Annotated in this window: 53 protein-coding genes (2 of these 53 only partly in view); 26 read left to right on the plus strand and 27 right to left on the minus strand. The window is 37.6% G+C overall.

Features of this window, described 5'->3' with window-relative positions:
* Nucleotides 1-63, plus strand: partial view of a thioredoxin-disulfide reductase gene (trxB, locus tag FVB32_RS11700; RefSeq protein ID WP_147743980.1) — the 3' portion only. It extends 906 nt beyond the left edge of the window; the window shows 63 of its 969 coding nt (coding positions 907-969); its start codon lies beyond the left edge, outside the window; it ends in the stop codon at nt 61-63.
* Between the two features lie 76 nt (nt 64-139).
* On the opposite strand, the gene FVB32_RS11705 is transcribed toward trxB, so the two are convergent.
* From FVB32_RS11705 to FVB32_RS11725, 5 genes are all read right to left on the minus strand, one after another.
* Nucleotides 140-586: a hypothetical protein gene (locus tag FVB32_RS11705; protein ID WP_147743981.1), complete on the minus strand. Its 447-nt coding sequence runs from the start codon at nt 584-586 to the stop codon at nt 140-142.
* A 215-nt stretch (nt 587-801) separates the two neighbouring features.
* The gene (locus tag FVB32_RS11710) at nt 802-1524 is read right to left on the minus strand and encodes a head GIN domain-containing protein (protein ID WP_147743982.1); all 723 of its coding nucleotides are present in this window, start codon (nt 1522-1524) and stop codon (nt 802-804) included.
* An 85-nt stretch (nt 1525-1609) separates the two neighbouring features.
* Complete coding sequence (locus FVB32_RS11715; protein WP_147743983.1) at nt 1610-3349, minus strand: PspC domain-containing protein; 1740 nt, start codon at nt 3347-3349, stop codon at nt 1610-1612.
* Nucleotides 3350-3360: 11 nt separating this feature from the next.
* On the minus strand, nt 3361-3690 hold the full coding sequence (locus tag FVB32_RS11720; protein ID WP_147743984.1) for a PadR family transcriptional regulator: 330 nt from the start codon (nt 3688-3690) through the stop codon (nt 3361-3363).
* A gap of 107 nt (nt 3691-3797) precedes the next feature.
* A complete protein-coding gene (locus FVB32_RS11725) occupies nt 3798-4280 on the minus strand; it encodes a DUF4870 domain-containing protein (RefSeq protein WP_147743985.1) in 483 nt (160 codons plus the stop codon).
* A gap of 170 nt (nt 4281-4450) precedes the next feature.
* Here FVB32_RS11725 and FVB32_RS11730 point away from each other — a divergent pair, with 170 nt between their 5' ends.
* The 6 genes from FVB32_RS11730 to FVB32_RS11755 all read left to right on the plus strand — a co-directional run bounded on the left by FVB32_RS11730 (nt 4451) and on the right by FVB32_RS11755 (nt 9601).
* Nucleotides 4451-4906 carry a DUF4442 domain-containing protein gene (locus FVB32_RS11730; RefSeq protein ID WP_147743986.1) on the plus strand — a complete coding sequence of 152 codons (456 nt, stop codon included), beginning with the start codon at nt 4451-4453 and terminating at the stop codon, nt 4904-4906.
* 77 nt (nt 4907-4983) lie between these two features.
* Nucleotides 4984-5781, plus strand: a complete 798-nt coding sequence (locus FVB32_RS11735; protein ID WP_147743987.1) for a TIGR00266 family protein — start codon at nt 4984-4986, stop codon at nt 5779-5781.
* A gap of 215 nt (nt 5782-5996) precedes the next feature.
* Nucleotides 5997-6650: a DUF2461 domain-containing protein gene (locus tag FVB32_RS11740; RefSeq protein WP_147743988.1), complete on the plus strand. Its 654-nt coding sequence runs from the start codon at nt 5997-5999 to the stop codon at nt 6648-6650.
* Between the two features lie 8 nt (nt 6651-6658).
* Nucleotides 6659-7243 carry a GDP-mannose pyrophosphatase NudK gene (nudK, locus tag FVB32_RS11745; RefSeq protein ID WP_147743989.1) on the plus strand — a complete coding sequence of 195 codons (585 nt, stop codon included), beginning with the start codon at nt 6659-6661 and terminating at the stop codon, nt 7241-7243.
* Between the two features lie 21 nt (nt 7244-7264).
* A complete protein-coding gene (locus FVB32_RS11750) occupies nt 7265-7774 on the plus strand; it encodes a peptide-methionine (S)-S-oxide reductase (protein WP_147743990.1) in 510 nt (169 codons plus the stop codon).
* 408 nt (nt 7775-8182) lie between these two features.
* On the plus strand, nt 8183-9601 hold the full coding sequence (locus FVB32_RS11755) for a lactonase family protein (protein ID WP_147743991.1): 1419 nt from the start codon (nt 8183-8185) through the stop codon (nt 9599-9601).
* Between the two features lie 70 nt (nt 9602-9671).
* Here FVB32_RS11755 and FVB32_RS11760 read toward each other — a convergent pair whose 3' ends face one another.
* Nucleotides 9672-10958 carry a D-alanyl-D-alanine carboxypeptidase gene (locus FVB32_RS11760; protein WP_147743992.1) on the minus strand — a complete coding sequence of 429 codons (1287 nt, stop codon included), beginning with the start codon at nt 10956-10958 and terminating at the stop codon, nt 9672-9674.
* Between the two features lie 119 nt (nt 10959-11077).
* Here FVB32_RS11760 and FVB32_RS11765 point away from each other — a divergent pair, with 119 nt between their 5' ends.
* On the plus strand, nt 11078-11275 hold the full coding sequence (locus FVB32_RS11765; protein ID WP_147743993.1) for a hypothetical protein: 198 nt from the start codon (nt 11078-11080) through the stop codon (nt 11273-11275).
* Nucleotides 11276-11319: 44 nt separating this feature from the next.
* Here the strand turns inward: FVB32_RS11765 and FVB32_RS11770 are convergent, their stop codons facing one another.
* A complete protein-coding gene (locus FVB32_RS11770) occupies nt 11320-12261 on the minus strand; it encodes a LysR substrate-binding domain-containing protein (protein WP_147743994.1) in 942 nt (313 codons plus the stop codon).
* 173 nt (nt 12262-12434) lie between these two features.
* On the opposite strand from FVB32_RS11770, the gene FVB32_RS11775 reads away from it, so the two are divergent.
* From FVB32_RS11775 to FVB32_RS11785, 3 genes are all read left to right on the plus strand, one after another.
* Nucleotides 12435-14285, plus strand: coding sequence for a sigma 54-interacting transcriptional regulator (locus FVB32_RS11775; protein ID WP_147743995.1), 1851 nt, complete (start codon nt 12435-12437; stop codon nt 14283-14285).
* A gap of 174 nt (nt 14286-14459) precedes the next feature.
* On the plus strand, nt 14460-15011 hold the full coding sequence (locus FVB32_RS11780; protein ID WP_147743996.1) for an OsmC family protein: 552 nt from the start codon (nt 14460-14462) through the stop codon (nt 15009-15011).
* 89 nt (nt 15012-15100) lie between these two features.
* Nucleotides 15101-18577, plus strand: coding sequence for a 4Fe-4S binding protein (locus tag FVB32_RS11785; RefSeq protein WP_147743997.1), 3477 nt, complete (start codon nt 15101-15103; stop codon nt 18575-18577).
* A 96-nt stretch (nt 18578-18673) separates the two neighbouring features.
* Here the strand turns inward: FVB32_RS11785 and FVB32_RS11790 are convergent, their stop codons facing one another.
* Nucleotides 18674-21985, minus strand: a complete 3312-nt coding sequence (locus tag FVB32_RS11790; protein WP_187269564.1) for a tetratricopeptide repeat protein — start codon at nt 21983-21985, stop codon at nt 18674-18676.
* 261 nt (nt 21986-22246) lie between these two features.
* On the opposite strand from FVB32_RS11790, the gene FVB32_RS11795 reads away from it, so the two are divergent.
* Nucleotides 22247-24409: a TonB-dependent receptor gene (locus FVB32_RS11795; protein WP_147743999.1), complete on the plus strand. Its 2163-nt coding sequence runs from the start codon at nt 22247-22249 to the stop codon at nt 24407-24409.
* Nucleotides 24410-24419: 10 nt separating this feature from the next.
* On the opposite strand, the gene FVB32_RS11800 is transcribed toward FVB32_RS11795, so the two are convergent.
* Together FVB32_RS11800 and FVB32_RS11805 are read right to left on the minus strand one after the other, a co-directional pair.
* On the minus strand, nt 24420-24842 hold the full coding sequence (locus FVB32_RS11800; RefSeq protein ID WP_147744000.1) for a DoxX family protein: 423 nt from the start codon (nt 24840-24842) through the stop codon (nt 24420-24422).
* Nucleotides 24843-24977: 135 nt separating this feature from the next.
* Nucleotides 24978-25454: a GNAT family N-acetyltransferase gene (locus FVB32_RS11805; RefSeq protein ID WP_147744001.1), complete on the minus strand. Its 477-nt coding sequence runs from the start codon at nt 25452-25454 to the stop codon at nt 24978-24980.
* A gap of 310 nt (nt 25455-25764) precedes the next feature.
* On the opposite strand from FVB32_RS11805, the gene FVB32_RS11810 reads away from it, so the two are divergent.
* The gene (locus tag FVB32_RS11810; RefSeq protein WP_147744002.1) at nt 25765-27558 is read left to right on the plus strand and encodes a PorP/SprF family type IX secretion system membrane protein; all 1794 of its coding nucleotides are present in this window, start codon (nt 25765-25767) and stop codon (nt 27556-27558) included.
* An 11-nt stretch (nt 27559-27569) separates the two neighbouring features.
* Here the strand turns inward: FVB32_RS11810 and FVB32_RS11815 are convergent, their stop codons facing one another.
* The 11 genes from FVB32_RS11815 to FVB32_RS11865 all read right to left on the minus strand — a co-directional run bounded on the left by FVB32_RS11815 (nt 27570) and on the right by FVB32_RS11865 (nt 40955).
* Entirely contained in the window at nt 27570-28181 is a 612-nt protein-coding gene (locus FVB32_RS11815) for an FMN-binding negative transcriptional regulator (RefSeq protein ID WP_147744003.1), read from the minus strand.
* 1 nt (nt 28182) lies between these two features.
* On the minus strand, nt 28183-29025 hold the full coding sequence (locus FVB32_RS11820) for an endonuclease/exonuclease/phosphatase family protein (protein ID WP_246139879.1): 843 nt from the start codon (nt 29023-29025) through the stop codon (nt 28183-28185).
* A 33-nt stretch (nt 29026-29058) separates the two neighbouring features.
* On the minus strand, nt 29059-31083 hold the full coding sequence (locus FVB32_RS11825; protein WP_246139880.1) for a S9 family peptidase: 2025 nt from the start codon (nt 31081-31083) through the stop codon (nt 29059-29061).
* A 121-nt stretch (nt 31084-31204) separates the two neighbouring features.
* Complete coding sequence (locus FVB32_RS11830) at nt 31205-32620, minus strand: MBOAT family O-acyltransferase (protein WP_147744004.1); 1416 nt, start codon at nt 32618-32620, stop codon at nt 31205-31207.
* A 3-nt stretch (nt 32621-32623) separates the two neighbouring features.
* On the minus strand, nt 32624-33670 hold the full coding sequence (locus tag FVB32_RS11835) for a hypothetical protein (protein WP_147744005.1): 1047 nt from the start codon (nt 33668-33670) through the stop codon (nt 32624-32626).
* A gap of 15 nt (nt 33671-33685) precedes the next feature.
* The gene (locus tag FVB32_RS11840; RefSeq protein WP_147744006.1) at nt 33686-34699 is read right to left on the minus strand and encodes a hypothetical protein; all 1014 of its coding nucleotides are present in this window, start codon (nt 34697-34699) and stop codon (nt 33686-33688) included.
* A gap of 75 nt (nt 34700-34774) precedes the next feature.
* Nucleotides 34775-35539: a hypothetical protein gene (locus FVB32_RS11845; RefSeq protein ID WP_147744007.1), complete on the minus strand. Its 765-nt coding sequence runs from the start codon at nt 35537-35539 to the stop codon at nt 34775-34777.
* Between the two features lie 39 nt (nt 35540-35578).
* Nucleotides 35579-36094: a nuclear transport factor 2 family protein gene (locus FVB32_RS11850; protein WP_147744008.1), complete on the minus strand. Its 516-nt coding sequence runs from the start codon at nt 36092-36094 to the stop codon at nt 35579-35581.
* 298 nt (nt 36095-36392) lie between these two features.
* Nucleotides 36393-37559, minus strand: coding sequence for a serine hydrolase domain-containing protein (locus FVB32_RS11855; RefSeq protein ID WP_147744009.1), 1167 nt, complete (start codon nt 37557-37559; stop codon nt 36393-36395).
* A 146-nt stretch (nt 37560-37705) separates the two neighbouring features.
* A complete protein-coding gene (locus tag FVB32_RS11860; protein ID WP_147744010.1) occupies nt 37706-38551 on the minus strand; it encodes a DUF4249 domain-containing protein in 846 nt (281 codons plus the stop codon).
* A 4-nt stretch (nt 38552-38555) separates the two neighbouring features.
* On the minus strand, nt 38556-40955 hold the full coding sequence (locus tag FVB32_RS11865; RefSeq protein ID WP_147744011.1) for a TonB-dependent receptor: 2400 nt from the start codon (nt 40953-40955) through the stop codon (nt 38556-38558).
* 271 nt (nt 40956-41226) lie between these two features.
* Here FVB32_RS11865 and FVB32_RS11870 point away from each other — a divergent pair, with 271 nt between their 5' ends.
* The 8 genes from FVB32_RS11870 (at nt 41227) to FVB32_RS11905 (ending at nt 46698) form a co-directional block, all read left to right on the plus strand.
* A complete protein-coding gene (locus tag FVB32_RS11870; RefSeq protein ID WP_147744012.1) occupies nt 41227-42336 on the plus strand; it encodes a glycoside hydrolase family 10 protein in 1110 nt (369 codons plus the stop codon).
* Between the two features lie 176 nt (nt 42337-42512).
* On the plus strand, nt 42513-43133 hold the full coding sequence (locus FVB32_RS11875) for a tetratricopeptide repeat protein (protein ID WP_147744013.1): 621 nt from the start codon (nt 42513-42515) through the stop codon (nt 43131-43133).
* Between the two features lie 6 nt (nt 43134-43139).
* The gene (locus FVB32_RS11880) at nt 43140-44462 is read left to right on the plus strand and encodes a 2TM domain-containing protein (RefSeq protein ID WP_147744014.1); all 1323 of its coding nucleotides are present in this window, start codon (nt 43140-43142) and stop codon (nt 44460-44462) included.
* 192 nt (nt 44463-44654) lie between these two features.
* The gene (locus FVB32_RS11885; protein ID WP_147744015.1) at nt 44655-44933 is read left to right on the plus strand and encodes a 2TM domain-containing protein; all 279 of its coding nucleotides are present in this window, start codon (nt 44655-44657) and stop codon (nt 44931-44933) included.
* 43 nt (nt 44934-44976) lie between these two features.
* Nucleotides 44977-45279 carry a 2TM domain-containing protein gene (locus FVB32_RS11890; RefSeq protein ID WP_147744016.1) on the plus strand — a complete coding sequence of 101 codons (303 nt, stop codon included), beginning with the start codon at nt 44977-44979 and terminating at the stop codon, nt 45277-45279.
* Between the two features lie 2 nt (nt 45280-45281).
* Nucleotides 45282-45587, plus strand: a complete 306-nt coding sequence (locus FVB32_RS11895; protein WP_147744017.1) for a 2TM domain-containing protein — start codon at nt 45282-45284, stop codon at nt 45585-45587.
* Nucleotide 45588: 1 nt separating this feature from the next.
* The gene (locus FVB32_RS11900) at nt 45589-45921 is read left to right on the plus strand and encodes a 2TM domain-containing protein (protein WP_187269565.1); all 333 of its coding nucleotides are present in this window, start codon (nt 45589-45591) and stop codon (nt 45919-45921) included.
* 21 nt (nt 45922-45942) lie between these two features.
* Nucleotides 45943-46698, plus strand: coding sequence for a LytR/AlgR family response regulator transcription factor (locus tag FVB32_RS11905; protein ID WP_147744019.1), 756 nt, complete (start codon nt 45943-45945; stop codon nt 46696-46698).
* 86 nt (nt 46699-46784) lie between these two features.
* Here FVB32_RS11905 and FVB32_RS11910 read toward each other — a convergent pair whose 3' ends face one another.
* A complete protein-coding gene (locus tag FVB32_RS11910) occupies nt 46785-47978 on the minus strand; it encodes an LETM1-related biofilm-associated protein (protein WP_147744020.1) in 1194 nt (397 codons plus the stop codon).
* A 170-nt stretch (nt 47979-48148) separates the two neighbouring features.
* Here FVB32_RS11910 and FVB32_RS11915 point away from each other — a divergent pair, with 170 nt between their 5' ends.
* The 4 genes from FVB32_RS11915 (at nt 48149) to FVB32_RS11930 (ending at nt 53221) form a co-directional block, all read left to right on the plus strand.
* Complete coding sequence (locus tag FVB32_RS11915; RefSeq protein ID WP_147744021.1) at nt 48149-48841, plus strand: DUF4331 family protein; 693 nt, start codon at nt 48149-48151, stop codon at nt 48839-48841.
* A 23-nt stretch (nt 48842-48864) separates the two neighbouring features.
* Nucleotides 48865-49608 carry a DUF4331 domain-containing protein gene (locus tag FVB32_RS11920; protein ID WP_147744022.1) on the plus strand — a complete coding sequence of 248 codons (744 nt, stop codon included), beginning with the start codon at nt 48865-48867 and terminating at the stop codon, nt 49606-49608.
* A 76-nt stretch (nt 49609-49684) separates the two neighbouring features.
* Complete coding sequence (locus tag FVB32_RS11925; RefSeq protein ID WP_147744023.1) at nt 49685-50959, plus strand: tetratricopeptide repeat protein; 1275 nt, start codon at nt 49685-49687, stop codon at nt 50957-50959.
* 12 nt (nt 50960-50971) lie between these two features.
* Nucleotides 50972-53221 carry a TonB-dependent receptor gene (locus FVB32_RS11930; protein ID WP_246139881.1) on the plus strand — a complete coding sequence of 750 codons (2250 nt, stop codon included), beginning with the start codon at nt 50972-50974 and terminating at the stop codon, nt 53219-53221.
* 105 nt (nt 53222-53326) lie between these two features.
* On the opposite strand, the gene FVB32_RS11935 is transcribed toward FVB32_RS11930, so the two are convergent.
* Nucleotides 53327-53857 (minus strand): mechanosensitive ion channel family protein, encoded by a 531-nt coding sequence (locus tag FVB32_RS11935; protein ID WP_147744024.1) that lies wholly within the window; start codon nt 53855-53857, stop codon nt 53327-53329.
* 177 nt (nt 53858-54034) lie between these two features.
* On the opposite strand from FVB32_RS11935, the gene FVB32_RS11940 reads away from it, so the two are divergent.
* Complete coding sequence (locus tag FVB32_RS11940; protein WP_147744025.1) at nt 54035-54685, plus strand: OmpW/AlkL family protein; 651 nt, start codon at nt 54035-54037, stop codon at nt 54683-54685.
* A 70-nt stretch (nt 54686-54755) separates the two neighbouring features.
* Here FVB32_RS11940 and FVB32_RS11945 read toward each other — a convergent pair whose 3' ends face one another.
* From FVB32_RS11945 to FVB32_RS11960, 4 genes are all read right to left on the minus strand, one after another.
* Nucleotides 54756-55112, minus strand: coding sequence for a YciI family protein (locus FVB32_RS11945; protein WP_147744026.1), 357 nt, complete (start codon nt 55110-55112; stop codon nt 54756-54758).
* 29 nt (nt 55113-55141) lie between these two features.
* Nucleotides 55142-56416: an RNA polymerase sigma factor gene (locus FVB32_RS11950; protein WP_147744027.1), complete on the minus strand. Its 1275-nt coding sequence runs from the start codon at nt 56414-56416 to the stop codon at nt 55142-55144.
* A 27-nt stretch (nt 56417-56443) separates the two neighbouring features.
* Nucleotides 56444-57448: a bifunctional helix-turn-helix transcriptional regulator/GNAT family N-acetyltransferase gene (locus tag FVB32_RS11955; protein WP_147744028.1), complete on the minus strand. Its 1005-nt coding sequence runs from the start codon at nt 57446-57448 to the stop codon at nt 56444-56446.
* 86 nt (nt 57449-57534) lie between these two features.
* Nucleotides 57535-57671, minus strand: the end of a protein-coding gene (locus FVB32_RS11960) for an anti-sigma factor (protein WP_147744029.1). The gene runs 661 nt beyond the window's last position; 137 of the gene's 798 nt are visible here — the last part of the coding sequence; the start codon falls outside the window, past its right edge — the gene reads right to left on this strand; the stop codon is at nt 57535-57537.

Below are 57671 nucleotides of genomic sequence, written 5' to 3' on the forward strand. Positions count from 1 at the left end.
GCTGCTTTGGATGCAGAAAGATATCTAGCTTCGATTGAAAGCAAAGAAGCTGTGGTCTCGTAGTTTCATAAAAAGTAAATCGTAAAAAAGGCGCTGTAATCATTACAGCGCCTTTTTTAGTGGAGTGCTAATTCAATTGTTAATCTATGCGTTTGTAATTTTCAGATGAGGTTCTATTACCTTCATCATCTAAAGTGATTTGACTGAACGTATCCTCTTTTAGAATGAGCTCAAAAGTAAAATTTCGCATGGTATCCAACGCTTTCATCATACCATCATCTCCGTATTCAATAACTTCAACCAGCGAATTTTCTGTGATTTTATAAGAACCATAACCAAATCTTCCATTAGGATCATCTGGGACATACCTGGTCCACATAATTTTACCTTTGGAATACATTTTTACTTGCCTGTATCCTTCAGACTTTTCAATGGTGTCTGTTATATTTTGTCCATCAAAACTATAGAAACTTTGAAGTTCCCATGTTCCTTCAATAGAATGTATTGTGTCAGGCTTTGGAGACGCAAACTTTGTGGCTGAAATCAAAATAAGCATCAATAAAACCAATCCGAGTAATTTTTTCATAGTAGAGCGTTTAGAGTTACCGGTTCGTTTTCCCTAATAAGATATGAAATTTTTTGATAATTCGTTAGAAAACAAAGCTTTAAAATGCTAAAAAGACAAGGTTTTTTATAAAAAAAAGACCTAGTAGATGACTAGGCCTTTTAACTGGGTTAGATTGGTTTACTCAGTTTGTAAATTGATTGACTATTGTTTTTGATTGTTGTTCATAAAAATCCTTAGTATTTGTGTACGCTGCCCGAAACAGATTTTTTCTTTTGCACACTTGCTTCGCCAGTATAAGAGATGTCGGCGCCGCTGCTAGCATCTGCTACAAGGGATTCAGATACGTTTACCGAAATATCAGCTCCACTGCTAGCATCTGCATTGCATTTTTTGGTCATTAGTTCGCGAGCCCTAATATCAGCACCACTACTGGCATCGGCATAAAACACATCTGTTTTACCTGCTACCTTAATATCTGCACCGCTGCTAGCATCTGCAGATACTTCTGTAGCGACTAATTCCACATGTAGATCCGATCCACTGCTGGCGTCCAGCTCAATTTTTTCGGCTTCAATTACATTTTGCACAATTAGGTCGGCGCCACTGGAACTTTTTAAAGCGGTAATATCCGGCAAGGAGATATATATCTTTTTAGTGGCTCTTCCAATGTTCTCAATGGCATGAATTCTAAGTTTACCATCTTTGATATCCGTTCCAATTAAATCGATAATGTTTTCATCTGCCTCAACCGCTATTTTAAAATCCTTGTCTTGGGTCACAAATACATCCAAACCTTCTGAGGCGGATACTACGGTAAAGTCTTCAGTTACGTTTCTAGTTTCTTCTACTACTTCTCCATTTCCTCTTTTCCCATCTCCAAAGCTAATGTCGAAGTTACAGGAAGAGGCGAAGATGGCGAATAAAACTGCGATTGCTATTCTTGCTAGTGTTGTCATGATTGTTGTTTTAATGATTGATTAAAATTCGTGTTTACTTTGATTTAAATTTATTTTTGATTTCCCAATTGTTGAAAATGGCTACTCAACTGTTGTTTTTTTCATCTACTTTTATTTTGATGCCGTTCCCATCAATCTTCATTTCAAATTGATCATTCCTGTCCTTTACATCAATGTTAAGTCCGTTCTCATCAATGATTATTTTCCCACCTTCTTCATAGTCATCTTCATCTTCTTCCTGTACCTCTGGGCAATCTTGGCATTTAAGCTCTCCATCATCTCCCATAACCCAGGTATAACCCGTTATACCACTTCTATAATATCCCTGGTCATTTTTTATTCCGCGACCAATATGTCCTCTTGTGGACTCATCAAACTGTACCACTTTTCCTTTTGGCACATAAATGGTTGTGGTCACCTCTTGATTTCTTGCCTTGTTAGAAGTGGCCGTGGTTAAAACTTCATCCAGAACAATTTCGTTTTCCTGAAGGACATAAGCATAATTGATCTCTTTTGCTCTTTCTCTTGCTGCCAGTGTGGTATTCCCATTGGAATCCTTTCTTATGTTCACTTTTATGGATGCATCTTCAGATTTTTTTACTTTGATGTCTACCTCATCAGAAATAAGAATCCTGTTGTCATTTTCATCATAAGAAAAGGTCATACGTCCAAAATGAATATCTTCCATACCGTAATCCAGCTCAGAGTCTTTCATTCTTATGACTAAAGTATCGCTTGGATTTTCAACATAAACCTCATCTTTTATATTAACACTACCCACACTTGAAAATTCAGCAGCTTGTCGAATGCCCAAGGCAAACAATGTGCCTATGGAGATCAGCCAAAGCCCCAAAAGTGAAAACTTGGCAATGTTCCCAATGGATTTTAGGTTATTCACCAGGATTTTCAATCCTAAGTAAAGTAGGAAGAAAAAGGGAATGCCCACTGCAAAAAACAGTAATATGGATACCACCCAAACTGGTGCTCCGGTAGTGTTCACAATCTCATAGAAATCTACTCCGGGAAGGTGTATTGCATCAAAAATTCCCATGGTAAATGCACCTACAAACAATCCTATTAGGGTCGATGCACCAATGATTATTAATAAAATACCGATGAACTTTCCAAATATTTTAAATAAGAACATAATAATGTCCCCGATGGTGTCAAAAAAGGTCTTGGAGCTGCTTTTGACCTTGCTGCCTACTTTTTCGTAGTCAACACTTTTGACTTTGTCTGCAACATCATCAAACCCCTCTTTAACTTTGCGTTCTATATTGCTGATGTTGATGGGCTCTCCCGTCATATCCAGTTTTTGGGAGGTGGAAGCCGCTTCTGGTACTAAAATCCATAAAAGGATATAGGCGATTAATCCAAAGCCCGTGAATACGGCCAATAAAATAAAAATAAGGCGAATCCAAAGCGCGTCAAACCCTAAGTAATGCTCCAAACCGGAACAAACACCGCCAATGTACTTTTGATCTATGTCCCTGTAGAGTTTTTTGGTTTTTTGGGCAGTTTGTGTTTGTGCTTTTCTTGGCTCATCCTCAAAAATATCTTCGTCAACCATATAATCTTCTGGTTGTCCCATAATATTAATGACTTCGTCCACTTCCTTTTGGGTAATGACCTGTCTGTCATTTTCCATTTTCTCTAAAAAGAGTTCTGCTACCCTTGCCTCAATATCGGCTATGATTTCGTCACTTCCGGCGGTACCTGAAAAGGACCGTTTTATGGACTCCAGATAACGTCTAAGCCTATTATACGCCTCATCATCTATGTGAAAAAGTGTATTTGCGAGATTTATATTTACTGTCTTGTTCATTTTTTTGATTCTTATTTTGTGTTGGTTACCAGATTAACTGCACTTCTTAACTCATCCCAGGTACCGTTCAGTTCGTTAAGAAATAACTTTCCCGTTTCGGTAAGCGCATAATATTTACGCGGTGGGCCCGATGTGGATTCTTCCCAACGATAGTTGAGCAATCCGGCATTTTTTAACCTCGTTAGCAGAGGATAAATAGTACCTTCTACCACCAGCATCTTAGCGTCTTTGAGCGCTCCTAGAATTTCTGATGCATATTTGTCCTTATCCCGTAAGATAGAAAGAATGCAATACTCTAGAACCCCTTTGCGCATTTGTGCTTTTGTGTTTTCTATATTCATAACTTCATGGTTCTATTAAATTAACTGTTCGTTTTTGATTGATTGTTTTGATTGATGATTGATTGATGATTTTTCGTTTTTTGATTGATGAATAAACTCCTTATGCGTTATTTGATGAATTTTATGGTAAATGGATACTTGAACGTTTCGCCTTCATTTGTTCTAATAGTAGCTAAAATGGTATAGACTACATTGATCACAACCAATGCCACCTGTAAAAGTCCAGTAATACCTGCAGGCCAAAACAACCGTCCAAACCTAAAATCATCACTGCTAATGTGAATGTCCAGATTGTTGAGATCACTTAAACGATGGAACCCAAAAAAGTTACCATCAAACAGATCTGGCAAAAAACCAATAAAGAACGGAATGCTGATCAAACCTGCTACGATAGAGTATAACAACATGCTTATTTGAAAGTTAAGCGCCTGCTTGCCATTATAATCTACAAACTTGTGTTCTTTTTTATTGGCCGTCCACAAAATCAGCGGTAAAATAAAATTTCCAAAAGGGATAAAGTACTTTGAAAAAGTAGACGCATGTATGATTGCGGATAAATTTCGTTCGTGTTTGGTTAATGATTCTGTCATGATTTTTGATTGATATTATACAAACAAATTTAGTTTACCTATTAGCTTACCATGCAAATATATATCCAAAAGATGGTACTATGCAAAACAAAGTACTATAATTTAACATAAAATTAACAAATTGGGTTAGTTGCTATTTTCCTTATTTTTGATAATCTTAAATGCATCTTATGGCTTCGAGCGCTAGTAAATTCAATATGTTCACATTTTTTAAGCTTCCGTCTGCATGGTGGTGCGGAGTACGGGTAAAGTATATTGATGATAAAAAGGCAGTTACATCGGTAACCCACCGATGGATAAACCAAAACCCTTTTAAAAGTATGTTTTGGGCAGTTCAGGGCATGGCAGCGGAGCTGAGTACGGGAGCAATGGTCATCAATCAAATTAAAGATAGCGGCAGGAAAATATCGATGCTTGTGTTGAACAATACCGCCAATTTCTCAAAGAAAGCAACGGGCAAAATTACTTTTACCTGTGAAGATGGGCACTTAATTGAAGAAGCCATTAAAAAAACAATTGAAACTGGAGAGGGACAGACCTTTTGGATGCAATCCGTTGGGATGAACAAAGATGGAGTAGTGGTCTCTACCTTTACGTTTGAATGGACGATTAAGTTGAAAAAGTAAAGTGATTCTATATTTACTTGTAACAAAATCTAAATTCAATCAACAGATAAGTAAAACACTTAAAAACAAATCAAAAAATGAACGCACACGAGATAGACTATGAAATCTATGGAGAGGAAATGCAATATGTGGAAATTGAATTGGATCCGCAAGAAGCAGTAGTTGCAGAAGCTGGTAGCTTTATGATGATGGACACCGATATAAAAATGGACACCATTTTCGGTGACGGGTCCGGCCAAGACTCTGGGGTATTGGGGAAACTGTTCTCCGCAGGAAAGCGATTACTGACTGGTGAAAGTCTTTTTATGACCGCTTTTTTAAATATTGGTCAAGGTAAAAAGAAGGCTAGCTTTGCTTCTCCTTATCCAGGTAAAATACTTCCTATTGACCTTTCGGAGAAAGGTGGAAAATTCATTTGTCAGAAAGACGCCTTTTTATGCGCAGCAAAAGGCGTATCCGTAGGAATTGAATTCTCAAAACGTTTAGGGAGGGGACTTTTTGGCGGAGAAGGGTTTATTATGCAGAAGCTGGAAGGTGATGGAATGGCCTTTGTACATGCCGGCGGTACCATGGCTAAAAAAGAATTGGCGGCTGGAGAGGTGTTAAAAGTGGATACAGGCTGTATTGTTGGTTTCTCCCATACTGTAGATTATGATATTGAATTTGTTGGAGGTATAAAAAATACCGTCTTTGGAGGAGAAGGTCTGTTCTTTGCCACACTTAAAGGCCCAGGAACTGTTTATGTGCAATCACTACCTTTTAGTAGATTGGCCGGTAGGGTTTTGGCATCCATCCCACGAGGAGGAAAAGATAAGGGCGAAGGTAGCATTCTAGGTGGCCTTGGGGATATTGTAATGGGTGATAATAGATTTTAATAATCAGTAGTTAGTAGTTAGTAGTGAGTGGTCAGATTTGTGTTTCTTTAAAAAAGATTCATACTTTTTGTAATTATTCAATAAGAGCATACCTTTCTGAACTCTGAACTCTGAACTCTGAACTCTGAACTCTGAACTCTGAACTCTGAACTCTGAACTCTGAACTCTGAACTCTGAACTCTGAACTCTGAACTCTGAACTCTGAACTTCTTTTAATGGACTTCCAAGACCTATTTGATTTTCTTGCCGAATTACAACAAAATAATGCAAAGGAATGGATGGATGCCAATCGGAAATGGTATAAATCCCTTCGTGGGGATTTTATCCTTTGGTTGGACAATCTAGACATGACCATGGCAGCCTTGCATGATGACTATTATCCCACTCCTGGAAAGAAAGGGATAAATCGCATCAATAATAACCTTATGTTCCATCCGCACAAACCCATATACAAAGACCATTTTGGGGCAGGATTGGACAAAGCTCCAAATTCAGCAGACTTTTATATTGAGGTAGGGGTGAAGCAATGTTTGTTGGCAGGGGGATTCTGGCGTCCAGAACCCAAAACCTTGCGAAGTATTCGTGAGGGAATAGACTACAATGGCGAAGAATTACAGCAAATTATAGCGAAACCTTCTTTTAAAAAGTTATTCGGTGGGCTCTACGAAGATGAAAAACTGACCAATGCCCCCAAAGGGTTCGCCAATGACCATCCTCATATTAAATTATTACGAAACAAAACCTTTGCAGTAGAGCATCAAATGGACATGACCGAAGTGTTAAGCGATAGTTTTGAGGAGAAAATTAAAGTAGTTTATATGGAGATGCTTCCTTTCCGTCGATATTTGAACAACGCAACAACGGTTTAATCCAGATTATGAAATACGGAAACGTCAAAAACATTAAAAAGGAATTGTTATCAGATAATTGGTATTCCTTACATAAAGTCACTTTTCAATATCAAAGAGAGGATGCTGAATGGGAAACCCAAATTCGAGAGGCCTACGACCGTGGAAATGGAGCGGTAATTCTTTTATATAATAAGAAAAAGGGAACAGTCATTTTGACCAGGCAGTTTAGAATGCCAACATATTTAAATGGAAATGAAGATGGAATGATGATTGAAGCCTGCGCAGGAATTTTGGAAAAAGGGAATGCCGAGCAGACCATTATTATGGAAGTAGAGGAAGAAACCGGATATAAAATAACTGAAGTTCAGAAAGTGTTCGAATCTTATATGTCACCTGGTTCCGTTACCGAGGTGCTTTATTTTTTCATTGGGCAATATGAGGACACCATGAAGGTGAGTGAAGGTGGCGGAGCTGAAGATGAGACAGAAAATATTGAGGTTCTGGATATGACGTTTCAAAAAGCACTAGAAATGATAGCTACCGGAGAAATTATGGATGCAAAGACTATTATGCTACTCCAATATGCTCAAATAAATCAGTTATTTGGTTGAGTTTTTAACGACCAAAGCCATATGGAAATCAAAAAAGTTGCCTTAGGAGGTGGTTGCCACTGGTGCACTGAAGCTGTTTTTTTGTCCTTACAAGGTGTTACCAGGGTAGAACAGGGTTTCGTGGCCCAAAAGGGCGATGGAAGTTCTTTTTCCGAAGCAGTCATTGTTACGTATAATCCTTCCCAAATTTCCTTAAGGGATCTCGTAGAGATTCATTTGCATACCCATCAAAGTACTTCGGAACATTCTTTTAGACATAAATACCGCTCGGCTGTTTATGTATTTTCTGATGGTGATTATGACGAATCAAACCATATTTTAAGGGAACTACAAACTGAATTCAAAGAAACGATTGTTACCAAAACATATCATTTTAAAGAATTTAAACCATCGGATGAGCAATTTCATAATTATTATTATTCAAATCCTGAAAAACCGTTTTGTAAATCCTATATAGACCCTAAACTCAAGGTGCTAATGGCTAAATATTCCAAGTTTATGAAAGCCTTTACTAATCTCGACACTCTTTAAAGAAAACAATTCTCTTTCTCTATTCAAACACTCGGAATGCCCTTTTTTATTCGTTAAGAATAAGCTAAATGATATCATATTTTTATAACAGAAGTATCAAGATAGAAATTTAATCAATTTTAAATGCTTGATTTAAAGTTAGTTGTAAATATTTATCTGTTTTCTTAGGTTTCCTTACACAAATTGAAAAGTGTAAGTAAGAAAGTCTACCACCGTACTTAACACCAGTTAAAAGCCACAAATAATTTTGCTTTTAAAATTAAAGAAGGTTTGGCCAAATCTCTTCAAATGAATAAAAAGTGGCAAAGTGTTGAAACTGTGTTTATCAATAAAACATCTGGATAAATTGTTGGGGTAACACGATGCTGTCAAAAAAAGAAAACGATTTAAACCTTTTAAAATTTAAAAATGAAAACTTCTAAGCTTCCTTTATTTATAATTCTTGCCACGTCTTTGATTTTGGCTTCATGCGACTCTGACGATGTTGTCGATGTTCCCGATGTTGTGGAGACTGATCCTACAGCTGATGATACTGATGATGACCAAGATACCAATAGTCCTTTTGTTGGAGCTGTATATGCGATGACCAATGGGGATGGACAGATTGCTGGAACCAATGTTCAAGGACCAAATACAATTATTGCTTATGGAAGAGATGAGAATGGAGCACTTACTCCCATAGGTCCCTTTGCTACGAATGGTAATGGCGGTGATTATGATGGTGGTGAAGGACTGGACCCACTAATTTCTGCCTATGCGTTGACGAAAACAGATGATAATGAAAACCTTCTAGCGGTAAATGCAGGTAGTAATACCATTACTTCTTTTAATATTCAAGACGATTATTCCTTGGAGATAGCAGGTACTCCTCAACAAACTGGGGCAATAGGTCCAAATAGTATTGCATTTTCTGCAAGAGAAATAGATGGGGTAAAAGGTATTGTTTATGTGTCTAACATTACACGCCCTGAATTTTTATCTGGCGGTGAACCTATGCACCAAGGTACGGTAACCGGTTTTTGGCTATTAAATGATGGTTCCCTGGATCCAATTTCCGACTCAACTAGGGAGTTAGAAGTAAGACCATCTGCAATCCAATTTTCACCAGATGGAAACTGGTTGGTAGTTACCTCCATTAATTCAGGAGCTGCAGCTTTAGGGTCTGGAAGCGAGGATGAAGTTACAGTGTATAACGTTGGCGATAATGGAGTATTAAGTACAATACCATGGGGAGCAGCCACATCAACCCTAAGGGGAAATACCGAAGGAAGAAACCTGCCTTCTGCAATAGGTTTCCAAATTGTTGGTGACAATTATGTTGTAGTTACCGAGGCAAGAGAATTTCAGCCCGATGGAATGCCACCAGCTTTCCCTGCCTTACAGGATGGTTCAGTATCAACTTGGCAAATACAGTCAGATGGAAGTCTTACACCTATAAGTCTGGATGTAGCATCTGGAGAAAACAATACGGGCAGAACAGCATGTTGGTTAGATTTTACGGCGGATGGAAACACTTTCTTTGTATCCAATGCCATAGAAGCCGGTTTGGCCTCATACAGTTTTAATAATGGTGTAGTTGAGTTGATCAACCAAACTGCCGCGCAAGGACAAGGTACCGGCGGAGCAGATAATGGCCCTGATGCTTTTGCGGTCACCGAAGGTTGGATTGATATGTGGATTACGGACGACGGAGCATATTTATATCAATTATTTGGTTTGGATGGAACTATTGGAATTTATAGAGTAAATGGTCAAAGCTTGGAATTTGTTGGTGAAGAATCTGGAAATCTTCCGGATACCAATACCCAAGGGATAGTGGCTATTTAACAATCCTGTTTTTTAAGTTGTTTTGTTTGATGGAATCGGGGGAAGCTGCCTTCTCCCGGTTCTTTTTTAGTTAATATTTTTCACGAAGTTGATTCAGGACTGATTCAATTTCAATTCGTATTTGAGAGGAAGTAACCATAAAATGATTGTTCATAAAACTGAAAATCAAAATTTTACCCGATTTAGTTTTTAAATAACCACTTAAATTATAATTGTTGCCCAAAGAACCCGATTTAGCAAAAATATAAGGCTCGGAATTCAAATCCTTCCATTTTTCAATAGTTCCAGAAGCATTCCACATAGGAAAAATGCGAAATAAACGTTCCTTCGGAATTTCTGCATATAATTTCTGAAGCACTTGTACCATCGATTTTGGCGTAAATAAATTGTAACGGGATAAACCAGAACCGTCCACCCATCTTGGTCGATGTTCCAAACCCTGCAATTCATTTTCCAGCATGTATGCAATACTAGCATTTGTATTCAGGGTATCCGAAAGCGTGGAGGAACTAACCATCAGCAACTGCTCAGCTAAAAAATTATCACTCTCATAAAGCATGCGCTTATAGATGGAATCGGTTGCTATGCCATAAAGAATCTTTTTTTCGCCTTTAGGAAAACGGTCAATTAACCTAACCTTATTTTTCAAGACACTATCTAACAATTGTTTTGTAAGGAGATTGCTTGTTATAAAGGGAACTTCCAAGGTGTCTTGCTCAGTTGGGCTAATATAAAAGCGATTAGCAAACTCCTGTCTTTGCACAGGCTTTTCTTCTTCCAAAACCTTATTCGAAAAATAGGGAGGAGATACTTGAAGCTCATTGTTGTTAGAAATTGTTGTCACATTACCATACAAAGGGAGTGGACCTTTTTCGGGTGAAAAATAAAAATGATAATCTTCCCAAGCCCATCCAGGACCGTATTTTTCCTCGCTGGAATTAGTAAGGTGTAGCGCAATATTGTTATAATCTTGTAGAAATTTGATTGCTGTGCTATCCTTAAAATAAGGATGCAACCATGAAGGGTCTCCAGTACCTTCAGCATAAATGGTATCGTTTTGAAGAATGTACTTTAGTGTGGGAACCGCTTCTGGTAACAGCTTAGTACCAGTATAAAAGGCTAATATTTTTACATTACTGGCAGGAGTGAAATATTTATCCCCGTTGTTATCGTATATCAACTTACCTGTGTTGGCTTCCATTACCACTAAGCCGTGGAAAGAATTTTTTAGTGGTTCATTTCTTAATCGGGAATCTAATTTTGATAGGTGGCTGGATGAGCACCCATGAAGTAAGAAAAATCCCATTAATGATATGACTATCAAATAGTTAACATGCTGATTATACGGATGGTACATTTTGCGATTTATCGAATTTAACACGAAATTATTTAATTTTTAACTGCAATTTTAAACATTGAAGCGTCATTTTTCTTAATTTAGTAGGGCAACCTTATAATCAAAATAATCAAATTTCTATGCCCAGAGCAATGTTAGATTACACCAAAACTGTTTTGCAAAAAGTTAGTTTTGATGTTAAGCTATTCGCCAAAGAATTAAAGAAAGCTGTTTCAAGGTTATTACCAAGTGAAATTGAAGAACTCAAAATCTGGTTACAATATTACATATTGGACAAGCCAGAATTACAACCCACATTAATATTAATAAAAGCTTAAAAAGAGCCGCTGAATGCGGCTCTTTTTATTTTACAAATTATCCATTAGCTTTTGGCCAATGGGCTTATGATTTTTACATCTTGAAATGCTATAGCGCCTCTTACAATTCCAGCGATAACCTCTTTAATAGCCTCTGTAATTTGAATTTTAAGTTCTGTTTTGTGATATATTAGACTTATTTCCCGTGCCGGCGATGGGTTTTTAAAAGGCTTTAAATATTGTTTCTTTTTTTGATCCAATTCCAGTGTATTCAAGTAAGGGAGTAAGGTCATGCCCATTCCCTCATCTGCAAGACTTACAAGTGTCTCAAAACTTCCACTTTCAATTTTAAACTGCTCATCACTTAGATTTTTTGGCGATTTGCAAAGATTGATAACACCGTCCCTAAAGCAATGCCCATCTTGTAGCAATAGGATATCGCTTACATCCAAATCTGATGTGGTAAGCTGTTCTTCCTGCGATAACCTATGGTTTTTTGGAACGTATCCCACAAAAGGTTCGTAATAGAGGGGACGTTCCTTGATGAACTCAATCTCCAAAGGAGTGGCTGCTATCCCAGCATCTAAATGCCCATCTAAAATGTTTCGAATTAATGCGTCAGTGGGCTGTTCCTTAATAATAAGATTTACTTTGGGGTATTTTTTTATAAAGGTGTTCAAAAACATGGGTAATAAGGTGGGCATTACGGTAGGAATAATACCTATGGTATAATCTCCCCCAATAAAACCTTTGTCTTGATCGACAATGTCTTTAATACGTTCCGCTTCAGCAACAATATTTTTGGCTTGCGCTACAATTTTTTTACCTACTTCTGTAATGGAAATTGGTTTTTTGCTGCGATCAAACAATAAAACATCCAGTTCATCCTCTAGTTTTTGAACTTGCATGCTTAATGTGGGTTGAGTCACGAAACTCTTCTCTGCTGCAAGGGTGAAATTTTTATATTCCGCAACTGCAAGGACATATTGTAATTGGGTAATGGTCATCAATTATAAGTTAGAAGTATAAAAATATAAAAAACCATCAATTTAATCTATAACAGTTCAAGAAAGATATTCGATGCATTGAGGTTGGGAAAAAGAAAATTCAGTTGGGATATAACAGCTCATTAATTTCCAAATCTTTATATTTAGTTTAAGCATTACTGCTAAGTTTAAAAATGACCACAACCGAGCTTAACAAAATAGTAGATTTTCTTAAGGGAGTTCCTTTCTTTTCAGAGGTTAACAAAGCTTCCTTGTTAGAATTATGTAAGCACTTAAAAACTGAAACTTTTGAAACGAACGACTGTATATTTCAAAAAGGGGATGTTGGTGATGCGATGTATGTAATTCTAGAAGGCAAGGTTAAGGTTCATGATAAAAGCCATGTCTATAGTGTATTTTCAAGAACAGATTGTTTTGGGGAGTATGCCATTATAGATGATGAACCTCGTTCGGCTTCAGTAAGTGCTTTAGAAGATACCACATTACTTAAAGTAGAAGGCGCTCATTTTGTTGAATTAATTGCTTCGGATAGGGGTTTTACTAAAGGAATTTTATCGGTTCTGATTAAAAGGCATCGTGAGTTGGATGTTATTCAAGAGCGATTAACAGGGTCAAAAAAAGAGATTGAACTCGCTAATTCCAAGATGTCGGGGCTTATCAATGGCGCCATGGATGCGATTATAATGTTTGATAGTAATTTCAGAATAGTGCTTGCCAATGCATCAGCAAAGGAATTGTTTGAAAATGATGATGTCCTTAAGCGGAATATTCTCTTTTTTATGGATGAAGAGAGTGCAGACCTTTTAGAATCTTTGGTTAAATCAGACCTAGATGGAGGTAGAAAAGAGATGAACAGTTATCTGCCCAAAATTGTAAAAGTTATTGGTTCTAATGAGAAAGAGACCTTTAATGAGGGAACCATCAGCAATTACGGAGATGAGAAAGAGACCTTTTATACGCTTATCCTTAGAAATATTGATGACCGTCTTCTTGCTGAAAGCAAAATAAATTCCCTAAAGAACCAAACGAAGTATTTAGAAGAGGAGATTAAAGAACTTACTAGCGTCTATGGCATAATCGCACAAGATAAATCCATGCACAAAGTACTGAGCCTAGTTGAACAGGTAGCCAACACAGAGGCAACTGTACTGATTCAAGGTGAAACGGGAACAGGCAAAGAATTGGTGGCAAGAGCCATACATACAGCCAGTGAACGCAGTGATAAGCCCTTAATTCGAATTAACTGCGGTGCCATTCCAGCCAATTTGATAGAAAGTGAACTTTTTGGACACGAAAAAGGTGCCTTTACGGGAGCTACATCATCTAGGAAAGGACGTTTTCTATTGGCGGATAAGGGTACTATTTTTTTAGATGAAATTGGAGAACTGCCCATGGATCTTCAACCTAAACTATTACGAGTGATACAGGAAGGTGAATTTGACCCATTGGGAAGCTCCAGTACCATTAAAGTGGATGTTCGTATCATAGCCGCGACCCATAGAGATTTGCTTCAATTTTCTAAGGAAGGAAAATTTAGAGAAGATTTGTTCTATAGATTAAATGTTTTTCCAATTGTGGTACCAGCACTAAGAGATAGGGGAGACGATGTTTGTTTGATAGCAGAGCGAATGGTACAACAATTCAGCAAGAAGTTGAACAAACCTGTACAACCATTAACGCATGAGCAGAAGGCCCTTTTTCTGGAATATCAATGGCCAGGGAATGTAAGGGAATTACAAAACTTGGTGGAACGTGCCATAATTGTATCCAAAAATGATCAAATAGATTGGAATGCCATCATCCCCAATTCGATAAAGGAAAACAAAACAAACCAAGCGGAAGACTCCAACCGAATTTTAACTTCACAGGAGTTGGTGCAATTAGAAAAAGAAAATATTTTAAAAGCACTACGACAAACCAACTGGAAAATTTCAGGAGAAAAAGGTGCCGCGGCTCTACTAAAACTGCGTCCAACCACGCTCACTTCTAAAATTAAAGCATTAGGAATCACACGCCCGGTATAAGTCACGAAATACCGTAAATACGCTAACGATATTTCGTTAATTTATGAAATATCGTAACTCTTTAATTCATTCATTTTACTTGTAATCAATTGATATATAGCTAATTATATTTTTTGGCACGCCAAATGCATCTCTACTGTCAAAACAAAATAATAATCTTTAAAATTTAAAAAAATGATTACAACAGCAAACATTAAAAACGGAGTAAACGTAGATCAGTTGGTAGAAACTATCGGTGCGGTACAACAAAATCCAGAATTGGCCAAGTTCGAGTTCAGAACTAAAAACAACTGGATAGAAGGTGGACATTGTGTGTCCAGTGTTAAAAGCTTTTACGGAGTAGGAGCAGAAGATACCTCTCGTGAAGAAACATTCACTATGGAATGTGACCATCCAAATGTATTATTAGGAAAGGATAAAGCAGCTACACCAGCAGAGGTTGTGCTACATGCCTTAGGTTCTTGTTTAACTGGTGCTATGGCATACCACGCTGCAGCCAACGGAATTGAAATTGAAGGAGCAGAGTCTTCTTTAGATGGTGGTATGGATTTACATGGTTTTTTAGGCCTTGACCCTGAAGTAAGAAAAGGTTTTGACGGAATTAAAGTTAGACTTAAAGTCAAGTCTGATGCAACCGCGGAACAGTTGGAAAACTTGGCAAGGTTCTCTCCAGTATTTGATATCATTACCAATCCTACTCCAGTTTCTATTGAAATTGTAAAGTAAGACTTTTAAAAAGGCCGTAACCCAAAATACTTGGGACGGCCTTTTTTATTTCCATTTCCAGTTATTCTGCCAATCATCACCATCAATTCATGAAAATTAACAAGCATATCATTGTAAACGGTAACCAGGCTGCGGCTCACATAGCTTATAAAATTAATGAGGTATGTCCTATTTATCCGATAACGCCTTCTTCAGAAATGTCAGAGTTGGTAGAGCAGTGGAGTGCTGATCAGCAGGAAAATATTTTTGGTCATGTACCAGATACTTTTGAAATGCAAAGCGAAGCTGGAGTAGCCGGAGCAATGCATGGTGCATTACAAACTGGGTCATTGGCCACTACCTTTACAGCTTCTCAGGGCTTATTACTTATGATGCCCAATATGTATAAAATAGCGGGTGAACTAACCCCTAATGTAATTCATGTAGCCACAAGATCAGTTGCTACTCATGCCCTTTCCATTTTTGGTGACCATAGCGATATCATGGCGGTAAGAAATACAGGGTATGCTTTTTTAGGAGCTGGTTCCGTGCAAGAAGCTATGGATTTTGCGCTTATCTCACAAGTTTCATCATTGGAATCAAGAATTCCGTTTGTTCATTTTTTTGATGGATTTAGGACATCACACCAAACCTCAAAAATTGAAAAAGTTTCAGATCAGGTCATAAGAACCATCATCAATAAAGATTTTATAAGTGCCCATAGAAACCAAGCACTTAACCCAAACAAGCCGTTTGTTAGAGGTACATCTCAAGGTCCCGATGTTTTTTTTCAAAGCAGGGAGGCTGTAAATTCATTTTACAATGCCTGTCCTGAAATTGTACAGAAACAAATGGATGAGTTTGCTAAACTCACGGGAAGACAATACAAAATATTCGATTATGTAGGTCACCCTGATGCGGAGCAAGTGATTATTGCAATGGCATCCGCAACCGAGACTATCGAGGAGACTATCCATCATTTAAATTCCAATGGAAGTAAAATTGGTCTAATAAAAGTACGTCTGTTTAGACCTTTTAGCAGCAAACATTTTATGAATGCCATACCAAAGACTTGTAAGGCGATTGCCGTTTTAGATCGTACCAAGGAACCAGGTTCTACCGGAGAACCCTTATACTTGGACGTAGTGCAATCTTTAATGGAAAACCTAAATATGGGCACCTTTGACCAATTTCCAAAGGTAGTTGGGGGTCGCTATGGACTAAGTTCCAAGGAATTTACGCCGTCCATGGTAAAAGCTGTAATTGATAACCTTAAAACTTCTGAACCAAAGAACAATTTTACTATTGGTATTACGGATGACATAACGGGTTTAAGTCTTAATTATAGCGAAACACTCAAAATTCAGACCCATAACTATCAAGCTATTTTTTATGAAAATGGAGGCGCACAAACCCAATCCCAATTTAATGCAGCTTTACAATTATTGGGAAATTCAACCGATAATTATGTCCAAGGGTATGCGGGCTGTGACTATAAAAAGTCAAATTCGCAAAGTGTTTCCAATTTGCGAATCTCTAAGACTCAAATAAAGGCCCCTTACCAGATTGATGAAGCAGATTTCATTGCTTGCGATGGAATAGAAAACCTTAAAAACGAAGCTGTTCTTCAAAAATTAAAGCATTCGGGGATACTCTTAATTCATTCGGAAAAAGAGGCAGTGGGCTTTTGGGGAGAACTTACGGATGAGCAACAAGAATTGATTCAGGAAAAAGAAATTAGACTGTACATTGTAGACATTCACTTGTTGGGAAATGAGTATTTAATCAATGGATATTCCATTGGAAGCTTGCATGCGTGCCATTTAGCATTGAAGCGTGAATTACTGCATAACTGGCACCTAGAAGATGTACAAGCACACATTGCTAAAGTAGATACATCAATCTTAACAGGATGTTGGCGAGGCAGTTTGGTCGATGATGAAGAGTTTTCAAAAACTCTTTTGGGGAAACTACTGACCGGACGCGGTAACGAATTGCCTGTAAGTGCCTTACCAGTGGATGGTACTTTTGAAAACAATACCTCCCATCTAAATCAAAGAGACACGGCTATGGAAATTCCAGTTTGGGATACTGATTTATGTACGCAATGCGGGGCATGTAGTATGGCATGTCCGCAAGGAGCCATAAGAATTAAAGCTTATGATAATGATATTCTATCAGAAGCACCAACGGGTTTAAAAACTGTAGAATTTTTAGAAGAAATTGAAGGTTTTGATTTACTCAATTATACCGTACAGGTGAATCCAGCGCAGTGCACTTCATGCAACAATTGCGTAGATGCATGTCCGGCAAAAGCACTTATGATGGCTAATGATAAACTAGGCATTGAAAGTGAAAAGGAGAACTGGAATTTCTTTGAAACTATTCCAGAATTTGACAGAACCAAAATTGATACTACCAAAGTAAGTCAGCAGCAATTGCAAGAACCGTTGTTCAAATATGCCATGGGTGTAGATGGTTGTGGAGAGGCTCCCTATTTAAAATTAATGTCGCAGTTATTTGGAGATCGCATGTTAGTGGCCAATGCAACAGGGGCAAGTTCCATTTTTGGTGGAGCATTGCCTACAACACCATGGTCCAAAAATGAGTTGGGTAGGGGGCCGGCATGGTCTAATTCCTTGTTTGAAGATAATGCGGAATTCGGTTTGGGATACCGCTTATCCATAGATCAACAAGGAATTCAAGCTAAAAACCTACTTAAAAAATTAGCTGCCCAACTTGATCCAATTCTGATTCAGAATATTTTGGATGCAAGACAAACTACAGAAATTGAAATTATCCAACAAAGAAATCGTATAACGGATTTAAATAAACAACTGAGAGAAATTGCACAACCCGAAGCGACACAGTTGTTGGGGATTACTGATAGTTTGGTTAAAAAAAGTGTATGGATTGTTGGCGGCGATGGCTGGGCGTATGACATAGGTTATGGGGGATTAGATCATGTTATGGCATCAGGAAAAAATGTAAATATTTTGGTTTTGGATAATGAAGTTTATTCCAATACCGGAGGACAAATGTCCAAAGCTACTCCTTATGGCGCTTCAGCAAAATATGCATCTAAAGGCAAACAAAAACAAAAGAAGGATTTAGGGCTTTTGGCAACGGCGTACGAGGATGTATATGTGGCCTCTGTTGCCATCGGTGCCAATCAAGAGCAAACCTTGAAGGCATTTGTAGAAGCAGAACAACATGATGGTCCATCTATTATTATTGCTTACTGCCATAGTCCAGCACATGGAATTGATATGAAGAAGCCTTCTCAATATCATAAGGCAGCAGTGGCATCAGGTCAATGGTTGCTCTATAGGAATGACCCAAATAGGATTGTTCAAGGATTAAATCCAATGCAGTTGGATTCTAAAATACCCTCCATACCGGTTAAGAAATATTTTCAATTGGAAAAAAGGTTCAATGGGCTTTTTGGTGCAAATGAAGAAAGGCTTGAAAGTATTCAAAATTTTGTGGATAAACGCTTTGTTAAGTACAAGTCATTAGCATCAGAAGTTTCTTTAAAGAGATCTACGGAGTATTCAAAACTAGCTTCTGAGCTGGAAATCGGATAAGGATTCCACCAATTCCATAATCATTTTTTTTGGCACCTCCTACATCAAATGGATTCTGAAAATACGGATGCGTATCTAAGCACTTTCTTGTCAAGACTACTTTTCGTGCATCACGGTAACAGATTCCCAATCTTTTGGTGCTCCAGAAACAGCATATTTTTTTGCATTGGTATTAAAATAACGAACAATGGCATCTTTAGGGTTTTTGGATAGGATCTTTTCAAAAATGGACGATGCTTCACTGAATTGTTGATCAAAAAAGAAATGTATCCCTTTTTCATAATCCTTTTTCGTTTCCAGCTTTAGCGAAATACTCTTAATACTATCCCCATCGATACATTCATAAATCCCTATTGCTTTTTGCTTCCCTTTTACCTTTACTTTTCCCAAATATCTGAAATTGAATCCGGATGCATCTTTCATGGACTTCAGGCAGTTTTCACTAATAATAATTTTGGCGCCATAGTATTTTGTAACACCCTCTACACGTGCTCCACTATTTACTGTGTCCGCAATAACAGCAGGGTCATTTCTTTTAGTATCGCCTATAATACCCATTATTAATGGTCCCGAATGTAGCCCCATTCCAACCGAAATAGGCTCGTAACCTTTTTCTTTTACACGTCGCTTATTATATAATGCCAAAGTCCGCTGCATTTCTATTGCGGAATCCAATGCACTTTCTGCTTTGTTGGGAAATAAGGCCATGATTCCATCTCCAAGATATTGATTTACAAAACCATCATTTTCTTTAATAATGGGTCCCATGCGTCCAACATAGGCATTCACAAATTTAAAATTCTGCTCAGGGGTCATACCCTCTGCAAGTGCGGTATAATCTCTAATATCAGAAAATAAGACCGTCACATTTTTTTCGATATGGTCTCCAAGTCTAATATCTGTTATAGATTCTTTTCCGACGGATCGTACAAATTCGGATGGCACAAATTTGGATGTAGCTCTATGGATGGTATTTAAATTAATATGGGTCTTTATCCTACTCAACAATTCATTTTTTGAGAAAGGCTTGGTCAAATAGTCATTTGCACCAGAGTTGAAGCCAATTACGAGTTCGTTAATGGTGTTCTTCGCCGTCAAAAGAATTATGGGTAAATCACTGGCAGTAAATGTCTTTCTTATTTCTTCGCATACCTCATAGCCAGATATGCCTGGCATCATGATGTCCAAAAGGACCAAATTAAAAGATGTACCATCATTCAAAGATTTTAGGGCTTCTTTTCCAGAACTTACCTCGGTCACCTTATATCCTGCAACGGTTAAATGGTTTTCGAGAACTCTTCTATTAACTGGTTCGTCATCCACAATAAGTATGTTAGCCGCTTCACGCTCTGGCTGAATTCTCTTCTTGTCTATGACATCATTTTCCTTATAGGTACTAAGCGGTTGTATAAAATCGGTTGAAACTAATAAATCTGGCTTCAAGTCCTCTCTTTTTTGGGTACTTCTGGGAAGGGTAAAGGTGAAAATAGAGCCTTTACCTTCTTCGGAAGTGACACTAATAGTGCCACCATGTAATTCAACTAATTGCTTGGTAACGGAAAGCCCAAGACCGGTACCACCGTATTCCCTTTGCGTAGATCCATCACCTTGTTCAAAAGAATTGAAAATGGTTTCCAATTTTTCTTTGGGGATGCCCATGCCGGTGTCAGAAACAGATATGGAAAGCATCTTGTTTTTGGTTTCGGCCAGTAGTGTGATATATCCCTTTTTAGTAAACTTGATTGCATTACCAATAAGGTTGTGAAGAATCTGTTGCAGTCTATTTTCATCGGCATCAACTAATGGGGCTTCTTTGGATATGGAGTTGATGAGCTTCAGTTTTTTATCTGTAAGTAATGGACGTGACAATTGAAGGACAATGTTGGAAACTGTATAAAGGTCCACAGGTCGTTTGGAAAGCACCAAATCTTCGTTTTTAAGTTTGGCAAAATCCAAAATGTCATTTACCAAATGGGAAAGTCTCTTGCCACTATTGGCAATCATATCCAAGTTTTCAAGTGCAGTTTCTGGGAGCTTACCTGCAATTCCATCTTTTAAGGATTCGGTAAGCCCAATAATGCCGACTAATGGTGTACGAAGTTCATGGGAAGTATTTGCCAAAAATTCATCTTTTAATTGGTCAACTTGTTTTAACCTTTGAACAATTTCACGTTCCTTCTTTAATTCTTGTGTTTTTTGTCTAGAACGCCAATAAATAATACCAAAAATCAGCAGTCCAAGACCCCCAAAGAGAAAAATATAGAACTTAATGCGCTGTGTGTTCAGATCACGTTCAAAAGCAACTTGTTGTGCTGTTTGCTTTCTATGAAAAGCAATGCTATCTGCCAATTGTTCCTTTTCAAATTGATATTGTAACTCATTTCGAGTGATTTCCTCTGTTCTGTTTTTATTGAACAAAGAATCTTTGAGCATAGTAAATCTTTTATAAAATTCTAGTGATTTATCTGTGTTTCCTAACCCTTCCCACGCCAAGCTAAGACATTCGCAGGCTTCTTCTTGAACCAAAAGGGCACCCATTTCCTTTCCTCTAGCTAGACTTTCTGCACAATCTCTTTTGGCCAGCTGGTATTTTTTCTGATTTAAATAGGTTTTGGCGCGATATAGATATGTTGTAGCAAGACCTTCATTATCTTGAATTTCAAGTTTTATGCGTAAACTCCTATTTAAAAAGTCAAGTGCCTTTTTATAATCTCCTCTTTCATTATATAATGAACCTATATTAGCATAAGCTCGGGTCAGGGATATTTTATCATCGACTTTTTCTGCGGTCTCAATACTTTTCATTAGGTATTGGAATGCTTGGTCATACTTTTTTTGATTGCCATATACCAGGGCAATATTGTTATAGGCCGCAGGTAGTGATCTAGGATTATCAAGTTCCTCCTTAAGTTTTAAACTATATAAATAATACTCCAGAGCTTTTTCATTGTTCTTTTGCTCAATAAATACGTTGCCAAGATTATTGGTGACACGTGCCAATGCTGGTTTGTCATCAAGTTCTTCAGAAATCTTAAGCCCTTCCAACAAGAATGATATGGATTGCGTATAATTTCCTATTTCATAATGAATTGTTCCTATATTACTCAAAGTAACAGCAATATCCTTTTGACTTTCCAACTTTTGGGAAAGAACCAAACTTCTATTGAACCATACTAATGCATCTTCAAGTTTTCCTTGAACGGCGTACGTATTTCCAACTAATCGAGTGGAAGTAGCTTCCCATTTTAAGTTTTTGTTTTCTTGAGAAAATTCAAGCATTTTCTTTCCAAAAACCCTGGCTGTATCCAGATTCTGTCTAAACTGGGAAATAAAGATTGTATATGCAGCCTCCAATCGTGTGGTATCCTGCACCGAAACATCTTGCCAAACTGTAAGTAGACTGTCCAAGTTTTTATTTTGGGCTGTCAATGAGTGCATGGCCAAGCACATAAACAAGAGTATGCGGAGGGTCTGTTTGATAGTATTGGTTTAAAATGGTTGGTAAACAAGTACTTAAATGTACTGTTTAATGCGTAATGGACAAAATGAAAGAAGCAGGGACATTTTCTGATACACACAATTCATCTCTTATAATTTACAGTTCAGTAATTCCTATTGGCTAAGACTTTTTTGATTGCACAATTTTGGTGCATCAAACAACGAACAGTCATGAAAAAACCAACCCTACTCGTATTAATATTGCTCAATTTGAGTATTACAATGGCACAAACCACAGTTTCAGGTGTGGTGACCGATGCAAAAAACAACCCCATAGCGGGAGCCAATGTATATTTGGAGGGCACCTATGATGGGGCATCTACTACCGAAAATGGGACGTTTAGTTTTGAAACAACTGAAACTGGCATGCAAACATTGATAATTTCCATGTTGTCCTATGATCCCCACTACGAAGTAGGGGACATCTCTTATTTTAAAGACATCAGAATTAGTTTAGTGGAATCTATTAATGCCTTAACCGGTGTTACCTTGACCGCAGGGACTTTTGAGGCTGGCGACAATTCTAAAGTATCCGTTTTAAAACCGTTGGATATTGTTACCACTGCAGGTGCGGCCGGGGACTTTGTTGCGGCATTGCAAACTTTACCGGGTACCACATCAGTTAGTGAAGATGGTCGACTTTTTGTGCGTGGAGGGGAGGCAGGGGAAACGCAAGTTTTTATTGATGGACTTCGTGTTTTTCAACCCTTTAACGCCACCGCAAACAACATTCCTACCAGAGGTAGGTTTTCTCCATTCCTTTTTAAAGGGATTACATTTAGCACAGGAGGCTATTCGGCAGAATATGGCCAAGCTCTGTCCAGCGTACTTTTATTAAACACTACGGATGTACCTGATCAAGAAAAAACGGATATTTCGGTGATGTCAGTAGGTGGCGGATTGGGGCACACCGAAATTTGGGGCGATCAATCCTTAAGCATCAACACTTCCTATATCAATCTTGCTCCGTATGAATCCCTAATACCTTCCAATCAAGGGGTGCGATGGAATAGTCCATATGAATCTATAGCAGGTGAAGCTGTTTTCAGAAGTAAAGGGGCAAAAAGCATGTTTAAATTATACACAGGATTCAATCATGCTGATTTGGATATTGCGCAAGAGGATATCAATTTTGACGATTTTGTTCGCTTTCAGTTAAAGAACAACAATCTTTATTTTAATGCCTCTTACAAATACTTTTTTGAGAATGATTGGACATTAATATCAGGTGCTGCTATTTCTTCGGATTCCAATACCATTGGAATACAAAATGATGGCATTGAGGCAAGCGAAACGGCTTCGCACTTTAAATTTAAACTTAGAAAGAATTTTAGTAGCAGATTCAACCTAAATTTTGGTTCTGAGTTGTTTTTAACGGACTATGATGAAACTTTTAGTGCTCAGGATGGGTTTGAGTTTAATAGTAACTATCAAGACCAATTGTGGGCCAGCTTTTTGGAAACAGATATTTTTTTAAGCAATCAGTTTGCCATGAAACTTGGGGTTAGGGGAGAGCACAGCACTTTACTGAATGACTTTACAGTTTCACCTAGGATTTCTTTAGCATATAAGCCAGGGGATAAGGGCCAATTTTCTTTGGCCTATGGCGATTTTTATCAAAACCCTTTGGCAGAAGTTGCCAAATTTAGACAGGCTATTCAATCTGAAAAAACAACGCATTACATTTTAAACTATCAACATGTGGATGATGGAAAAACATTTAGAGCGGAAACCTATTACAAGAATTATGATGATTTGATCAAGTACGATTCCGAACTTCCCCGGTTTGATTCTAATTTTACCAATACAGGTAATGGATATGCTGCTGGTTTGGATGTATTTTGGAGAGACAATAAAAGCATAAAAAGCCTCGACTATTGGGTTTCCTATTCCTATTTGAATACGGAAAGAGACTATCGCAACTTTAGTGAAAGGGCCACACCTAATTTTGCGCCAAAACATAATCTATCCATTGTCACAAAATACTGGGTAAACAAACTACGCTCTCAAGTTGGATTTTCATATTCGTATGGATCGGGTAGACCGTATGATAATCCAAACACCGATGCTTTTTTGGCAGAAAAGACCAAATCCTTCAATAATTTAAGTGTTAACTGGGCCTACCTTATCGATCAACAGAAGATTTTGTATTTCTCCGTAAACAATGTTTTGGGATTCAACAACATCAATAATTACCAATATGCAGATGCTCCAAATGTGAATGGTGTTTTTGATAGAAGGGCCATAACGCCAGCGGCGGACAGCTTCTTTTTTGTTGGTTTCTTTTGGACTATTAGCAATGACGGCAAAAGCAATCAGCTAGATAACCTCTAAAAGACCTAAGCTATTTTTGCATTTTTAAATAGTAATCTGCAGAATGCTTTCCAGAACCATAAACCAAGAAGAAAATACAAACCAGCAAGGCTATGGTTGCCAACAATAAGTTAGATGTGTTCATTACTCCTAAAAAATTGGCCAAAACCGCTCCAATTAAAATGGGTAACTGTGCCAAAACCGCCCATCGCGTTAATAAGCCCACTACAATTAAAAATCCTCCTACAAAGTGTGCAGGGGCTATATAATGCAAAAGGATCATACCTCCAGGCATTTCCTGGAATGGTCTTACCACCTCAGCCATTTGTTCATGATTGGTCATAAATTCCACTCCTTTGATAAAAAGAAAGACTCCTAGCGCTACACGTACAAGATCTAATGGGTAATAGGTGTGTGAATTGGCCCATTTGTTCAAATTCTTTACTGTTCCCATGGCTTTAGAATTTTAAAAATGAATTCTATAATATACTCATTTTAAACGATATATGAAAATACTCTTCAGTAAATAAGAACCCGATTTGGATTAAGGTGGTTTTTAAAAACGACCTTCATTGCATAAACCAAATCGCTAGTTCATAAGGTCCAATTCCATCTGAATGTCACTGCGCTCGTATGGAGAAACGGCTCCTACAATCTCTTTAAAACCTAATTTTCGATATAAATTAATAGCAGGCACCAAAACCCTATTGCTTTCTAGATACAGCCGTTTAGCATTTAATTCTTTGGCTTTTTCAATAATATGATGCCCTAGAAGCTTACCAATTCCTTTGCCCTGGGCTTTTGGAGAAACCCCCATTTTTGCCAATTCAAAATCAAACCCTTCGTGTTCACTTTTAATTAAAGCGCATACCCCAACAGCTTCTTCTTTAATTAATGCAACAGCAATATATCCTCCCTTGTCCAAAATATATTCTCGAGGGTGGTTCAAGGAAATACGGTCCATTTCCTCCATTTTAAAATATTGGGTGATCCACTCTTCATTTAGCGTTTTAAATGCTTCACTATACTGATCCGTATAAGCGATTATTTTTGGTGATTCTGACATGATTTAATGAAAAAGGACAATTCTAAAACCCAAAAATACATCGAATATCGATAAAAACGTATAGGAGATCAAGAGTTTGAATATCAATATTTTATCCTAATTCATCCAATTTTTTTCAGTTTAAAGCGTTTGTTAACTAGTAAAACCGGTTTTTCAACGATAAAATTGGCTATTTACCGATAAAATATGTAACATTACATTAAAGTTAATAGTAAAACTCTTACAAGCTCCCAAATCTTGCTAATGAGACCAAACAAAAGACATACACCTGGTTCCCTCAGGTCCTTTAACCTACAAACACCATTTGGCTATGGACGTAAAACTACCCCTATTCTCCAAAGGCAGTTCTCTTTTTTGCTACAATTGGATTTTTTATCTGATTTTTTCGTGCCTGCATTTCACGGATTTAAGTGCACAAGAGAGTAATCCGTACGTAAGTTACGATGTGCCGTTTCAGAATCTTTTAAAATTCAATAGATTCCTGATCAACCCGACTTTTTCTGCAGTTAGAGAAAACAAGTCGTACGTAAACCTTTTTCATAGAAGTCAAGGCTCGGATTTTAATGATAACAACCAAAACTATTTCTTGAGCTATAGTGGTCAAATAAATGACCGGATAGGTATGGGAGTTAGTCTGTATAATCAACAAGAAGGAGTTATCTCCAATCTTGGTATAATGGCTAACTATTCCCATGGCATTCAGCTTGGTCAAAAAAGTAACTTAAGTTTTGGAGTAAATATCCCATACTATGTAAGTAGTTTTGATCCTGATAGGGCTGTCGCATTGGAAGACGATCCATTATTGAATGATGCCACCCAAAATTCTATCATATCCTTTCAACCTGGTCTAAACCTTTCCGTCGGTAAGTTTGACTTTGGTGTATTTGCGCAAAATCTGGTTGATTATAATATTAAGACAGGAAAATCTTTAAGTGAGTTTAACGAGAAGACTTTTTCAGGACATATTCAGTTTGCACATGAATTTAAAAATGGTGCTGGTATTTTTGAGGATGGCCGTTTACTGCCTTTAGCACGAGCCAGATTTGAAGGTGAGGAAGACCCTATTTTTGGAGGTGGACTTATTCTTGACTTACCAAAACTGGGATGGATTCAAGGTGGATACGATCAATTCTATGGAGCATCGGCAGGTACTGGTTTTAATTTAAACCGAAGATTGTCCTTTGGGTATAATTTTGAGAAAAATTTAAACAACAACATCGTGGATTTAGGGGTGACCCATGAAATTTCCATTGCTTTTTCTTTTGTTCCATCATTGGCCAAAAATACATTGGCTTCCAATGAAGGCTCCACTCAAAAACCTATTGAAGGTACTTTTGTAGCTGATATTAAAGAGCATAAGAAAAAGAAGAAGAACAAACTAGATGCGAAAACTACGTTGCGACCCACCAATAAAGAGGATTTAGCTTTTTGGGAGGAACAAGTAAAAACACTTAAAGAGCAACAAGAAGACCATTATGCCATAATTGATGACCTGCTCTATAAAATGGATTCGCTCGAACTAAGGAGACAACAGGATTTGGAGGAGCGATTTGAAATGGTCATGCGGATGGTAAAACGTCAGACGGATAATAAGCGTCCCGATATTGAAAAAAATGCCGAGCAGTTATATCTAGCAAAAAGTGATGATTTAGATTCAATCAGTACTGTCCTTGAGACTACAAGTCTTGCTGTAAATGAAAATACTACTATTAAGAAAGAGATTGCCCCAGATAAGAAAGAGATTACTCCAGAGAAAAAGGGTGGTGCGTTTACTGGGGGAGCATTTAAACCAATAGAAAAGTTTATCAATCTGGATGGTGTAGGAAAGGGGCATTATATAGTAGCAAATGTGTTTAAAAACGAGCGCTATTTGAAGAGTTTTATGGCAGATTTGAAGAAAAAGGGATTAAACGCTGAATACTTTAAGAATCCAGATAACGGTCTTAATTATGTTTACTTGGCAAAATATCAGCAGAATGAAGATGCTTATGCGGCCTACCGTTCAAACATGAAAGGTAAGTATACAGATGAAATCTGGATCATGCATGTTGATAATCCACGCTATTCCAATTGGGCGGATACTAAATTCCAGGATAATGAATAGAATAGGTGATTTTAAACTTTTGATTTGTTCATTTCCTGTGCAATGGCCTTACTGCCAGCATCAGATTGATCTGTAAGTTCTGAGGTGATTTTTGGATGATCCTCTGTTCTGGTCTGTGAGAGTTTATATGCCGCTTGAATAGCTGTGATTTCTATTTGAAAACCAATGATGCCCTTTACCTGTCTTAGTGTTTTAGGAGACATATCATGCAGAGAAACAGGGTTTTTAGAGTTTTCTTCATACTTATCTACCAGTTTATGAAGCGATGCCATGGTTTCTTCCTCATTCAAAACTTTCAATCTTCCATAAACATGTACTGCTATATAATTCCATGTAGGAACTTCCTCTTCTTTATACCAAGAAGAAGATATGTAGGCATGTGGGCCATTAAATATGCATAAAATTTCTGTATTTGAATCAAAAGCCTTCCCTTGCGGATTAGCTTTTGCAATATGACCCACAAGAATATCTTTTCCTTCCTTGTCTTTATCCAGTTCTAAAGGAATATGCGATGCCCAAGGTTTTCCATCCACTTGATTCACCAAAATCCCAAAACTGTTATGCATCAAGAAAGCTTTGATTTCTTTTAAATCTTCATTTTTATAATAATGTGGAATGTACATCCTATTGTTTTGTATTTAGGGTAAGAAATACGGGTAAATGATCCGAAACATGCTTGTTGTTTTCCATCCTATCATCAATGTGAATGTAACTATTGACTTTTAGATTCTTTGTAAAGATATAATCTATTCTAGTGTTTAAAACCCTGCTGTGGTCAAAACCGCTAAACGTACCTGAGGGGCCGTAAAATGGTTCTTTTGAAATTTCCATTCCATCATCCATTTTTGTTCTTATAAGCTTTATTGGTGTGGTATCTGGAGTTAAATTAAGATCTCCCATAAGAATGACAGGAAGATTTTTAACGTTGATGTCGTGGATCTTCTGTAAAATCAATTCAGCGGATTTTGCTCTGGCTAATTCCCCTATGTGGTCAAAATGGGTATTAAATACATACAGTTCCATTCCCGTAGTACGATTTTTGAATAGACCATAAGTACAAATACGTTCCATTGACGCATCCCAACCCACCGAAACTTTAGCAGGTGTCTCAGAAAGCCAAAATGTTTCGTTTTCCAATAATTCAAAGTTGAAAGTATTAAACAGAATTGGAGCGTATTCTCCTTTTTGTTTGCCATCATCCCTACCAACTCCAACATACGAGTGTTCCGCCAGCATGGAGTCCAAATAGGAGAGTTGATGATGAAGCACCTCTTGGGCTCCAACGAAGTCAGGTTTGTAATATTGAATTAAATCCACCATGGTATGCTTGCGATTATTCCAGTTATTGATGGTATCATTCACATTGTCATACTTCACATTGTAACTCATAACCCTTGTTTCTTGGCCAGAAATGGGATGCAACGCTAAAGAGATAAAACAAAATAAGATGGAATGCTTGCGAAACATAGAATGCAGTTTAGGAATTATAGTTTGGATTTGTTAGCTCTTATACTTCTCAAACCAAGCCAAGATACCCGCAATCTTTGCAATTAGATTACTTGGTTTGTTTGCAATACCATGAGACGCACCGGGAATACGGACCATTGCCGTTTCCACGCCCTCCAGCTTTAAAGCAGTATAAAATTGTTCTGACTCAGCAATTGGGGTACGATAATCTTCTTCGCCAGTGAGTAACATGGTCGGTGTGGTCACATTGGCTACGTAGGATAATGGAGAACGCCTGAAATAGCTCTCTGGATCTTCCCATGGCTTTTTTCCAAACCAATATTTAGAGAAAAAAGCAGCGCCGTCTGCATATAAGACAAAGCTTGTCCAGTTAATTACTGGTTTAGCTACCACTGCCGCTTTAAAGCGGTCTGTTTTACCAACGATCCATGCAGTCAATACACCGCCGCCACTACCACCGGTAACAAAAAGATTTTTTTCGTCTATAGAGCCTCTTTTTATTACAGCATCCACACCAGACATTAAATCCTCATAATCATGATTTGGATAGTCATGGTGTATCATGTTGCCGAACTCCTCCCCATAACTTGTACTTCCTCTTGGATTGCAATAGAGCACTACATAACCAGCCGCCGCATAAGCCTGTATTTCTGCCGAGTATACAGAACCGTAACTTGCAAAAGGGCCCCCGTGTATTTCGAGAATAAAGGGATATTTTTTGGAGAGATCAAAATTGGGAGGTGTTACGACCCATCCTTGAATTTTTTGTTGATCATATGATGATTCCCACCAAATCTCTTCTACATTTCCCAAATTTTTGAATGAGAACAAATCGTCATTTACAAAAGTGATTCTTTTCGAACCTTTTTTGTCATATACTCCTAAATCTGCTGGATGTTGGGTGCCGCCCAAAGTATATGCCAATCTATCTGTATTGGAAACTGTGAAGGTTGCTGCGTTATAAGGTCTTCCTAAAGATAATCCTCCCAAACCTTCAACTTTGGTGGATGTTGCCCCCGATAGTGACATATGGCCAATTTTGGTATCTCCTTTATCGTCATATTGAAAATACAGGCCTTTTCCATCTTTTGCCCATTGAATATTAGCAATGTTTCTATCAAAATCATTGGATATTTTCTTAGAATTGGCACCAGAAACATCCATGACATAGAGTTCATTCAATTGATACCCTTGCAATTTATCATCGAGTCCTATGTAAGCAATTTTAGTTCCGTCAGGGGATAAGGTAGGTGATTGATCTGGGCCATACCTACTGGTAAGTGCGTTTACCTTGTTATCCACCAAATTTAACTCATATACCTCGCTATTATTGGGTTCAAAAGCCTGATCTGGATTGAAATTGGCTGAAAAATACAGTTTGCTACCATCTTTTGACCAAATTGGCTTACCGTGGTCATAAGCTGTGCTTGTCAATTGTTTGGGAGTACCTCCGGTAATGGGTAAAGTAAATAACTGCATATTACCTCCTTTGATATACCCCTGTCCATCTCCTCTATAATTAAGTTTGTCAATATAAGTGGGAGGCTTGTTCCATTTTGCACCTTCTGGTTTTGCCGGCATTTTTACAATGGACTCTTCTTTTTTGGGTACGAACATATTAAATGCTAAGTATCGATCGTCATGCGACCATGCTATTTGTCCGGGAGCTTTTGGCGTATTGGTCAATGGTGCAATCTCTTTGGTGTCCATCCACATAAGGTAGACCTTCATTTTTTTATCTGACATGTTCGATTTAAAGATGATTTTCTTTCCATCATGTGACCATCTAGGATAAAAATCATTCTGATTGCCGTTTGTAATCGGTCTGTTGTTGGAACCGTCAAAATTGACCAACCAAATGTTGGACAGATTTCTATCGGTCATGACATCCTTAAAATTACGAACATATACAATCTGGTTGCCATCCGGAGAGATTTGCGGATCGGAAATATATTCCATGTTAAAAATGTCGATAAGTTCAAGATTGGATTTGGTTTGACCAAACGCAATTTGCCCTAAAAACAATAGGACGATAATACCTTTTAAAGCTGTTTTCAAAGTGATTGATTTAAGAAGTTTTAAGAGGAGTTAAGATACGTATTAAATTAAAAGATGGGATTCTTTGCGAGCTGCTTTTTTAGGCTCACCTAAAACCCCATTTTTGAAAATTGTTTTCGCATTAAAACTGAAAATAGATAAATTGTTCTCCACTGCCTTGTGCAATACAGATAAGAAAAAACATTGCTGCCCAACATATTCCTAACAGCCAAGGTGAAGTTTTTTCACTTACCGCTTTCATGTTGGTATTGCGCATTAACCAATGGCATATAAATAGCAATGTCACCACGATAAATACTTTTAAAATATCAAAAAGACCTAATATCTTGGCCCCTTCATCATTCATAAAAAGCATGGAGGCAATCATATTTTTAGCAGTTGAAAATTCTCTTGCCCTAAAAAACACCCAGGTAAAATTAACCAAGGTGTAGGTCAATAAGGCTAACAGAATCCCATTCCATGCATTTAGTTTAACGGTAAACACATTTTTAAGAAGTCGCTCCACTATAAGATAAGTGCCGTGTAATGCACCCCAAACAACAAAGGTCCATGCCGCGCCATGCCAAAGTCCGCCCAACAACATGGTGAGCATCAAGGCAACGTACATTCTTGTAATGCCAAACCGATTACCACCCAAGGGAATATAAAGGTAATCTCGCAGCCAGCTGGAGAGTGAAATATGCCAACGCTTCCATAGGTCACGGAATCCAATAGAGGCATAAGGAAACATAAAATTATCAGGAAGAACAATACCGAGCATTAAGGCGATACCAATAGCACAGGTTGAGTACCCAGCGAAATCGAAAAATATCTGCCCTGAAAAGGCAAGTGTTCCAGACCAAGCATCCCAAAAGTTTAGAATTTCTTTTGAACCAAAAACAGTATCCGATGTACTGGATAATAAGGTGTCCGCCAGTACCACTTTTTGAAATAAACCAATGGTGAGTAAAAACAATCCCCAAATAAATTGCTTTGCAGTAGCTTTTTTGGCTTCATAAAATTGACTGATAAGGTCCTTTGCCCTAACAATTGGTCCTGCCACCAATTGTGGAAAGAACGTTACATACAGAGCAAAGTCTAAAAAGGTTTTGGCAGGGCCAATTCTTTTCTTGTAAATGTCTATGGTGTATGACATGGTCTGAAAAGTATAGAACGAAATACCCATGGGCAGAATGATATCCATAGGTTGTGCTTTAAAATCCCAACCCACACTATTGGAAAGCAATACAAAGTTTTCCAACAGAAAATCTCCGTATTTAAAGAAGGCTAAAAAACCAAGGTTGACCACCATACTCAATAGCAACCACAGTTTTCTAACTTTTGGTCGTTCTTCTTTGGCCAATTTGTTACCTGCTGTCCAATCTACCATGGTGGAAATCCATAAAAGTAAAATTAGAGGAGGGTTCCATAGGCTATAAAAGACATAGCTAGCCAGTAGGAGCATTAGTTTTTTTTGCGTCCAGTTGAATAAAGGAGCATAATATAGAATCAATACTACCGTCAGGAAGACGATAAATCCTAGGGAATTGAATAACATGTTTTAGTTGGTTTTTTGTAAAAGGTTATCTTCTATTAGTTTGTTTACCAAGGCTTTGGTGTATGTTTTTGAGTCTTCAGCATTCATATGTGACCAATCTGGCAAGGTAGGTTTGGACATAAAGTCATAATTTTCAAAATGGTAAGCAGGACAATTCATTTGTTGAACAAATTTGTCCCATACCATACTTTTTGGCAGTATTCTTTTTGTGTGCTTGTTCCAACCGTTCTCCGCCTTATGTCTGATAAGAATAAGTTTGCCTCCTCTTTCTTGGAACTTTTTTGCTGCTACTTCATATTTTTTAAGAACTGTCGGAATCCCGTCTTTGATGATTTCATAATCTGGAATATGGGGCAAGAAAGAATTCCAAACATTTTGAACTTTCTCCGCAAACTCAGGTTTTGTTACCATTAAAGGGAACATCATCAAATTTCTATCCTCATCATTGGCGCTAAACTTTAAAAGTTTAAAACGGTTGTCAGGTCGCTCTTCTGTGGTGATATGAATTGTTTTTAGAAGTGATTTTAAATCGAGGTCATTGTAAAACTCCAGCTCTGATGATGTCAGCATCACCAAATGACGTTCTAAGGGTTTTGAAACCCAAAAACCTAGTTTTTGAGCATAGGTTTGATTGTGATAATGATTTACCCATATTTTGGCCTCTAAATTTCTTTGTTCCACTCCTGGCGAGAAGCAAAGGAGCGGGGTAATTCCCAAGATTAAGGTTCCATTGAAATTAGTGTTTTCAACAATATCCTCAAAAAACACCAATGGTGGTTTACCGTCTGTAGCGAGGTTAATAGGTTTAATACCTTGGGTCTCTTCCCAAACATGGGTGTTAAAATCAAACGCAGTTCTAGAAGAACCAATTATAACAATATCCTTATCGGTAGCTGATTCTACCTTTGCTCGGTGCTCTGCCCATAAATATCTATCATCTTCCAAATTGGCCTTATAATAATCTGGTTTGGAACGCCAATACATTTCCCATGCGGCTAGTCCTATAAAGCCAAGTATAATTGCTATTAAAAATGATTGCTTTAGGTTCATGTTGTCATTTCTTTATTACAATATACTATCAGATTTCATGATTTTGATAAATTCTTTGGTAAAGATATCGGCATCTTGTGCAGATAGATGCGACCATTCTGGTAGATGAAACCCCTGCAATTGGGGGTAATCTTCAAAGTGATAGGCTTTCACATTAGCTTTTTTCACCAACTCGTCCCAAAATTTGCTTCTGGGTGTAACGTTGTTTTCAAAATCCCTTAAGTAGCCCATAGATGGACAACGCAACAGGATTACTGTACCGCCCTTCTGTTTAAATTTTTTTAAATCTTCAAGAAAAAAAGCCATAGTTGATTCTTTATCTGGAGGTGGTCCTTCACCCGACATGAAAAATTGCCATACATTTTTTACGGTGTTTGCAAAAGTTGTGTCAGTTTCCATGCGTTTTTTCATCCGAACATTTCTATCGAGCCGTATGTTTTCAAAAGAGTGAAATGGAGGCATTGGATCAAAAGTTCGGTTACCAATTTTCACCTTGCCCAATAGTTCTTTTAAATTGAGGCCATCAACACCTTCAACCTCACTTATAAATGCTAAAGAACTTTGAAGGGGGATTGATAGTTTGTGATTTATACGTTGTGCATAGGTGCGATCATGAAAATGATTTACTCTAGCTTGAGGCCAAGCCCAAGGTGGAGCCTCTGGGTACGTAGTTGAAAAAAATAATCCAGGAGTCACACCTAGTACAATTGTACCATTATAGGGAGAGGTGTTAACAACATCATGAAAAAATGGCAAAGGAGAACAGCCTCCGGATGACAATTGTACTGGCTTGTTTCCAAGCATTTTTTTCCATACGTCCAATTGGATATCAAAGTGAACCCTGGAAGAGCCAATAAGAACAACACCTTCTTTGGACAGATCATCAACTTTAGAACGTTCTTGTGCCCAAAGGGCATCATTATCATCAATGGACTCAGAGAATCCCTGTGAACGCCAATACAATTCCCATGCAGATATGCTGATTGCTGTAACAACTAAGCCAATGACCAGTGATTTTTTTAAATGCATTATACTTTTTGGTTGGTTAATGTAAATAAAAAGTAGGGACACTTTCATGCCCCTACCTATGCTGAACACTAAATGCTATTCACTTGCTACCGCTTGTACTTTGCCATCACTACCACTTAAATCTGGTCTAAAAACCCATAATTCTTGCATATCGCCATTGGTTGCGGCTTCAAAATCCGTAAGAAAGGGTATAAAAGTACCTTCTCCATGCACTTCTTCAAACCATTGTGGAAATTTATCTTCTTCGCTCATCCAAGAAGAACTATCAAAGAAATTCACCCAGACCACATCTTGTCCATCCATGTTGTTCAATTCATTAAAGTATACTCCCCATTGTTGCCCTGGGTCTTTGGTTTTAAAGACTTTGGTCACTTTATCCAGAACAGCCATGAATTGTGTTTGCTTAAAACGTTTCATATCTAACATAAAAATGGCAAGGTTTTTAAGTTGAAAGTCTTTGGTGAAATTGGAACGTTCCATATCTGCCCTCCAATAATTTACTTCAGATTCTGCCAAAGCGTATGGCGCAACATTGGCATTCCAATCTGCGTTATGGCCATTTTCATCTCCTGGTGCATTGTCCATTGCACTCCAAGGTAATGGTCCCATACTCCAAATGTACTTCCCAAAGTTTTTCCCACTGGTTACAAAAAATACACTCGCTTGGTAAGCGCCTTCTGGATGATACTTTTGATTATGTGCTTTAAGCCCAGCTTCAAATTCAGTAATCTTTTCTGGGTGGGCAGTAAGCATAAGGTTAGTGAATACGCCATATTCTTGTGCTTCTTGCGCAAAAATTAAGCATGGCAATAGTAATAAGGTTAGAAATCCTTTTTTCATAATAGGTTGGTTTTAATTATTAGTAATTGTTTGTATTTGTTATTCGCTCGCTGAATTTTCTTCGGCCATTTTGGCCTCGGCCTCAATTTGTTGCAGTGTCAGCACAATTTCAGTAGGATCCCAATACCCTAATTCCCTTACAATTTTTCCTTCTGCAAATTGATATGTTAAATGAATAGGGATTGAAACTTCCTTGCCATTAGCGGCTAAGGTTCCACCCCAGTTTAACCAACAGTTTACCCAAGTTTCCCCATCATCTGTAACCACCATTTCATAGTCTTGATTTTCTTTTTGGAAACCTCTGCTGGAATAGTTGGTATCTGTTTGTTTGTGATAGTCCATGGTTTCACTGGGAGACATGGGATTATCTTTTGTATTGTAATAGGTTTTTGAGGTATCCGCATACATACTAGTATCAAATACTTTGCTATCATAATTAGCAATCAGTTTTTTGACGGTATCTATCTCGGGTGAGTTTTGGGTATACCGGACAGGTCCTTGTTGACATGCCATAAGCAGCGTTGCTGCAATGCAGGTAAAGAGTAGTTTTTTCATAAGGTTGATATTTAGTTGAATTAGCAATTCGTAATGGGTACTCTACAACTTGCTTAATTCCAAACATCATGTATCAATCTATACAACTGCAAGTAAGGGTCTACGTAAAAGGGGAACAAACCGAGAAAAAGTGGGGGAGGTATAGTGAAAATCTCAGCTATCTAATATAGTAAAAATCTGTTAATGAGCTATTTAATGGAAGCGTAAAATGAATTTTAGAGCGCAGAAACGCTAAATCCAAGGTGTTTTTCTTACAAGTATCATAATGATATACACCAAGAACAGTTGGCCTTACATTTCAATTCAACATTAGCGAAGGGTAAATAAAATCTGTAAGCAGTGATTCTGAATCTTTCTTCAGTGTCCAATTGTTATAATTCCCTGCAGTTATAACTACAATTAAATCATTTTTTTCGTCAATGTAAATTCGTTGACCGCCATTACCAACAGCGGAAGGAATTAGGTGGTTTTGCTTTTTGTTGATGGTTATGGCCTTAAATATCCAAAATTGATATCCATACCCCACATTATTGTTCCGGCCAAACCAAATATGCGGTTGTTTAGATTTTTGGGTCCATTCTTTGGATAAAATTTGATTTCCATTCCATTCCCCTTCATTAGCATACAGCATACCAAATTTCATTAAATCCCTGGAAGTTAAGCGAAGCCCGGATGCCGCTGCGGGTAGATTAATGCCTGGGAATTCAGTCCATTCAGACTTTTCTATCCCTAAAGGTAAAAACAAATGTTTTTTTGCAAATTCATGAATGTTTAAACCGCTGGTCTTTTCTATAATGGAGGCCAAAAGTTGAGTAGTGCCCCCATTGTATTCCCAAACTTCTCCAGGAATGGTTATAATGGGCCTGCTTAGCACAAACTCTATAGGGTCATCACTGGAGGTCATTAGAATTTCACTATTCCTAGGATCTGTATAAGGAACATTTTCATTCCATTCCATGCCCGTGGTCATGGTAAGCAGTGTCTCAACAGTAATTTGCGAGCGTAACCCTGTGTTATATTCCTCAAACTCCGGATAAAAGTCAAATACGCTTTGGGAGAGACTATCGATCATTTCCTTTTTCAATGCAATGCCTATACAGGCGGCAACAATACTTTTTGAGATGCTACGCACATCGTGAAGACTATCTTTGTGGTGACCAATTATTCCCAAATCATCGCCCCATAACTCATCCTTGCCCTTAAAGTAATTTTCGTAGACCAATTTGTTGTTCTTGAGAATCAAGACACTATGAATATTTGGGTAAGTTCCTTTTTGGACAGCATCTTCCATACTACTGATAAAAAGGGAATCCATATGGTTTTCTGTAAAACCACCTAACGGAAATTCAATTTCACTTTTTACCGTTGCATTAACTGGTTCTACTTTTTTGGTATCGTTGCATCCAGTTAGCAAGGTGATGATCAACAATGGAAGAAAATAGAAGGTAATGTGGTTTGATTGCATTTCAGTAATATTTGATAATTAGCCACTTCAAAGACAATACATTATTCCATATGTTACACAGCACTATGATTTAATGATCAACTTAACTTCAAAAAACCCCAAAGCATGAAAACATCACTTTGGGGTTTAACCAACCTAAACAAAAACTACTCAAACGTATATGTGCTTTCTACCTTTTCGGTAACCCTGAAATATCCATACGGAACATTATCTGGGTTATCAATATTTATGCAATTGCCAACTAATGCTACGGGAGTTGCACTGAATGGATCTCCTGCGCCTTCAAATTGTTCTATTAAAAGTTGAAGATAGTTGTAGTAATCCTCGGAGGCGCTGAGCAAAATAATATCCACAACATCACCAGGTTGAAATTCTTCAATATTATCTTCTTCATCTTCGGTTTTTTCGTAGAGAAAAGTAGCCTCATTGCCATCAATAAATTCATCCTTAATGTAAAAAAGCTCTGGTAGTAGATCATTTCTGCTCTGAAACCTCAGGAAATAGTAGTTTTCAATATCAGCCGGATCTTGAAATGACACATTTACTTCAAGGGCCTCATCATCATCACCATCCTCTCTGGATTGTGTAATGGAAGAAATATCGGTTACGGGCAATAAGGTTTCAGTGGCTGTGTAGCGTTCGTTCTGGTAGACCACTTCGAGCGAATACGAATTGCCGAATACCGGCACAAAAGAGGAAGTGGTATATTGTCCATTGCCCTGGTCTTCAAAATTGAATACTGCTCCCGAACTGTTGTTCGTTACTTGAACACTTGCACCGGTTACCGATGGCTTGGCTTGGCTATCAAAGAAAGGAGTGGATGTGCTAAGCAAAATGGTCTGCTCATTACCAGCTGTTCCCTTTTCCCAGTCCAATGAAGCTTCAATAGTTAGTCGGATGGGACCTTCTGGAACATCAACTTCAACAACATCTGTACATGATGTATTTACCGCTAAGAAAGTACTAATTAAGATTTTATAGTATAGTTTCATCGTTTTAGAATTTAAAATTATAGGTGACTGAAGGAACAATTCCGAAGATTGCCGTACGGGTCGCTTCGTTGGCTCCGGTTTCAAAATTTTGTCCAAATGAAATGGAAGCAGCATTCTTTCGATTGAACACATTGTAAATGCCAAAGACCCATTCGCCCTTCCATTTTTTATCAGGTCTTTTGTTGGGTTTGTAGGTTGCGGAAACATCCAAACGGTAATAAGCAGGCAATCTATCTGCATTACGGTCTGAATAACTAGCGATGGAAATACCTTCATATTGGTATTGCCCATTTGGATACGTAACGGGTCTACCCGTTTGAAAAATAGTATTTGCGCCAAAACTCCACTTGTCATTGAATTTATAGGCGGCGGTAACCGAAATATCGTGTGTTCTATCAAAAGGAGTATTATACCAATCGCCGTTATTGATTCCAGGGCCACCGGCGATATCACCCGGAGTTCTTTGCTCAGACTTGGACAAGGTATACGCTATCCATCCTGTCAACCTACCCTCATTCTTCCGCATAAGCAACTCAAGGCCATAGGCTCTTGATTCGCCGTTTAAAATCTCTTGTTCTATGGTATTGTTACCAATTAAATCCGATCCATCAATATAATCGATTCGATTATCTACGGTTTTATAATACACCTCCGCCTCTAGGGAATACATTTTATCCTTAAAATTTCTGAAATACCCAAGGGCATACTGATCAGATAGTTGTGGTTTGATGTACTTGCCGCTCGGTGTCCAAACATCTAAAGGAGTTACTGAAGAAGTATTGGATAGTAAGTGTATGTACTGCGCTGCCCTGGAATATCCCATCTTTACTGAAGAATAATCGTTGAGTTGATAGGCTAAGGCAAGACGAGGTTCAAAATTGCTGAACGTTTCTATGCTTTCACTTTTCTTAAAAATAGTTTCACTAATGGGGTCTGCCCTTTGATAAAACTGTAGCGTTGGGTTATACACTAAAGGTTGATCATTTTGATATATGGAAAGAGGCTGTCCGCCCATTCTATTAAAATGACTGAAACGTATCCCGTATTGGGCGGTTAAATTATCTGTGAGTCTATGCTCTGCATTAACATAGGCTGCACTTTCAAGGGCACGTTTCTTGTCCAACTGCAATTCATTGATAGCAGAATCGGGCCCCGTTGGTTTTATTTGGCCGGGATCAAACTCATATTTTATCGTACTAACACCAAAATCTAATTTGAATGCATCACTGAAGTAATATTTTAGGTCATACTTTGCGTTATAGTTTTTGATGGAAGAAATCCAATCAAATTCAAAATCCTCAATCCCCAGCTCATAATCGTATTTGCTATAAATCAAGGATAGATTTGAGAACAACCTGTCGTTAAAAATATGGTTCCACCTTAAGTTTCCGGATGCATTACCGTAACTGCTACTGAACGAGCCATCAAAGTCAAAAACATCGCGGCCAAAATACCCTGAAAGGAATAGTTTGTTATTATCATTAAGGTTGTAGTTTGTTTTAAGGTTTAAATCGTAAAAACTGACACTATTTTTCTCCCCTGCCAATTTTAAGAATAAATGTGCATACGAGCCTCTACCTGCCACAAGAAAAGAACCACGATTATTGAACATAGGACCCTCAGCGGCAAGCCGGCTTGATATTACGCCAACACCACCTGTTAGAGCGAAGTTTTTACTGTTTCCATCTTTTTGTCGCACATCGAGAACGGAAGATACACGTCCACCAAACTTGGCCGGGATGCCCCCTTTGTATAATTTAAGATCCTTTACCGCGTCTGCATTAAAAACAGAGAAGAATCCCAACATATGGGAGGTATTGTAGATGATTGCTTCATCCAAGAGCACCAAATTCTGGTCTACGGCACCACCTCTAACATGAAAACCGCTTGATCCTTCTCCATTGCTAGTAACCCCTGGTAGCACTTGAAGTGATTTGATCACATCTACTTCACCTAAAACTACTGGCATCTGCTTGACTGTTTTTACGTTTAGTTTAGAGACACTCATTTCAGGTTTTCTTAGAATTGCGCGCTCCGGTTCTTCGGCAGTGACCTCCACTTCATCTAATTGTGTAGAAAACTCCTCGATTTCAATATCAATCTTCTGGTTTTTGTCCAATGTAACAGTCATGGTAATTTCCTTATAGCCCAAATGGGAGAAAACCAAGGTGTAGGAACCTTCAGGGGCACTTATGGAGTAGAATCCATATTCGTTGGTAATAGCTCCGATGGTTGTTCCCTCTAAAAAAATGGAAGTGCCAAATAAGGTTTCCCCATTTATTTTATCGGTTACGTTCCCACTAATGGTGTAATTGTTTTGTGCATGTGCTAGTGATACGCCTAGCATTAGAAATAAACCGATGCATAACGTTATCAGCTTATGTCTTTCCTTCTTTTGTTTCATTTTGTTTTTTGATTTATGATTAAAAGCAAACCGAAATATGATTTGTTCCACCTAATGACATTTGAAAAAAAAAAAGGTTGCATCAAAACGAAAAGAAATATTATGAACAAGGGATTTATATTGAAGTACGTAGCAGGTTTTTGTATTGTAAACCTCAAACACCCTGTAAATTAGGTGTTCATATGAGCTCATATGTCGTTTAGCTAAGAATCCAATGTTTGCCAAAAAAGATTAGTTAAATTCAAACCGGCAAACACAAAAATCAATTTAAATGAACAGATTCCTCATTCTACTGGCCATTGCTTTTTCTTTAACGGCATGTACTGAAAAAAATAAGATTCCGGTATATGCATGGATTAGCGGCCCCGGTGAAGCTACAGATAAAGAACTTGTTACCCAGTTTACGGATCTTAAGGAAAAAGGTATAGATGGGTTAATGTATAATGGTGGACATGACCCTGAAACATACAAGAGGGTTGGAAAACTGGTAAAAGAAGCTGGGATGGAATTCCATACTTGGATTCCTACCATGGTACAAGGTGAAAATCCAAAACTGAAAAAGGAATGGTATGCTGTAAATGGTTTAGGAGAATCAGCTTTTGAAAAACCAGCCTATGTGCCGCATTACACATTTCTTTGTCCCAATAAAGACGGAGTTTATGACTTTTTATCCAACTTATACGGTGGAATTGCCGAACTGGATGAGGTAGATGGAATACACTTGGATTATATCCGTTTCCCTGATGTGATTTTGGCAAGAGGGCTTTGGGAGAAGTATGGACTGGTCATGGATATAGAACATCCCCAATTTGATTATTGTTATTGTGATAAATGCACTTCAGATTTTAAAGCAAAGTCAGGGATAGATATTAAAGAGGTAGAAGATCCATCTCAAGTTACGGAATGGAAACAGTTTAGATATGACCTTATTACCAATATGGTCAATCGTTTAACAGAAGTGGTTCATTCCAAAAACAAAAAAATCAATGCCGCTGTGTTCCCTGGCCCTACAATTGCCAAAAAATTGGTAAGACAAGAATGGAATACATGGGATTTGGATGCGGTGTACCCAATGAACTATAATGATTTTTACTTAAAAGGGCCAAAATGGGTCGGTGAAATGACCAAGGAAGAAGTAGCTGCTGCCAAAAATGGAGCTCCAGTATACAGTGGTCTATTTATTTGTCCTAATCCAGAAAAGAAGGGGAGTGAAAAAGACCCAGAAAACCACGGCTTACTTCCAGAAGAAATAGGTGAAGCCATAACAGTTTCAATGCAAAATGGCGCAACTGGTATTTGCTTGTTTACTCCTGGTAGAATGACGGATGCGCATTGGGAAGCTTTTGAAGAAGCTATTTATAAAGATTATAGTAGTCAGTAATTAATATTGTTTAGTAGCGTAGTTTGAGCCCGACAGCCGATTTAAGGTTGGCGGGCTTTTTTATTTACCACTGAGAACAACCCATCCCTAAAAAACTACAATTCAGTAAGTCTTTTTGTTGAAACCCTTCGTTGTACCGCAGTTTTGTAGTAACAATAATCAAAAAACGAACAGTTATGCAAACACTAGCAAAAATTTTAATCCTGTTATTTGTTGGAGCACTTAGTGCACAGGACCAGTACACCAAAGGAATGGAAAAAGCTTTTCAACTCTGGCAAGACCAGAAACCAACAGAAGCAGCTAATCTCTTTGAGCGAATTGCTATGGCAGAACAGGACAATTGGCTGCCACACTATTATGTTGCGCAGATAAATACTATTAATTCTTTTGGTGAAACGGACCTCGAGAAATTATCCAAAAAATTGGACAAGGCAAAGGAGTTTATAGATTTAGCTAAAGCTGTTTCGCCAGATAATCCTGAAATTTTAGTGCAAGAAGCTATGATCAATACTGCTTGGATCGCTTTTGATGGTGCAACTTATGGAATGACATTATCTGGTAAAAATGCACAGCTTTATCAGAAGGCGATGGAATTGGCCCCAGAAAACCCAAGGGTCATCTTTTCAAAAGCGGAATGGGATATGGGGAGTGCCAGATATTTTGGTAAGGATACTACACCATATTGCCAAGATATAGAAAGGGCCTTGGAACTTTTTGCTACCTTTAAATCGGAAACACCATTCTATCCTGGATGGGGAAAGGAAAGAGCTGAGCAGGTATTGGCACAGTGCAAATAGAAGAATATGAAGAATTTTTTGAAGGTTTTAGGACTTTCTTTGATCATTACAGTTGTTGTTGCCATTCTCAGCATTTTTATTTTTGGGAATGGCAACTTTTCCTTGGAATATATCACACAACAAATAGTGATAAGTTTTATTTTCTCATTTGGTTTAACAGCTGTAAACTCTTATTTCCATGATGCTGTAAACCATCGTTATAAATGGGAGAACAATCCCAAAAAACGTTTATGGATAGGTGCTGTAGGATCTCTTGTGCTTACCATTGCGGTTTTTGCACTGTTGCGTTTTTGCATTTACTACTATTTCACAGGCAACGCTCTTGGGGAGTTCATCGGAAATGAGAAATTGACCCCATATTTGATTGCATTGGTCATTACGCTTATAGCTTCCCTTTTTACACATGCCTTTTATTTTTATCGTGCTTTACAAAAGAAAGAGGTTAAAAAACAAAAAATCATTGCAGGTAGTGCTTCGGCTAGATTCGATGCCTTAAAAAACCAATTAGACCCGCATTTTCTTTTTAATAGCTTAAATGTGTTGACCAGTCTTATAGAAGAGGATCCAGATCAAGCACAAAAGTTCACCACTTCATTGTCCAAAGTGTATAGATATGTTCTAGAACAAAAAAATAAAGACCTGGTCATGGTAGATGAGGAACTCAATTTTGCAAGGACTTATGTGAGGCTTTTAAAAATGCGTTTTGAGGACAGCATTGTTTTTGATATTCCTGAAAAATCTAGCATGCCAGAGGCGCGAATAGTACCGTTATCCCTTCAATTATTGCTTGAAAATGCGGTAAAACATAATGTGGTTACATCTACCAGACCGTTACATATTAGCGTGAGCGAAGAAAATGGAATGCTGGTGGTAAGCAATAACCTTCAACAAAAACAGGTAGTTAAAAAGAGTAGTGGGGTGGGACTTCAGAATATAAAGGAACGCTATGAAATTTTAACGGACAGAGAGGTAAGTATAACTAAAACTGCTTCGAAATTTAGTGTAGCGATTCCTATATTGACCAAACAGTTAACTATTGTTGAAACGCAGGAAACCCATATTGCGGAAAAACGTTACTTAAAGGCTAAGGAACGGGTCAAGGCTATTAAAGATTTCTATACAAACCTGATTACATATTGTATTGTAATTCCATTTCTATGGTGGATTAATTTAAAGACCACAGATTTCATGTGGGCGTTATTTCCAACCATAGGTTGGGGATTTGGTGTTATTGCACATGGCATGGAAGCATATGGCTACAACCCACTCTGGGGCAAAAGATGGGAGGAAAGAAAAATTCAAGAATTAATGGACAAGGATGAATTTTAAAGTTCTTCTTAAAGCTTGGTCATCGGAATGTAAAACACAAATAATTTACTTGCTATCTCCCCCATATTTGTTGTGTAACTACAATTCATCCTTCAAAAATAACAGTTCACGAATCTACTTTTTTAAGAGCCTCCCTTTATATCGAAATTTGATTCATAATTAAAAACAAGAAATCAATCAAAAACATACGATATGGAAAATTTTAACGAATACCAGTTTACCAGAGCAAAGGAAAAGGTAGATAATATCAAATCCTTCTATTCCAATTTGTTAAGCTATTGCATTGTAATCCCAGTTTTGGCCTATATAAATTATAGAACCACAAGCTTTGTATGGGCCATTTTTCCTGCCTTTGGATGGGGAGTTGGTCTATTGGCACATTGGATGAAAGCTTATGGTTACAATCCGATATTAGGCAAGAATTGGGAAGAACGCAAAATAAAGGAATTCATGAACCAGAATGAGTTCTAATGAATCAGTATATTTAAATGTACATCCTAATAAAATAATGAACATGGAAAACTTAAATAAAGAGAGCAGATATATAAAGGCAAAAGAGCGTGTAGATGTACTGAAAAAGTTCTATGCCAATCTCTGGACATATATTATGGTTATCTCTGCCTTGGCCTTGATCAATTATTTAACCAACGGATTTCGCTATATGTGGTTTCTATGGGCCGCTTTTGGATGGGGCATAGGGGTTATTTTTCACGCCATAGGCACCTTCAATCTTAATCCCTTTTTTGGAAAGAGCTGGGAAGAGCGGAAAATTAAGGAATTTATGGAGGAAGATGAGAAAACTAAAAAGTGGAAGTAATCATGGAAAATTTTGAAAAAGAGAAACTAAAAAGAGCCAAAAAGCAGATTGGTGAATTAAAAGGATTCTATTCCCATTTGGCTATTTACATAGTAATCAATACGTTCATTCTTATAAATATTTACTTGAAGACCGATGATTTTTGGCAATGGCAACACTTCGTAACCCTTTTTGCTTGGGGAATTGGAGTTTTCTTCCATGCCTCCAAGGTGTTCAATTACAATCCGTTTTTTGGAAGGAATTGGGAAGAAAGGCAGATTCAAAAATATATCGACAAGGACAAAAAAGAAATGGATAAATACAAGTAAGATGAAAGAAGTACCAACAAGTATGGAAAGGGCCAAGAAAAGAGTGGCATGTCTAAAGAAATTTTACAATCACCTAAGCATATACATTATCGTAAACATCCTGTTATTAGGCATTAAGGCATATTTTATGGGCTTTTTCGAGAGTAACGGCTTAGAGCAAACCGATTTATCTAAATGGGTGGTTTGGAATATAGTATCCACACCGGTTATCTGGGGGTTCTTTCTTGCAATACATGCTGCCAAGGTGTTCAGCCACCCTATGGTCAGAAAATGGGAGGAAAGACAAATTCAAAAGTATATAGATAAAGAGGAAAATGACGCTACTCAATTCTAAAAATTATTTAAATTAAGAATAATGAATGTAATCATCATTGAAGATGAAAAACCGGCTGCAAGAAGATTAAACCGTTTACTTGCAGATTTAAATGTTGAGGTTTCCACAATGTTGCATTCTGTTGAAGAATCAATTGAATGGTTCCAAAACAATCCGCATCCTGATTTAATTTTTCTTGATATCCAATTATCCGATGGTCTTTCTTTTGAAATATTTGATATCATTGAGGTGAAAAGCGCAATCATTTTCACCACTGCTTTTGATGAATATGCACTCCAGGCATTCAAGCTAAATAGCATCGATTATTTGTTAAAACCAATCGACGATGAAGAGTTGGAAAGTGCTGTAAAAAAGTACCAGGATTTTAAGCCAGAAAACCAAAAGATTTCAGTCGATTTTAATGACATAAAAAAGCTGTTGACCAACCCTTTGGAGCGCGAATACAAAAAACGATTTACAGTGAAGGTGGGGCAGCATTTGAAAATTATAAATGCGGATGAGGTAGAATGTTTTTACAGTGAGAACAAAGGTACCTATGCCGCTACATCGGATGGTAGAAATTATTTATTGGATACAACGCTTGAGCAATTGGAGGAGGAGCTATCTCCAAAAGTTTTCTTTAGGATCAGTCGAAAATTTTATGTGAACATCAATCACATCAACGACATCATTTCGTACACTAATTCAAGGCTTCAAATCAAGCTAAATCGCTATAGTGAGCAGGAAATCATTGTAAGTCGAGAGCGTGTTAGGGACTTTAAGTTGTGGTTGGAATAGAATATTTTAAAAAACTGATTATCAATTATTTAATTGTAATAATAAATCTCCATAGATTTTTCTTATGATAGCTTTTTTGCTTAAAATCAGCTGGTTTCCTCCACTCGATTGTCGTCAAACGCGGAAGGCAATAATTTAGGAATCAATTTAATAAAAATTGGTAACAAAACGGCACCTCCTGGCAACATAAAAATAGCTAAGGAAGGAATACTTTTAAAGATATCGAGTAATTGGTTTTGAACTTTTTTCTTCTCATCTGAGTCCAATTCTTTCACGGCAGATTTTGATAAAAGCGCAACTAATTCTTTACTTTCAGTAAGCTCTCTTTTGAGTCTTTTGCTATTTCTTAAAATTAATTTGCTAACGTTTTTCGACATTCCATCATAAAATTGAAGGGCCAAATTTTTGTCTTTTAAATAGGCAACTTTGTCGCTATTTTTTTCAAAGAAATCCTTTACAAAATCCAAGGCCGATTTCACCTCTTTTTTAGACTTCTCAAGATCCTTTCCAAGACTCAGAATATAATCGGATTCTGTATAGTCCAGAGACTTGTCTTCCCAAATGGTCAAGCAAGCCATGTCCATAAAATAATCCTTCTCACATTTGGTAAAATTTTGCTTTAGTACATCTCTATAGGTACCATCAAAATTCGACTCTTCTGAATTCACATATGTTAAGGAAGATGCTAAAAGTTGTATGAGTTTTGCATCTGCTTTCTTTGCTTCTTTGGAATTTAGAGCATGGTAGGCAATATTAATAGTTACATATTCCAACAATTGTGCATGTTCCATTATGGAAGTATACCCTTGCAGGTAAACTCTAAAAATCAATACATCTACATATAAAAGAGAATTGGTAAGACTGTTCCCAAATGCCCTATTAAAGGCATTCCCGCCTAAGTATATTCTAGAGTCCAATAGTTTTTCTAACTGCGATTCCGTCTGTTTTCCACTTAGAATCTTGTTTAGAAAGGATATTTTGCCAACCTCTAAAGATTGATAATAATCAAAAACTGTGTTTACAAAAAGTTCAAAATCCGAGTCACCTTTTTCAAATCGGAAAGTGAAATAAAGTGCTGTGAGTAAATTGATCTTGGCCACTTCATCCTCAGTCAAAGCATGCTCAACATCAATAAATGAAGGAATGTCCAGATGGATACCATAGACGAACCCATTCTTTTTTAAATCTTGATATAAACTTTCAAAATTGGGAAAGTGCGCCGTTTCACCTTGTGCTAGATGCCCAAACTTGTTAATCCATCCAGAAGAAGAGGGGTTCATTAGGTTAAATTTTGTCTTTCAAAATAACACAAATTAAAAGACTTAATACGAAGAATCGCCATCCTTTTAGGTTAAAAGCACATTAAGTTTTTTTTAACATATAAAAACCAAACCCTCTTTCTAAAGGTTCCGTAGGTAGGAACGTAATAAACATAAAAAGTAAATTCAAAATGAAAAAAACAACTAAGTATTTAACAGGCATGGGCACATTGGTCCTTGCAACAATAGCACTAGTGGCAGCAGATCATATTGATGCGCCATCCTCGAGAGGGACGACTGCCGACATTGCTGATTTTTTTGCATTTGAACCAAGTGAAGGTTCAGATGACACCACTTTTATTGTAGATCTTCAGTCCGATGTACTGCCAGAACTAGCTTATGGCACCTTTGATGAGGATGTGCTTACTGAAATCAATATTGATTTAGATGGGGATTTAGTGGAAGATCAGGTGATTCAAGCTATTGCTAGAGATGGTAAAATGTATTTCTTTGGACCTGTTGCCCCATCTACAACGGGATTAAGCAGCCAAGTTTTAACTGATGCTGCCCTTGGAAATGTTGAAATATCATCTACAACTCCAATAGTAGAAACAACGACAGAGGGCGTTTCCTTGTTTGCCGGGCCAAGGCAAGATCCATTTTTCTTTGACTTCTTTCAGTTCAATGCGGTTATCTCTCCAGAGATGGATTCTGCGCCTGGCGGATTTTTTGCTCCCGAGGAAGCAACGGACACCTTTGATGGGGCCAATACACTTTCCATTGCTATTGAAATTCCAAACAGTATGCTGGGCACTCCAACAGCTACAAATGCATTAGGATTAAATGTGTACAAGACTTGGGTGACAACAAACAAAAAACAATAATTAAACATTTAAAATTTAGAAACATGAAACTTAAGCAGATTAAAAGCATAATGGCCTCACTATTTATTTTGAGTTTAGTGGTAGCCTGTAGCAGTGATGACGACGCAATGGTGCCAGATGATATGGCTATGGATGATGATATGATGATGGATGATGATATGATGGACGATGACATGATGGGGGTAGACTTTTCTGGAACCTTTTCCCAAGTAGATTTTATGGGGAGACCAGGAATAAATACCACTTTAAGTTTTGACTTGGATGGACAATCCAGCGTGAAAGATGCACATAACGTAGCTATTCCTTCAGAGATGGTAAGCATTTTTCAAGAAGGTTTTGAAAACAGATTGGAACAATACCATGATGTATACGCCAACAAGTTAGGGTTGGATCCCGCCGCTGTAAACTATGAAAACAACATTCTTGGTTTGGATGCCACCACGCTTACCACTGTTTTGGCAGCAGATGTATTGGAAGTAGCACCAGATTTACCTACCACTTACTTTAATCCGGGGACCGATTTTGATAATGATGGGCGCATTTTGGTTCCAGATGGTGACGAGGTTGCTTTAACAGGAAGAACACCTAGTGACGATATTATTGATGTTTCTTTGATATTGTTCTTTGGTGGAGCGGAAGGCAATCGCTTTAGCGGACAAGATTTGGATGACGATGGTGTGTCAGACCTGCCCAGATTGACTTCAGACGGAGTAGGCTTAACCGCCGAGATTTCTACAACTTTCCCTTATTTGGGAAATCCTGAGTAATTGCTATGAAAGGGAAGGGGAGGGGACTTTGTCCTCTCCCTTATTTAAAACTACAACTACAACAAAACATACAAAAATGAAATATACACTATTGTTTTTAGCGACAATTTTGATGGTTTCATGCCAGCAAGAATCAAAATTTAGAACACATCAAGAAGATTACAATCAGTATTTAGTTGCCACTCCAGCAAAAACAACTTCAAAATACTTTGAACTCTGGAATGCCAAAATAAAACAGGACAGCACACAACTATTGAGTTTCGGTAATGTGGCGAGTGAGTACAATCGCTTTTTTCAAAACACGGGCGATATTCAATATTTAAAGAAAGCAGAACAGGCACTCACCAAAGCCGTAGAGATAGCAGCGATTGGTAAGGCAGGATATAAAAGGGCGTTAGCTCGCAACTATATTTCGCAACATAGATTCAAGGAAGCTTTAAAACTTGCGGAATCTGCGAGGGAATTGGGTAGTGGCCTTGACGAATCCCGTAGCTTATTGTTTGATGTTCACCTAGAACTGGGCAATTATGATAAAGCAGAAGCATATCTTGATAGTCTTCAAAATATGTCTGACTTCGGATACTTGATTCGGTTGGCAAAATGGAATGATCATAAGGGAGATTTAGATACTACAATCCGCTTAATGGAAAAGGCCAAAATAAAAGCGGAGTCATCCAAGAATAAAGGGCTATTAATCTGGTCTTACACCAATTTAGCAGATTATTATGGACATGCAGGGCGTATTAAGGATTCATATGTATACTATTTAAAGGCTCTGGAACTTGATAATCAAAATGCATATGCAAAAAAAGGACTTGCTTGGATTGTCTTCTCCCACGAAAGAAATGGAAAAGAAGCACTTCGTATTCTGGATGCGGTTTTAGAAACCCATAAATCACCAGATTACTATTTGTTGAAAGCAGAAATTGCAGAATTCATGGGCGAAGAATTACTTAAAATGAAAGCTTTTGATGACTACTATACTATGGTGCAGAACAAAGCCTATGTTGATATGTACAATAGTTACAATATAGACTTTTACTTGAATGAATTACTGGCTAACGATAAGGCGATAGCACTGGCCAAAGTAGAAGTTAAGAATAGACCAACCCCAGAATCATACGATTTATTGGCCTACAGTTTTTTCAAAAAAGGAGAAAAAGAGAAGGCCTTGGAACTTGTCGAAAACCATATTAGTGGCAAAACATTTGAACCAGCTATCCTGCAACATGCAGCTGAAATATATAAAGCTAACGGATTAGATTCCAAGGTTTCCGCATTGAAAGAAGAGCTTCTAGGTGCTATTTACGAGTTAGGGCCAACCAAGGAGGGCCAAATTCTAAACCTATAGACCGGTTGATTTATGAAAGGGAAGAGAACATTCATAAAGCAGACATTCTTTATGCAGATTTTTCTGCTATGGGCTTGGCCGATGTTATGCCAGACGAGTTTTTCGGGAAAACTTGTTGATCATACGGGAAAACCTGTTTCAGAAGCCTATATCATTAACAAAAGTGATGAGACATACAGCTATTCAGATGAATTTGGACAGTTTGTATTGAAGGATGCCAGGGTTGGCGATTCTATCGAGGTAGGTGCTTTGGGATTAAAAAAAGAATGGATTTTGGTAACAGATAAAACTGTAAATAGGGACTTTATCGTTGTTATGACTGAGGATGTGTATCAACTAAGGGAGGTAATTGTTCGCCCTACGCTGAATACCTTAAATGAGATTATAGATGTTGATTTGGCCAAAACTCCAGTTAAGTCATCTCAAGAAATACTGAGAAAAGTTCCAGGTTTGTTTATTGGTCAGCATGCAGGTGGAGGAAAAGCAGAACAAATGTTTCTTAGAGGCTTTGATCTAGATCATGGCACGGATATTAGCATAAATGTAGATGGAATGCCAGTAAATATGGTTTCCCATGCGCATGGCCAAGGGTATGCGGACCTACATTTTCTTATACCTGAAAGCATCAAAAGTGTGGATTTTGGCAAAGGTCCTTACTATGCTGAAAAAGGGAACTTCAATACCGCGGGCTATGTAGATTTTGAAACCAAAAATGTTTTAAATGAAAACGTGGCTGAGATACAGTTAGGCAGTTTTGGATTAAAAAGAGGGTTGGGCATGTTCAATGTTGTAAACACAAACGAAGACAAGGCGTATTTAGCTTCTGAAATTATCGCTTCGGAAGGGTATTTTGAATCTCCACAGGATTTTGAAAGGATTAACCTCTTTGGGAAGTATAGCCATTTATTTTCAAATGGAAGTAGGTTGACAGTGGGAGCAAACCATTTTCAAAGTACATGGAACGCTTCTGGCCAAATTCCTGAAAGAGCTGTGTTAAGTGGATTAATAGGTAGGTTTGGAAGTATAGATGATACCGAAGGAGGTACAACTTCGCGTACCTCCATGAATCTTGGTTTCAATACGGTTTTTGAAAATGATGTTAACTTGAAATTGTCTGCGTTTGTGACAAATTATCAATTTCAATTATTTTCCAATTTCACATTTTTATTAAATGACCCAGTTAATGGCGATCAAATAAAACAGGAGGAAAATCGACTTCTTTCAGGATTTGATCTGAGACTTAGCAAGACTTTTGATTTGGAGGACAAATCACTTACCATCAAAGCCGGAACAGGTGTTCGCAATGACGACATTAAGGATATTGAACTTTCGCGTACCCTGAATAGAAATTCAACCCTTCAAAATGTTCAACTGGGAGATATTACCGAAAGAAATACCTACGCGTTTTTATCCGGAAAACTTAAATGGAAAACTTGGTTGATGAATTTTGGCCTTAGATTAGATGGATTCTCTTTTAAGTATGCAGATTTTCTTCAAAACTCATCTACTAATGAGAGAACAGCGGATATGCTTTTCTCTCCCAAGTTAAATTTGGTGTATACCCCAAATAATAAGATGCAATACTATATAAAATCTGGGGTAGGATTTCATAGTAATGACACCAGGACTGTTTTGCAAAGTACAAACCAAAAACTTCCAAAGGCTTATGGAGTTGATCTTGGAGCCATTTGGAAACCGATGGAAGGCCTCTTGTTTAATGCTGCTTTATGGACACTACAATCAGATCAGGAATTCGTTTATGTGGGTGACGAAGGAATAGTGGAACCTAATGGAAAATCTGCCCGTTATGGATTGGATTTGGGAGTACGTTCGCAACTAAACAACCAGATTTTTTTATATGCAGATGCTACCTACAGTCATGCAAGGAGCTTAGAAGCTGAGCAGGGAATGGATTATATTCCTTTAGCTCCTGGCTTTACCTTATCAGGAGGTTTACAATTTTCAAAAATGGGGAACTTTTCAGGAGGATTAACCTATAGGTATCTTGGAAACCGGCCTGCCAATGAGGATTTTTCCATTGCTGCCGAAGGATATTTTATTACTGATATGAATATGAATTATGCTGTTAACAATAACATCTCACTGACTTTTGGTATAGAAAATATGTTCAATACAAAATGGAAAGAAGCACAATTTGTAACGAACTCTAGATTACTTGGAGAAGAAGTCGCAATTGAGGAAATTCATTTCACCCCAGGTACCCCTTTCTCCATAAGGACAGGGCTGCGGTACGTTTTTTAGAAATAGGAAATAGGTGTTTTTATGGTAAAACAACTAATGTAAAGATTGTTGTTTGGTTGTATGTTGTTTTTAGGAAGCGCCATGGGAGTACCGTGGCGTTTTCCTTTAATTTTCAAGTTTTTTGACCTCCTCATCAGGATGAAGAATTTCAATACCTTTTTGAATAACCAGATTGGTGGGAATAGAAATCTTTCTACCATCATCGGTTCGCATAAAAAGGTAAAAACCACTAATATCTTCAACTTTTCCCGTCCAGTCAAAATCTTTGTCCATTACCCTCACGCGATCTCCAAGACGCAACGGATGACTAAAAAATAAAATAACACTAGCCGTTAAATTTGAAAGTATGGACCATTGAGCCACAAAACCAATTCCAACGATGGCAAGAAAAGAAGAAATGAAAACGGAGAATTCTTGTAAATTAACTCCCCAAATTAAGGTGATTACGATAACAGCAAGCCCATAAAAAAACAAGTTACTTAAATAGAAAATGATTTTTCTATTGTTCATGTCTATTGCACTGATTTTACCAAACCTTCTAATTGCTCTTTTGCTCAAAGAATTCAAACCAAATATGACCATCAGTAAAATAAACGTGACTAGAATCTGAACTTTATAAGACATGATACCCTCCATACCAGTTGTAATTTATGCTAGTGCAAATTACCTATTTATAATTTGTTTTCAAGCCGTCTTCAAATTTTTGATTTTTTAAAAGAAGGGCAGTTAAATACAAATTTTTCTACAATGATAAAGATCATATTCTTTGATTATTGAGTGGACTAGTTTTGGCTAAATTTTAAACACGCAACGATGAAAAAAATTGGAATTTCTTTATTGGTAGTGCTCTTAAGCTCTATGAACTTTGTAATAGCACAGGACCAAGCAACAAATGATAATGGGAGTAAATGGCAATTCAGATTGAGAGGAATTGTGGTGACACCAGATGAAAGTGCCGATATTGAGGCTATTGGTGGAGATGCGTCAATATCCACTACTGTGGTACCAGAACTGGATATTTCTTATTTCTTTGATGAAAACTGGTCAGTAGAATTGATTTTAGCCACCACCAAGCACGATGTTGAAGCGGTTGGAACTTCAGCTGGCGATATAGATTTAGGTCACGTATGGTTACTTCCACCAACTTTAACAGGACAGTATCATTTTACTGGTGGCGATTTGGTACCATATCTAGGTGCAGGATTTAACTTAACCCTGTTTTACGGAGTGGATGAGGGCCCTGTAGCGGATGATGTAGACTATGATACTTCCATAGGTTATGCATTACAAGGTGGGTTCGATTATATGCTCAACGACAAATGGTTTTTAAACGTCGATGTTAAAAAACTCTTCTTGAGCACAGATGCAACTATAGATGCAACTACCGCACTTGGTGCAACAGTCGGTGCAGATGTTGATATTAATCCTTGGATTATTGGATTTGGGGTAGGAGTAAAACTGTAGTTTTAGTTTCTCGGTTTAATAAAAAAAAAACGGCTTGGGGTGACCAAGCCGTTTTTACTTTGGATGCTTTTTAGTTAATGCCCTCTACATGTTTTATTGGTCTTACCTCCATACGCCAGATACCTTCCTCAAACCTTGGATCTTGTTTTGCAATGGCAATGGCTTCATCCAAATCTTTTGCCAATAAATGGTAGTACCCCGAAATAATTTCTTTGGTTTCATTATAGGGTCCGTCAACAATTTGGCCATTTTTGTATGATAACATGGTGCCTTGCATTTCCAATGGTTGTGCTGATTTCATCCTACCTTCCTCAGTAAGCCTTTTTAAATACCCTCCAATTTTTTCAATATGCTGTTGCATTTGTTCTGGTGATAAATTGGCTTTAGGCTCTTCCTCACTTCTGATGAGTAATAGAAATTCTCTCATAATACGTTGTTTTAAATTAAGATTTGCCCCTAAGACAACTGAGATGGAGGAATAAGGACAAGGGTATTGATTTTTTTTTGTAAAAGTTCTTTATCCCTTTCATTACGTGCCAAATGGAAAGCTTTTTCGTAATAAAGTTGTGCTTTTTTATGCTTAGAACATTGTTTGTACAATTCCGCCAAGGTAAAATGGTAGAGATAATAATTGGCAATGTCTGACCTAGCTTCCAATTGAAACAATTCTTCAATCGCTTTTTCATTTCCTTCAACCTCAGAAAAAGCTACGATTCGGTTTAGGTGTACAATGGGAGAGTCTTCCAGTAACAACAATTGATCATATAGTGCTAGTATTTGCACCCAATTGGTAGCCTCATAGGAAGGTGAAATACAATGATTTGCTGAGATAGTTGCCAAAATACCATATTTGTTTATGCTATTCCCTTCAGTAATTCTATTCAAATACTGAGTGCCAGTCTGGATGAGTGGAGCATCCCATTTAGACCGGTCTTGTTCTTTTAAATCGATGATTTCACCATCATCTGAAATACGTGACTTAAACCTAGATATATTGAAGTACATTAATGCCAAAAGGGCGTAACAATCTGTTTTGTCCACAATGTTGTTGCTTTCTGTTAATAGTTTTGCTAGGCGAATAGCCTCTAAACAAAGGTCGGAACGAACGACACTATTCTTATGGGAAGGAAAATAGCCTTCTGTAAAAATGAGATAAATGGTTTTGAGTACGGAGCCTAGCCTTTCTTCAATTACATCTTTTGAATCAAGATCAAAGGAAATTGTACGCATTTGCTTTCTTCCGCGAACAAGTCTCTTATTTATGGTCTGTTCATTAGAAAAGAAGGCATTGGCTATTTCCACAATACTAAAGCCCGATAAAATCTTTAAAATAAGCGCAATTTGAGCATTTTCTGAAATTGAAGGATGGCAACAGAAATACATCATTTTCAATTGGCTGTCTTCTATAATTTCCTCAGAAAAAGAAAACGCTTCATCTAAACGTGGTCTTTCAATGGAATTTGCGTAATCTCGTTGGTGTTTTTTCCGTTTAAGAACGTTTAGGGTAATGTTTTTTGCAGTGGTGTATAACCAAGCCTTGGGGCTTTCGGGAATACCCCGCATTTCCCAATGTTCTGTGGCTTTTAGCAAAGCCTCCTGAACAATATCTTCGGCTGTTTCAACATTTTCTGTTCCTAAATAACGAGTAATAACAGCAACAAGCTTTCCATATTCATTTCTGAAAAAATGAGAAGTCAACTCATGGCTTCGGGTCAAATTAGGATCACTCATTTATAAAGATACCTTTCTTTGGTTAATTTACTTCAGTTTTAGTCTAAACCCATAAACTTGCAGTTTACATTGTTTAAAGTCTAAATCTTCTGATCTTTTGAAACCCAGGTTTTCATACATTCTCCATGCAATTTTCATAAAATCTGTAGTGTGTATAACAACATGTTGATGATTTTTCTCTTTGGCTTTGTTAATGCAAGCTTTGCTTAACGCTTTTCCTACTCCTAACCCTCTTGCAGAATCATTTACAGCCAGAAGTCGAAAACCAGAGGCGTTTTTTTCCAAGGGAGCAGTGCCTCCGGAGCCATAATGCTGCATATCACTAAAATATAGCACACCACCCAAGATTTCCCCTTCATTGGATAGTGCAACCAATAGTTCCGTATCAGGTTTCTTTGTGAAATCTCCTATATTGGCGAGGGTATTATAATATTGTGGTTGCTCATCCGCTTTTGGGAATCCTTCCAGTTCAGAATAGACTTTAACCATCAGTTTCCCTATTTCTTTAAACTCTGATGACTTCGCATTCCTAATAGTAAATACGTCAATTGATTTTTTAAGCGGAAAACGTTTGGTGTAGCGCTCCTTAAAACTTTTCTGTTGCAACGCTTGTTCCAAATGGGAGAGTTTTTCTAGAAAATCAGAGTCCACCACCTCTTTTAATACATCTTGAATCCGTTGCCACTCTTTTTCAAATAGGGGCAATACATTTCTCCCGTTTTTTGATAACTGAATGAGCATTTTTCTACCGTCTTTTTCATCTTTAAAGGTTTCTAAATAACCTTGCTCCTTCATTTTTCGGGTTATTTTTATCATAGCTGGATGGGAAAACCCCAAAGCTTGGGCAATTTCCGTTACAGTGAGTCTTTCTCTCTGTTTTAACAACAAAAAGATAACATGCCAGTTAGGTTCAATATCTAGATTTAAGCTAGAATAGTGATCGATGGTGCTAGAAACGATCTTTTCGTTTAATCGTTTTATGCGTGCGGTGAAGCCTAAATGCTCCAATTCTGGAAGAAAATCGTGATTCATGATAATTTACGTAACTGGTTACGTAAATATAATTCAAACCCGACAATTGATATTTATACTTTATCAATTAATTAAGAAAAAAGCAGTTAGGGACCAACTGCACCCAGGGTATAGAGCTGATCTAGGGTAGGGGTTTCGCTACCACCTTCTGGCTCCAAGGTAATTCCAAATGCCTCAGTGGCATCATTGGGGTTAGGAAGTGTAAACATTTTGTTGTTATCTG

Source organism: Flagellimonas hymeniacidonis (genome assembly GCF_008040165.1).
In the GTDB taxonomy this organism is placed as follows: domain Bacteria; phylum Bacteroidota; class Bacteroidia; order Flavobacteriales; family Flavobacteriaceae; genus Flagellimonas; species Flagellimonas hymeniacidonis.

What these genes read in the sequence shown, in the direction of transcription:
- FVB32_RS11885 (WP_147744015.1), top strand. Translation starts at nt 44,655, where the DNA reads ATGGAAAATTTTAACGAATACCAGTTTACCAGAGCAAAGGAAAAGGTA.
- FVB32_RS11815 (WP_147744003.1), bottom strand. Translation starts at nt 28,181, where the DNA reads ATGTACATTCCACATTATTATAAAAATGAAGATTTAAAAGAAATCAAA.
- FVB32_RS11740 (WP_147743988.1), top strand. Translation starts at nt 5,997, where the DNA reads ATGGACTTCCAAGACCTATTTGATTTTCTTGCCGAATTACAACAAAAT.
- FVB32_RS11840 (WP_147744006.1), bottom strand. Translation starts at nt 34,699, where the DNA reads ATGCATTTAAAAAAATCACTGGTCATTGGCTTAGTTGTTACAGCAATC.
- FVB32_RS11915 (WP_147744021.1), top strand. Translation starts at nt 48,149, where the DNA reads ATGAAAAAAACAACTAAGTATTTAACAGGCATGGGCACATTGGTCCTT.
- FVB32_RS11860 (WP_147744010.1), bottom strand. Translation starts at nt 38,551, where the DNA reads ATGAAACTATACTATAAAATCTTAATTAGTACTTTCTTAGCGGTAAAT.
- FVB32_RS11905 (WP_147744019.1), top strand. Translation starts at nt 45,943, where the DNA reads ATGAATGTAATCATCATTGAAGATGAAAAACCGGCTGCAAGAAGATTA.
- FVB32_RS11725 (WP_147743985.1), bottom strand. Translation starts at nt 4,280, where the DNA reads ATGACAGAATCATTAACCAAACACGAACGAAATTTATCCGCAATCATA.
- FVB32_RS11875 (WP_147744013.1), top strand. Translation starts at nt 42,513, where the DNA reads ATGCAAACACTAGCAAAAATTTTAATCCTGTTATTTGTTGGAGCACTT.
- FVB32_RS11765 (WP_147743993.1), top strand. Translation starts at nt 11,078, where the DNA reads ATGCCCAGAGCAATGTTAGATTACACCAAAACTGTTTTGCAAAAAGTT.
- FVB32_RS11955 (WP_147744028.1), bottom strand. Translation starts at nt 57,448, where the DNA reads ATGAATCACGATTTTCTTCCAGAATTGGAGCATTTAGGCTTCACCGCA.
- FVB32_RS11795 (WP_147743999.1), top strand. Translation starts at nt 22,247, where the DNA reads ATGAAAAAACCAACCCTACTCGTATTAATATTGCTCAATTTGAGTATT.
- FVB32_RS11925 (WP_147744023.1), top strand. Translation starts at nt 49,685, where the DNA reads ATGAAATATACACTATTGTTTTTAGCGACAATTTTGATGGTTTCATGC.
- FVB32_RS11800 (WP_147744000.1), bottom strand. Translation starts at nt 24,842, where the DNA reads ATGGGAACAGTAAAGAATTTGAACAAATGGGCCAATTCACACACCTAT.
- FVB32_RS11750 (WP_147743990.1), top strand. Translation starts at nt 7,265, where the DNA reads ATGGAAATCAAAAAAGTTGCCTTAGGAGGTGGTTGCCACTGGTGCACT.
- FVB32_RS11770 (WP_147743994.1), bottom strand. Translation starts at nt 12,261, where the DNA reads ATGACCATTACCCAATTACAATATGTCCTTGCAGTTGCGGAATATAAA.
- FVB32_RS11880 (WP_147744014.1), top strand. Translation starts at nt 43,140, where the DNA reads ATGAAGAATTTTTTGAAGGTTTTAGGACTTTCTTTGATCATTACAGTT.
- FVB32_RS11900 (WP_187269565.1), top strand. Translation starts at nt 45,589, where the DNA reads ATGAAAGAAGTACCAACAAGTATGGAAAGGGCCAAGAAAAGAGTGGCA.
- FVB32_RS11830 (WP_147744004.1), bottom strand. Translation starts at nt 32,620, where the DNA reads ATGTTATTCAATTCCCTAGGATTTATCGTCTTCCTGACGGTAGTATTG.
- FVB32_RS11935 (WP_147744024.1), bottom strand. Translation starts at nt 53,857, where the DNA reads ATGGAGGGTATCATGTCTTATAAAGTTCAGATTCTAGTCACGTTTATT.
- FVB32_RS11895 (WP_147744017.1), top strand. Translation starts at nt 45,282, where the DNA reads ATGGAAAATTTTGAAAAAGAGAAACTAAAAAGAGCCAAAAAGCAGATT.
- FVB32_RS11775 (WP_147743995.1), top strand. Translation starts at nt 12,435, where the DNA reads ATGACCACAACCGAGCTTAACAAAATAGTAGATTTTCTTAAGGGAGTT.
- FVB32_RS11870 (WP_147744012.1), top strand. Translation starts at nt 41,227, where the DNA reads ATGAACAGATTCCTCATTCTACTGGCCATTGCTTTTTCTTTAACGGCA.
- FVB32_RS11945 (WP_147744026.1), bottom strand. Translation starts at nt 55,112, where the DNA reads ATGAGAGAATTTCTATTACTCATCAGAAGTGAGGAAGAGCCTAAAGCC.
- FVB32_RS11820 (WP_246139879.1), bottom strand. Translation starts at nt 29,025, where the DNA reads ATGTTTCGCAAGCATTCCATCTTATTTTGTTTTATCTCTTTAGCGTTG.
- FVB32_RS11755 (WP_147743991.1), top strand. Translation starts at nt 8,183, where the DNA reads ATGAAAACTTCTAAGCTTCCTTTATTTATAATTCTTGCCACGTCTTTG.
- FVB32_RS11810 (WP_147744002.1), top strand. Translation starts at nt 25,765, where the DNA reads ATGGACGTAAAACTACCCCTATTCTCCAAAGGCAGTTCTCTTTTTTGC.
- FVB32_RS11890 (WP_147744016.1), top strand. Translation starts at nt 44,977, where the DNA reads ATGGAAAACTTAAATAAAGAGAGCAGATATATAAAGGCAAAAGAGCGT.
- FVB32_RS11780 (WP_147743996.1), top strand. Translation starts at nt 14,460, where the DNA reads ATGATTACAACAGCAAACATTAAAAACGGAGTAAACGTAGATCAGTTG.
- FVB32_RS11855 (WP_147744009.1), bottom strand. Translation starts at nt 37,559, where the DNA reads ATGCAATCAAACCACATTACCTTCTATTTTCTTCCATTGTTGATCATC.
- FVB32_RS11930 (WP_246139881.1), top strand. Translation starts at nt 50,972, where the DNA reads ATGAAAGGGAAGAGAACATTCATAAAGCAGACATTCTTTATGCAGATT.
- FVB32_RS11760 (WP_147743992.1), bottom strand. Translation starts at nt 10,958, where the DNA reads ATGTACCATCCGTATAATCAGCATGTTAACTATTTGATAGTCATATCA.
- FVB32_RS11715 (WP_147743983.1), bottom strand. Translation starts at nt 3,349, where the DNA reads ATGAACAAGACAGTAAATATAAATCTCGCAAATACACTTTTTCACATA.
- FVB32_RS11785 (WP_147743997.1), top strand. Translation starts at nt 15,101, where the DNA reads ATGAAAATTAACAAGCATATCATTGTAAACGGTAACCAGGCTGCGGCT.
- FVB32_RS11805 (WP_147744001.1), bottom strand. Translation starts at nt 25,454, where the DNA reads ATGTCAGAATCACCAAAAATAATCGCTTATACGGATCAGTATAGTGAA.
- FVB32_RS11710 (WP_147743982.1), bottom strand. Translation starts at nt 1,524, where the DNA reads ATGACAACACTAGCAAGAATAGCAATCGCAGTTTTATTCGCCATCTTC.
- FVB32_RS11920 (WP_147744022.1), top strand. Translation starts at nt 48,865, where the DNA reads ATGAAACTTAAGCAGATTAAAAGCATAATGGCCTCACTATTTATTTTG.
- FVB32_RS11705 (WP_147743981.1), bottom strand. Translation starts at nt 586, where the DNA reads ATGAAAAAATTACTCGGATTGGTTTTATTGATGCTTATTTTGATTTCA.
- FVB32_RS11720 (WP_147743984.1), bottom strand. Translation starts at nt 3,690, where the DNA reads ATGAATATAGAAAACACAAAAGCACAAATGCGCAAAGGGGTTCTAGAG.
- FVB32_RS11940 (WP_147744025.1), top strand. Translation starts at nt 54,035, where the DNA reads ATGAAAAAAATTGGAATTTCTTTATTGGTAGTGCTCTTAAGCTCTATG.
- FVB32_RS11850 (WP_147744008.1), bottom strand. Translation starts at nt 36,094, where the DNA reads ATGAAAAAACTACTCTTTACCTGCATTGCAGCAACGCTGCTTATGGCA.
- FVB32_RS11730 (WP_147743986.1), top strand. Translation starts at nt 4,451, where the DNA reads ATGGCTTCGAGCGCTAGTAAATTCAATATGTTCACATTTTTTAAGCTT.
- FVB32_RS11835 (WP_147744005.1), bottom strand. Translation starts at nt 33,670, where the DNA reads ATGAACCTAAAGCAATCATTTTTAATAGCAATTATACTTGGCTTTATA.
- nudK (WP_147743989.1), top strand. Translation starts at nt 6,659, where the DNA reads ATGAAATACGGAAACGTCAAAAACATTAAAAAGGAATTGTTATCAGAT.
- FVB32_RS11865 (WP_147744011.1), bottom strand. Translation starts at nt 40,955, where the DNA reads ATGAAACAAAAGAAGGAAAGACATAAGCTGATAACGTTATGCATCGGT.
- FVB32_RS11910 (WP_147744020.1), bottom strand. Translation starts at nt 47,978, where the DNA reads ATGAACCCCTCTTCTTCTGGATGGATTAACAAGTTTGGGCATCTAGCA.
- FVB32_RS11845 (WP_147744007.1), bottom strand. Translation starts at nt 35,539, where the DNA reads ATGAAAAAAGGATTTCTAACCTTATTACTATTGCCATGCTTAATTTTT.
- FVB32_RS11950 (WP_147744027.1), bottom strand. Translation starts at nt 56,416, where the DNA reads ATGAGTGATCCTAATTTGACCCGAAGCCATGAGTTGACTTCTCATTTT.
- FVB32_RS11735 (WP_147743987.1), top strand. Translation starts at nt 4,984, where the DNA reads ATGAACGCACACGAGATAGACTATGAAATCTATGGAGAGGAAATGCAA.